The 56,293-nt window shown below is 43.9% G+C and carries 66 protein-coding genes and 2 pseudogenes (2 of these 68 only partly in view); 44 read left to right on the forward strand and 24 right to left on the reverse strand.

Annotated elements, in window-relative coordinates:
* The 17 genes from AACT19_RS14900 to AACT19_RS14980 form a co-directional block, all read left to right on the forward strand.
* Positions 1-554: the 3' portion of an alpha/beta hydrolase gene (locus AACT19_RS14900; protein WP_076647022.1), read on the forward strand. Its footprint begins 367 nt before the window's first position; only the last 554 of its 921 coding nucleotides appear in the window; its start codon lies beyond the left edge, outside the window; the stop codon is at positions 552-554.
* A 126-nt stretch (positions 555-680) separates the two neighbouring features.
* Positions 681-1,100: a GNAT family N-acetyltransferase gene (locus AACT19_RS14905; protein ID WP_076647024.1), complete on the forward strand. Its 420-nt coding sequence runs from the start codon at positions 681-683 to the stop codon at positions 1,098-1,100.
* Between the two features lie 34 nt (positions 1,101-1,134).
* Positions 1,135-1,569: a GNAT family N-acetyltransferase gene (locus tag AACT19_RS14910; protein ID WP_017096138.1), complete on the forward strand. Its 435-nt coding sequence runs from the start codon at positions 1,135-1,137 to the stop codon at positions 1,567-1,569.
* Positions 1,570-1,658: 89 nt separating this feature from the next.
* Positions 1,659-2,015 carry a hypothetical protein gene (locus AACT19_RS14915; protein ID WP_076647026.1) on the forward strand — a complete coding sequence of 119 codons (357 nt, stop codon included), beginning with the start codon at positions 1,659-1,661 and terminating at the stop codon, positions 2,013-2,015.
* A gap of 59 nt (positions 2,016-2,074) precedes the next feature.
* Positions 2,075-2,419, forward strand: coding sequence for a hypothetical protein (locus AACT19_RS14920; RefSeq protein ID WP_004733869.1), 345 nt, complete (start codon positions 2,075-2,077; stop codon positions 2,417-2,419).
* A 55-nt stretch (positions 2,420-2,474) separates the two neighbouring features.
* Entirely contained in the window at positions 2,475-2,945 is a 471-nt protein-coding gene (locus AACT19_RS14925) for a GNAT family N-acetyltransferase (RefSeq protein ID WP_076647029.1), read from the forward strand.
* Between the two features lie 89 nt (positions 2,946-3,034).
* Positions 3,035-3,376: a VOC family protein gene (locus AACT19_RS14930; RefSeq protein WP_076647031.1), complete on the forward strand. Its 342-nt coding sequence runs from the start codon at positions 3,035-3,037 to the stop codon at positions 3,374-3,376.
* A 121-nt stretch (positions 3,377-3,497) separates the two neighbouring features.
* Positions 3,498-3,914 (forward strand): VOC family protein, encoded by a 417-nt coding sequence (locus AACT19_RS14935; protein WP_009846821.1) that lies wholly within the window; start codon positions 3,498-3,500, stop codon positions 3,912-3,914.
* 52 nt (positions 3,915-3,966) lie between these two features.
* A complete protein-coding gene (locus tag AACT19_RS14940; protein WP_076647033.1) occupies positions 3,967-4,389 on the forward strand; it encodes a GNAT family N-acetyltransferase in 423 nt (140 codons plus the stop codon).
* A gap of 85 nt (positions 4,390-4,474) precedes the next feature.
* Positions 4,475-4,882 carry a GNAT family N-acetyltransferase gene (locus AACT19_RS14945; protein ID WP_017083604.1) on the forward strand — a complete coding sequence of 136 codons (408 nt, stop codon included), beginning with the start codon at positions 4,475-4,477 and terminating at the stop codon, positions 4,880-4,882.
* Positions 4,883-4,949: 67 nt separating this feature from the next.
* Positions 4,950-5,531: an HD domain-containing protein gene (locus AACT19_RS14950; protein WP_076647035.1), complete on the forward strand. Its 582-nt coding sequence runs from the start codon at positions 4,950-4,952 to the stop codon at positions 5,529-5,531.
* A 122-nt stretch (positions 5,532-5,653) separates the two neighbouring features.
* Complete coding sequence (locus AACT19_RS14955) at positions 5,654-6,046, forward strand: hypothetical protein (RefSeq protein ID WP_076647037.1); 393 nt, start codon at positions 5,654-5,656, stop codon at positions 6,044-6,046.
* Positions 6,047-6,244: 198 nt separating this feature from the next.
* A complete protein-coding gene (locus AACT19_RS14960) occupies positions 6,245-6,502 on the forward strand; it encodes a hypothetical protein (RefSeq protein ID WP_004733861.1) in 258 nt (85 codons plus the stop codon).
* Between the two features lie 139 nt (positions 6,503-6,641).
* Positions 6,642-7,646, forward strand: coding sequence for a S66 family peptidase (locus AACT19_RS14965; protein WP_017080542.1), 1,005 nt, complete (start codon positions 6,642-6,644; stop codon positions 7,644-7,646).
* Between the two features lie 151 nt (positions 7,647-7,797).
* Positions 7,798-8,256, forward strand: a complete 459-nt coding sequence (locus tag AACT19_RS14970) for a DUF302 domain-containing protein (RefSeq protein WP_029406454.1) — start codon at positions 7,798-7,800, stop codon at positions 8,254-8,256.
* Between the two features lie 266 nt (positions 8,257-8,522).
* On the forward strand, positions 8,523-9,038 hold the full coding sequence (locus tag AACT19_RS14975; protein WP_017090678.1) for an adenylate kinase: 516 nt from the start codon (positions 8,523-8,525) through the stop codon (positions 9,036-9,038).
* A 132-nt stretch (positions 9,039-9,170) separates the two neighbouring features.
* Complete coding sequence (locus tag AACT19_RS14980; protein WP_029222243.1) at positions 9,171-9,413, forward strand: hypothetical protein; 243 nt, start codon at positions 9,171-9,173, stop codon at positions 9,411-9,413.
* 112 nt (positions 9,414-9,525) lie between these two features.
* Here AACT19_RS14980 and AACT19_RS14985 read toward each other — a convergent pair whose 3' ends face one another.
* Entirely contained in the window at positions 9,526-9,858 is a 333-nt protein-coding gene (locus AACT19_RS14985) for a PBPRA1643 family SWIM/SEC-C metal-binding motif protein (RefSeq protein WP_004733856.1), read from the reverse strand.
* A 253-nt stretch (positions 9,859-10,111) separates the two neighbouring features.
* Between AACT19_RS14985 and AACT19_RS14990 the strand changes: the two genes are divergently transcribed.
* From AACT19_RS14990 to catB, 4 genes are all read left to right on the forward strand, one after another.
* Positions 10,112-10,828: an HAD family hydrolase gene (locus AACT19_RS14990; protein WP_076647039.1), complete on the forward strand. Its 717-nt coding sequence runs from the start codon at positions 10,112-10,114 to the stop codon at positions 10,826-10,828.
* Between the two features lie 96 nt (positions 10,829-10,924).
* On the forward strand, positions 10,925-11,308 hold the full coding sequence (locus AACT19_RS14995; protein ID WP_076647041.1) for a nuclear transport factor 2 family protein: 384 nt from the start codon (positions 10,925-10,927) through the stop codon (positions 11,306-11,308).
* 88 nt (positions 11,309-11,396) lie between these two features.
* Positions 11,397-12,128 carry a glucose 1-dehydrogenase gene (locus tag AACT19_RS15000; protein ID WP_004733853.1) on the forward strand — a complete coding sequence of 244 codons (732 nt, stop codon included), beginning with the start codon at positions 11,397-11,399 and terminating at the stop codon, positions 12,126-12,128.
* Positions 12,129-12,221: 93 nt separating this feature from the next.
* Positions 12,222-12,848, forward strand: coding sequence for a type B chloramphenicol O-acetyltransferase (gene catB, locus AACT19_RS15005; protein ID WP_076647043.1), 627 nt, complete (start codon positions 12,222-12,224; stop codon positions 12,846-12,848).
* 69 nt (positions 12,849-12,917) lie between these two features.
* Here the strand turns inward: catB and AACT19_RS15010 are convergent, their stop codons facing one another.
* Both AACT19_RS15010 and AACT19_RS15015 read right to left on the reverse strand, forming a co-directional pair.
* On the reverse strand, positions 12,918-14,096 hold the full coding sequence (locus AACT19_RS15010) for a BamA/TamA family outer membrane protein (RefSeq protein ID WP_076647045.1): 1,179 nt from the start codon (positions 14,094-14,096) through the stop codon (positions 12,918-12,920).
* Between the two features lie 118 nt (positions 14,097-14,214).
* Positions 14,215-14,580, reverse strand: coding sequence for a c-type cytochrome (locus tag AACT19_RS15015; protein WP_065678015.1), 366 nt, complete (start codon positions 14,578-14,580; stop codon positions 14,215-14,217).
* Between the two features lie 244 nt (positions 14,581-14,824).
* Between AACT19_RS15015 and AACT19_RS15020 the strand changes: the two genes are divergently transcribed.
* The 3 genes from AACT19_RS15020 (at position 14,825) to AACT19_RS15030 (ending at position 15,835) form a co-directional block, all read left to right on the forward strand.
* Complete coding sequence (locus AACT19_RS15020) at positions 14,825-15,076, forward strand: Rho-binding antiterminator (RefSeq protein ID WP_004733849.1); 252 nt, start codon at positions 14,825-14,827, stop codon at positions 15,074-15,076.
* Positions 15,077-15,084: 8 nt separating this feature from the next.
* Positions 15,085-15,318 carry a hypothetical protein gene (locus AACT19_RS15025; RefSeq protein WP_004733848.1) on the forward strand — a complete coding sequence of 78 codons (234 nt, stop codon included), beginning with the start codon at positions 15,085-15,087 and terminating at the stop codon, positions 15,316-15,318.
* 67 nt (positions 15,319-15,385) lie between these two features.
* Positions 15,386-15,835, forward strand: a complete 450-nt coding sequence (locus AACT19_RS15030) for a GyrI-like domain-containing protein (protein WP_029224136.1) — start codon at positions 15,386-15,388, stop codon at positions 15,833-15,835.
* A gap of 173 nt (positions 15,836-16,008) precedes the next feature.
* On the opposite strand, the gene gltS is transcribed toward AACT19_RS15030, so the two are convergent.
* The 3 genes from gltS to AACT19_RS15045 all read right to left on the reverse strand — a co-directional run bounded on the left by gltS (position 16,009) and on the right by AACT19_RS15045 (position 19,469).
* On the reverse strand, positions 16,009-17,232 hold the full coding sequence (gltS, locus tag AACT19_RS15035; RefSeq protein WP_017078222.1) for a sodium/glutamate symporter: 1,224 nt from the start codon (positions 17,230-17,232) through the stop codon (positions 16,009-16,011).
* A gap of 77 nt (positions 17,233-17,309) precedes the next feature.
* Positions 17,310-18,683 (reverse strand): patatin-like phospholipase family protein, encoded by a 1,374-nt coding sequence (locus AACT19_RS15040; RefSeq protein ID WP_076647047.1) that lies wholly within the window; start codon positions 18,681-18,683, stop codon positions 17,310-17,312.
* A gap of 189 nt (positions 18,684-18,872) precedes the next feature.
* Positions 18,873-19,469: a glutathione S-transferase gene (locus tag AACT19_RS15045; protein WP_029404955.1), complete on the reverse strand. Its 597-nt coding sequence runs from the start codon at positions 19,467-19,469 to the stop codon at positions 18,873-18,875.
* Positions 19,470-19,642: 173 nt separating this feature from the next.
* Between AACT19_RS15045 and AACT19_RS15050 the strand changes: the two genes are divergently transcribed.
* Positions 19,643-21,898 carry a peptidase U32 family protein gene (locus tag AACT19_RS15050; RefSeq protein WP_017083618.1) on the forward strand — a complete coding sequence of 752 codons (2,256 nt, stop codon included), beginning with the start codon at positions 19,643-19,645 and terminating at the stop codon, positions 21,896-21,898.
* 178 nt (positions 21,899-22,076) lie between these two features.
* Here AACT19_RS15050 and AACT19_RS15055 read toward each other — a convergent pair whose 3' ends face one another.
* Positions 22,077-22,541 (reverse strand): acyl-CoA thioesterase, encoded by a 465-nt coding sequence (locus AACT19_RS15055; protein ID WP_016786146.1) that lies wholly within the window; start codon positions 22,539-22,541, stop codon positions 22,077-22,079.
* A gap of 242 nt (positions 22,542-22,783) precedes the next feature.
* Positions 22,784-24,607, reverse strand: coding sequence for an ABC transporter ATP-binding protein/permease (locus AACT19_RS15060; protein ID WP_076647049.1), 1,824 nt, complete (start codon positions 24,605-24,607; stop codon positions 22,784-22,786).
* Positions 24,608-25,190: 583 nt separating this feature from the next.
* Between AACT19_RS15060 and artP the strand changes: the two genes are divergently transcribed.
* The 6 genes from artP (at position 25,191) to AACT19_RS15090 (ending at position 30,307) form a co-directional block, all read left to right on the forward strand.
* Positions 25,191-25,919, forward strand: a complete 729-nt coding sequence (gene artP / locus AACT19_RS15065; RefSeq protein ID WP_004733840.1) for an arginine ABC transporter ATP-binding protein ArtP — start codon at positions 25,191-25,193, stop codon at positions 25,917-25,919.
* Between the two features lie 122 nt (positions 25,920-26,041).
* A complete protein-coding gene (locus AACT19_RS15070; RefSeq protein ID WP_004733839.1) occupies positions 26,042-26,773 on the forward strand; it encodes a lysine/arginine/ornithine ABC transporter substrate-binding protein in 732 nt (243 codons plus the stop codon).
* 3 nt (positions 26,774-26,776) lie between these two features.
* Complete coding sequence (gene artQ, locus AACT19_RS15075; RefSeq protein ID WP_017083621.1) at positions 26,777-27,463, forward strand: arginine ABC transporter permease ArtQ; 687 nt, start codon at positions 26,777-26,779, stop codon at positions 27,461-27,463.
* On the forward strand, positions 27,460-28,128 hold the full coding sequence (gene artM, locus AACT19_RS15080; protein ID WP_048615841.1) for an arginine ABC transporter permease ArtM: 669 nt from the start codon (positions 27,460-27,462) through the stop codon (positions 28,126-28,128). Before artQ ends, artM begins: the two co-directional genes overlap by 4 nt.
* Positions 28,129-28,448: 320 nt before the next feature.
* Positions 28,449-29,639, forward strand: coding sequence for a HEPN-associated N-terminal domain-containing protein (locus tag AACT19_RS15085; RefSeq protein WP_076647051.1), 1,191 nt, complete (start codon positions 28,449-28,451; stop codon positions 29,637-29,639).
* 164 nt (positions 29,640-29,803) lie between these two features.
* Positions 29,804-30,307, forward strand: coding sequence for a DUF4236 domain-containing protein (locus tag AACT19_RS15090; protein ID WP_076647053.1), 504 nt, complete (start codon positions 29,804-29,806; stop codon positions 30,305-30,307).
* A gap of 22 nt (positions 30,308-30,329) precedes the next feature.
* On the opposite strand, the pseudogene AACT19_RS15095 reads toward AACT19_RS15090, so the two are convergent.
* Positions 30,330-30,485: pseudogene (locus tag AACT19_RS15095) on the reverse strand (IS110 family transposase); the annotation flags it as partial.
* A 264-nt stretch (positions 30,486-30,749) separates the two neighbouring features.
* Here AACT19_RS15095 and AACT19_RS15100 point away from each other — a divergent pair.
* Positions 30,750-31,583, forward strand: coding sequence for a hypothetical protein (locus AACT19_RS15100; protein WP_076647055.1), 834 nt, complete (start codon positions 30,750-30,752; stop codon positions 31,581-31,583).
* A gap of 29 nt (positions 31,584-31,612) precedes the next feature.
* Here the strand turns inward: AACT19_RS15100 and AACT19_RS15105 are convergent.
* Positions 31,613-31,750: pseudogene (locus tag AACT19_RS15105) on the reverse strand (IS110 family transposase); the annotation flags it as partial.
* Positions 31,751-31,905: 155 nt separating this feature from the next.
* On the opposite strand from AACT19_RS15105, the gene AACT19_RS15110 reads away from it, so the two are divergent.
* From AACT19_RS15110 to AACT19_RS15165, 12 genes are all read left to right on the forward strand, one after another.
* Entirely contained in the window at positions 31,906-32,289 is a 384-nt protein-coding gene (locus tag AACT19_RS15110) for a nuclear transport factor 2 family protein (RefSeq protein WP_076647057.1), read from the forward strand.
* 133 nt (positions 32,290-32,422) lie between these two features.
* Positions 32,423-32,977: a GNAT family N-acetyltransferase gene (locus AACT19_RS15115; RefSeq protein ID WP_076647059.1), complete on the forward strand. Its 555-nt coding sequence runs from the start codon at positions 32,423-32,425 to the stop codon at positions 32,975-32,977.
* Between the two features lie 133 nt (positions 32,978-33,110).
* A complete protein-coding gene (locus AACT19_RS15120) occupies positions 33,111-33,308 on the forward strand; it encodes a hypothetical protein (RefSeq protein ID WP_076647061.1) in 198 nt (65 codons plus the stop codon).
* Complete coding sequence (locus tag AACT19_RS15125) at positions 33,305-33,850, forward strand: GNAT family N-acetyltransferase (RefSeq protein ID WP_076647063.1); 546 nt, start codon at positions 33,305-33,307, stop codon at positions 33,848-33,850. The genes AACT19_RS15120 and AACT19_RS15125 overlap by 4 nt, the downstream gene beginning before the upstream one ends.
* A gap of 113 nt (positions 33,851-33,963) precedes the next feature.
* Entirely contained in the window at positions 33,964-34,443 is a 480-nt protein-coding gene (locus AACT19_RS15130; RefSeq protein ID WP_076647065.1) for an AAA family ATPase, read from the forward strand.
* A gap of 70 nt (positions 34,444-34,513) precedes the next feature.
* Positions 34,514-34,918 (forward strand): DUF1801 domain-containing protein, encoded by a 405-nt coding sequence (locus AACT19_RS15135; RefSeq protein ID WP_076647067.1) that lies wholly within the window; start codon positions 34,514-34,516, stop codon positions 34,916-34,918.
* Positions 34,919-35,112: 194 nt separating this feature from the next.
* Entirely contained in the window at positions 35,113-35,394 is a 282-nt protein-coding gene (locus AACT19_RS15140) for a hypothetical protein (protein WP_076647069.1), read from the forward strand.
* A 90-nt stretch (positions 35,395-35,484) separates the two neighbouring features.
* The gene (locus tag AACT19_RS15145; protein WP_076647071.1) at positions 35,485-35,943 is read left to right on the forward strand and encodes a GNAT family N-acetyltransferase; all 459 of its coding nucleotides are present in this window, start codon (positions 35,485-35,487) and stop codon (positions 35,941-35,943) included.
* Positions 35,944-36,035: 92 nt separating this feature from the next.
* Complete coding sequence (locus AACT19_RS15150) at positions 36,036-36,485, forward strand: DUF3291 domain-containing protein (protein WP_076647073.1); 450 nt, start codon at positions 36,036-36,038, stop codon at positions 36,483-36,485.
* A 108-nt stretch (positions 36,486-36,593) separates the two neighbouring features.
* Positions 36,594-36,890, forward strand: coding sequence for a hypothetical protein (locus tag AACT19_RS15155; protein WP_004733817.1), 297 nt, complete (start codon positions 36,594-36,596; stop codon positions 36,888-36,890).
* A gap of 71 nt (positions 36,891-36,961) precedes the next feature.
* On the forward strand, positions 36,962-37,294 hold the full coding sequence (locus AACT19_RS15160; protein WP_004733816.1) for a YnfA family protein: 333 nt from the start codon (positions 36,962-36,964) through the stop codon (positions 37,292-37,294).
* A gap of 34 nt (positions 37,295-37,328) precedes the next feature.
* Positions 37,329-37,544 carry a DUF6434 domain-containing protein gene (locus tag AACT19_RS15165; RefSeq protein ID WP_017101670.1) on the forward strand — a complete coding sequence of 72 codons (216 nt, stop codon included), beginning with the start codon at positions 37,329-37,331 and terminating at the stop codon, positions 37,542-37,544.
* A 117-nt stretch (positions 37,545-37,661) separates the two neighbouring features.
* Here the strand turns inward: AACT19_RS15165 and AACT19_RS15170 are convergent, their stop codons facing one another.
* The 14 genes from AACT19_RS15170 to AACT19_RS15235 form a co-directional block, all read right to left on the reverse strand.
* Positions 37,662-39,170: an efflux transporter outer membrane subunit gene (locus AACT19_RS15170; RefSeq protein ID WP_076647075.1), complete on the reverse strand. Its 1,509-nt coding sequence runs from the start codon at positions 39,168-39,170 to the stop codon at positions 37,662-37,664.
* Positions 39,171-39,172: 2 nt separating this feature from the next.
* Positions 39,173-42,292, reverse strand: coding sequence for an efflux RND transporter permease subunit (locus tag AACT19_RS15175; RefSeq protein ID WP_207551969.1), 3,120 nt, complete (start codon positions 42,290-42,292; stop codon positions 39,173-39,175).
* Positions 42,293-42,302: 10 nt separating this feature from the next.
* On the reverse strand, positions 42,303-43,436 hold the full coding sequence (locus AACT19_RS15180) for an efflux RND transporter periplasmic adaptor subunit (RefSeq protein WP_076647079.1): 1,134 nt from the start codon (positions 43,434-43,436) through the stop codon (positions 42,303-42,305).
* 99 nt (positions 43,437-43,535) lie between these two features.
* On the reverse strand, positions 43,536-44,414 hold the full coding sequence (locus tag AACT19_RS15185; RefSeq protein ID WP_076647081.1) for a LysR family transcriptional regulator: 879 nt from the start codon (positions 44,412-44,414) through the stop codon (positions 43,536-43,538).
* 217 nt (positions 44,415-44,631) lie between these two features.
* Complete coding sequence (locus AACT19_RS15190) at positions 44,632-45,291, reverse strand: sugar transferase (RefSeq protein WP_017086745.1); 660 nt, start codon at positions 45,289-45,291, stop codon at positions 44,632-44,634.
* A gap of 9 nt (positions 45,292-45,300) precedes the next feature.
* Positions 45,301-46,488 carry a glycosyltransferase family 2 protein gene (locus AACT19_RS15195; protein ID WP_076647083.1) on the reverse strand — a complete coding sequence of 396 codons (1,188 nt, stop codon included), beginning with the start codon at positions 46,486-46,488 and terminating at the stop codon, positions 45,301-45,303.
* Positions 46,485-47,585: a glycosyltransferase gene (locus AACT19_RS15200; protein WP_017086743.1), complete on the reverse strand. Its 1,101-nt coding sequence runs from the start codon at positions 47,583-47,585 to the stop codon at positions 46,485-46,487. Before AACT19_RS15200 ends, AACT19_RS15195 begins: the two co-directional genes overlap by 4 nt.
* Positions 47,586-48,008: 423 nt before the next feature.
* Positions 48,009-49,433 carry a GumC family protein gene (locus AACT19_RS15205; protein ID WP_076647085.1) on the reverse strand — a complete coding sequence of 475 codons (1,425 nt, stop codon included), beginning with the start codon at positions 49,431-49,433 and terminating at the stop codon, positions 48,009-48,011.
* Positions 49,430-50,566, reverse strand: coding sequence for a glycosyltransferase (locus tag AACT19_RS15210; RefSeq protein WP_076647087.1), 1,137 nt, complete (start codon positions 50,564-50,566; stop codon positions 49,430-49,432). The genes AACT19_RS15205 and AACT19_RS15210 overlap by 4 nt, the downstream gene beginning before the upstream one ends.
* The gene (locus tag AACT19_RS15215) at positions 50,559-51,344 is read right to left on the reverse strand and encodes an acyltransferase (RefSeq protein ID WP_076647089.1); all 786 of its coding nucleotides are present in this window, start codon (positions 51,342-51,344) and stop codon (positions 50,559-50,561) included. Before AACT19_RS15215 ends, AACT19_RS15210 begins: the two co-directional genes overlap by 8 nt.
* Before the next feature lie 92 nt (positions 51,345-51,436).
* A complete protein-coding gene (locus AACT19_RS15220; RefSeq protein ID WP_076647091.1) occupies positions 51,437-52,813 on the reverse strand; it encodes an O-antigen ligase family protein in 1,377 nt (458 codons plus the stop codon).
* Positions 52,814-53,063: 250 nt separating this feature from the next.
* Positions 53,064-54,188: a glycosyltransferase family 4 protein gene (locus AACT19_RS15225; RefSeq protein WP_076647093.1), complete on the reverse strand. Its 1,125-nt coding sequence runs from the start codon at positions 54,186-54,188 to the stop codon at positions 53,064-53,066.
* Positions 54,169-55,680 (reverse strand): sigma-54-dependent transcriptional regulator, encoded by a 1,512-nt coding sequence (locus AACT19_RS15230; RefSeq protein WP_076647095.1) that lies wholly within the window; start codon positions 55,678-55,680, stop codon positions 54,169-54,171. The genes AACT19_RS15225 and AACT19_RS15230 overlap by 20 nt, the downstream gene beginning before the upstream one ends.
* A 226-nt stretch (positions 55,681-55,906) precedes the next feature.
* Positions 55,907-56,293: the 3' portion of an Hpt domain-containing protein gene (locus AACT19_RS15235; RefSeq protein ID WP_076647096.1), read on the reverse strand. Its footprint extends 24 nt past the window's final position; the window shows 387 of its 411 coding nt (coding positions 25-411); the start codon falls outside the window, past its right edge; the stop codon is at positions 55,907-55,909.

Raw genomic sequence — 56,293 nt, forward strand, 5'->3', positions numbered from 1 at the left:
CGCACGACGATGTGTATCAAGCTGTACTTGGTATCAAGGAGTTTGGTCGCAAATATGGTGGCAATATCGAACAAATGGCGTTTGTTGGTGATAGTGCTGGTGGGCAATTAGCGTTGGCGACAACATTGAGACTAAAAAAGTATGAGTCTTGGTTACCGAGCCAGCAAATTCTTATCTATCCGATGCTAGATCCTAAAGGAAGTTCACGCAGTTACGTGGAAAATGGCACAAACTATATTATAACGGCAAACATGTTGCTTTCCGGCTTCGAGTTATACACAAATAATAAATCTAATGCATTCAATGAGCCTGAACTCAACCTTTTGAACTGTGATTTTAACGGACTGCCAACGACAACCATCATCACTGCCGAGTTCGATCCATTACGTGACGAAGGCGAACAGCTCTATAAGTTAATGGTGTTGCAAGGTGTTGATGCTAGTTGCCAGCGCTATTCGGGTGTAATCCATGGTTTCTTTCAGTTATCGGGTGTTAGTCAATCAGCAAAGCATTGTGTTGAGTTAATTTCAAAAAAATTGATGACTCGAAATTAAAATTATAGATAGTACAATTAGTTATGGTTAATCTGGACGCTGTGTATATCTCAATTAGCGCCAGATAGACCTTATTTAAGACTCAATTATTATAAGACAATCGGTTAAACTATAGATAGGAAGTCAATGGAATACCAATTAGATATCGAGCCCTCCGATGACGACATTAATGAAGTCCGAAGCGGGTTAATCAAACACAACACACCGTTTCTCGAAGGGATACCCAAGTCTCAAGTTGCGTATTACGCGATGGTGGAAGGCAACAAAGTCGGTGGCATTATTGCTGATCTTTGGGGAAGCTGGTTACTGATTAAGTTTCTCTGGGTCGATGATTCGATGAGAGGAAAGCAAGTAGGTAGTGCGCTGCTAGAACTTATTGAAGAGTATGCGAAGTCTCAAGGCTGTACGTCGTCATTGGTCGATACATTAAGTTTCCAAGCTAAGCCTTTCTATGAGAAACGAGGGTATGAATGCCAGATGGTGTTAGAAAATTACCCTGTAGATTCCTCGCTATCGTTTCTCACCAAGTCGCTCGTCAAAAAGTAGCACATAAAGACCCCGTATATACAAGGAGAGTAGAGTGGTCAACATTCGGGAAATGGCAATTTCAGACTACGACTCAGTGATCGCGTTGTGGTGTCAGACAGAAGGCATGAGTATTCGCGATGCCGATTCGAAAGAAAGCATTGCGAGCTATTTAGAGCGTAACCCCGGTCTGAGTTTTGTGGCTGAAAGTAACAACGAGATCATTGGCGCTGTGTTGGTCGGAACGGATGGACGTCGTGGGTATTTACAACACTTAGCTGTCTCGGCCAACTTTAGAGGGCAAAAGTTAGGTTGTAAGCTTGTTGCAGAGGCGGTCAACGCACTTGCAGGGTTAGGCATCCCGAAGACCCACTTGTTCGTCTATAACGACAACATCAACGCTCAACAGTTTTACGAAAAGTTGGGCTGGTTTCCTCGAGATGAAGTTCGAATGTACTCGTTTAATAGCTCGGATAATAGTAACGTTTAGCCTTAAAGATTCGTGCGGGCTGAGCTTGAATTTGTAACAGGTTCGCGCGCATCTTCCCAATATCAAAACAATCCTTGGAGTATTTAGAAATGTTGTTTTCTAGTCTGTCTAAACCATTGGTTCATGGCTCCGAGTTATGTTCTGAGCTGGTCAATTTCTTAACCGAGCATAAGAGTGATTTCGAAGAAAAGTTAATCCCTGATCTGTCATACATCGATGATATGGCACATGTGGTGAACGGCATTAAAATCAAAGACGTTCTACACATCAATACGAATCAATACCGACTTCAATATTCGTTTGATTGGGAGCTGTTTCTAGGCTGTTCAGATAGAAACGAAACCGGTGTAGAGAGTGGAAGTGTTCTATTCACGCTTGAGGACGATAACGTTCTTAATATCAACTTCCCATACTACGGTTCTCGAGATACTAGCGATGAGCTTTAGTCGGTTCAGACTAACTTGTTTTATCCTGAATAATCGGTAACAACGAAGAAGAGGTAAATTTGAGTCCAATCGCTATCCTTGTCCATGTCCCAAATATTGAAGAAGGGCTGAACTGGTACCAGAAAGCATTTCCACATGCCGTTGCCATTTATCATCCAGATTCTGATTTTACAGTTTTGGATCTTAATGGGTTCTCTATTGAAGTTGTGCAAGCTGACAATAAAGTTAATGCAGGTAAAAAAGGAACAGTACTGTATTGGTCAGTCGACAGCGTTGAAGAATCTCTTGTTTATTTTCAGTCAATTGGGGCAACGTTATATCGTGGTCCAATGGCCATAGAAGGTGGGCTAATCATGTGCCAAGTAGAGGACCCATTTGGTAACCTAATTGGCTTACGAGGTTAGAACTTCTCCCGCCTCTCAATAAGGGACTATGTGGTTTATATAAAAAGGAACAACAATGATAACTATCGAAAGGCTTGAAGAGTCACATGTGGCGTTAGTTCAGGCCATCCAATTAGCCGATGAACAGGTCAAGTTCGCTGGCACAGCTGCAGAGTTTTTATTAGACGGCAGTCAAACCACGCACTTGCACGTGATTAAGTCTGATAACGAAGTTGTGGGTTTCTTTAAGCTGGATATCGCTTACGCAGATTCTTATGAGTTTTGCCCTGAAGGAAGCATTGGGCTAAGAGCTTTTGTGCTTGATAAAAACCAACAAGGTAAAGGTTTAGGAACAGGCACGGTGAAGGCTTTGTTTCCATATTTAAAAGCGAATTACTCAGCGTATGAGTCGATTTACTTAACCGTGAATTGCAAAAATCCCGCAGCATTCAACTGTTATAAGAAAGGCGGCTTCGAAGATACCAATGAACAGTATCTAGGTGGCGCAGCAGGCCCGCAATTTATCATGCGCGTTCAAATCGCTTAGTAATATGAAACCGATTAATTTTTTTATGAAGCACTCCTGCATAGTTGTATGCAGATTGAGAGTCTTAAAGAACTCGAAAAGGAAATTTGATGAAAGTTCAATATCTTGAAGTGGTTACCCCAGATGTCGATATTGTTTGTGCAACATACGCTCAGCTCTATAACGTGAAATTCAGTGGTGCAGATTTGAACCTTGGTGGGGCGCGCACTGCAAAGCTATCTAATGGTGGGGTAATAGGCATTCGAGTACCGCTTCGTGAAACTGAAGAACCAACTGTTCGTCATTACACGCTGGTTGAGGATATTCAGTCTGCGGTAAATGCAGCCGAGAAACTAGGCGCCGAAGTCGCGGTGCCTCCAATGGAGTTACCACGTCACGGAATGTGTGCCATTGTTATTCAAGGTGGCGTCGAACTCGGGTTCTGGCAATAAAAATGATCTATACCTTTTAGATTGTGGCGGACGAGATACTACGATTTATGATGAGGTACCTAGTGTCTTTGCCTGCTTCATGGCATCATTCCACGCAGCTAAAACCCCAACAAGGTATGTTATGAAACAGAATATTGTCCACATTGCACTCGTGGTAAAAGACTACGATGAAGCGCTTGATTTCTATGTAAACAAGCTTAAGTTTGATCTCATCGAAGACACGTATCTACCAGAAGAAGATAAACGCTGGGTTGTTGTTGCTCCACCAAATTCAACCGGTGTGAGCCTGTTACTTGCTAGAGCTTCTAAGCCAGAGCAACACGATTTCATCGGCAACCAAGCTGGTGGACGCGTATTCCTATTCTTAAACACCGATGATTTCTGGCGTGATTACGAACGCATGACGTCTTTGGGCATAAACTTTGTCCGAGAGCCTAAAGAGCAAGGTTACGGTACCGTTGCTGTGTTTGAAGATCTTTACGGTAACTTGTGGGATCTGCTTCAGTTAAACCCTGAACATCCTATGGCTAACAGGTAGATAAGCTTAGTCAACAACCCTAATTCTAGTCATACGGATTGGCAGGAGCGACATGGAAGTCACAAGGTATCAACCCAAGTATTTAACCGCTTTACAGGCGCTCTATCTAGAATCAAGACAGAACACCTTTCATTGGGCTGATGCCGACGCTTTTAAGTTATCCGATTTCGAATTAGATACAGAAGGTGAAGAAATATGGGTCGCCGTTTCTGGCAATAAGGTTTTAGGTTTTGTCTCTATTTGGAAACCTGAAAGCTTCATCCATCATCTCTATGTTTGCCCGCGAATGCTACGTTCTGGGGCAGGCTCTGCTTTACTCAATACCTGTAAACAACATTACTCTGATCTGACATTGAAGTGTTTGACTGCTAATGAAAACGCCATTGGCTTTTATCAGTCGCAAGGCTTTGTTATCTCATCCACAGAGGGAAAGGGATTAGAGCGTTATCACTTAATGACGTACCAAGCTTGGTAATAATAAGCTTAGTAATAATAATCATGGCAATCACAAGCGCTGCAATTACAACAAGGGTCATCAAGTCGGGAGTTAAACCGAGAATATGGAAATAAAACAGCTTTCAGCGACGGAGGTACTTCCGGTTAGGCATCAAGTGCTTTGGCCTGATAAACCGATGTCGTTTTGTATGGTGCCAGATGACGAACAAGCAACGCATTACGGCGCGTTTATTGGTGAGCAGTTGGTTTGTGTCGCATCTATCTATATCCAAGGCAATGAAGCGAGGCTGAGAAAGTTTGCCACGCTGCCTGAATTCCAAGGGCAGGGAATCGGTTCAAACGTGATTGATCATGCAATCTCTAACCTCAAAGATTTAAACATCCAATATTTTTGGTGCGATGCGCGTACAACGGCTTTAGGTTTTTATCAAAAGTTTGGGATGGCTGTAGAAGGCCCTGAATTTGAAAAATCGGGTGTTGCGTATTACAAAATGTCGGTTCATTGGGAGTAACGCTTCTCTGTCGCTAGGTTAACCCTCCGCACCGCTAAATCATCAACTTAAGTTAAGGAAGCTCATCGTGGAAGAAATCAAAGGCATTCTGCAATTCATGGTCGAAATTGAACAATTAAAGGATGTTCATCGACAAACAAAACCAGTTGGATTGGACCGATATGAAAACTCGGCAGAGCACAGTTGGCATGTCTGTTTGAGCGCTCTTATGTTAAAAGACTATGCCAATGAAGAGATCGATATTACGCGAGTGATGAAGATGTTGCTGATTCATGATCTTGGGGAAATCGATGCCGGAGACACCATCATTTATGCCAGTGAAACTGAAGAAAACAAGCTCAAAGAGAGAAACTGCGTTGAGCGTTTGCTGAAATCATTGCCGAGCCATTTAAGCACCGAGTACTTGGATCTATGGCTTGAGTTCGAAGCGGGTGAGTCACCGGAAGCCAGATTTGGTAAGGCGATCGATAGAGTACCCCCTTTGCTTCATAACATCCATGGTGATGGTCACAGCTGGAAGAAGCACAACATATCCAAAGACAAAGTTCTGACCTTCAATGGCGAGCGTATTTCTAAAGGCAGTCGTGCTCTATGGAAAGAGCTAGAAGTGCAACTTGAAGGGGCTGCGGACAAAGGGTTATTAAAGTAAAAGTTAACTATCTTGCCAAGGAATGACAAAGAAGTTTCAACCTAACAACGTTTAAATTAAACTCGGGAATTCATAGTGTTACTTCAGCGTAGCAAGCCCATTGTTAAAGGAATAAGAACCACATGAAAACCACTGCTTTAGCTTTATTGTTGCTTAGTGTTTCTGGTAGTGCATTTGCAACCAATACCAATATTGAAGCAATCGATTACCAAGTGTCGGTTACTGTCGAGGATTCCGAATCAAAACAAAGCTTCCCACCTTTTAAGTTTTACTCTTTCGATCAGGAAGTCTCATCTCAAACTGAAGAATGCATTTATTCGGGTGTTCTTTCTAAGCATGAAACTGACGCTATTCTATTAGAGGCCAAAATGTCATGCGATTATGAAAACGGTGAGTCTAGTAGTGAGATGCCGGTTTTTATTCTTGATAAAGAGGGTGGAGAAGCAAGTATCGAGCTTGGAGAAGATGAAGCAAACCTGTGGAAATACACGGTTCTAATTAAAGCGCTTAACTAAATTTCAAACGATACACGGTTACTCTTTTTGTTCGCTATTGAACACTGCAACGTCAATTAAAGTAGATGCATGACGCATGGTATTATCTTGTGTCTCATTTCTTTCTAATAAAACTCTAATGGACAACAATAAGTTCGAGAATCGAGTGATAAGTTGTTAGTATGCATCAACTTTATAAATGTTAGTTGGCTTATATAAATGCTTGATAATAAGTATATTAAACACCCTTATCACTGTGAGCAGTGCAACGCACTTACCCCGCACCTTGCTGTTAATGCTTCCGATGCTCAATCTAAAGCGGACGCTGAATCTGAAAAGAAACAATGGAAGCTAGGCGTGTTGATGGAGTACCTGATGACGTTATTGTTTAAAGGTGATCATAATGTTCCTGGTTTTTATGTCGACAGTGATTACGAATACCAGTGTGAAAAATGCGGGACTAAGTCGTGGCATTAATAGAGTATGACAATTTGATTCAACCCTAATTTTCGAGCTCTAGTCCCGAAATCAACTCGCTTAAAGAACTCGTTCGCTTTAATAATTAGTGAGTTTCAATCAGGCGTATTATTCCTATTTTGTTATGGAGGACAAACGAGTGATATACCCAAAAGCTTTAAATATCGGTGACAAAATCGGATTTTTCTCACCGTCATCGCCCGCAACGGTCTTTGCACCTAATCGATTTGCTCGTGCTAAACGTTATTTGGAAAAGCAGGGCTTCATTCTAGTTGAAGGTTCGTTAACTGGAGAGTCAGAAGGGTATCGTTCTGGTTCCATTCAAGCGCGAGCCGAAGAACTCAATCAGCTCATTCGAGATCCTGACGTACGCTGCATTATGTCGACCATTGGTGGTAACAACAGCAACTCACTGTTGCCATACATCGATTATGACGCCTTAAGAAATGACCCCAAGATTATTATCGGCTATTCAGATGCCACCGCATTACTGTTAGGCATCTACGCCAAAACTGGATTGGTGACTTTCTATGGCCCGGCACTTGTTGCGTCATTTGGTGAGTTCCCGCCATTAGTCGACGAAACCTTCCAATCGTTTACTGACATTTTATGTTCGGATTCACACCAACACCAGTACACGATGCCTGAGAGTTGGACGGACATTAAACACGATTGGGAAACTCAAGATTCGGCAAAGCCAGTTTACAATAACGAATGGCACTTCATGGGAAGAGGTCAAGTAAGCGGTCGCGTGATTGGTGGCAACTTGAGTACAATGGCCGGGATTTGGGGCAGCGAATACATGCCAGAAATTCAGTCTGGCGATATTCTGCTTATTGAAGATTCGCTAAAAGGCATTGAAGCGGTCGAGCGTTCATCCGCACACTTATTGGCTTGCGGAGTATTCGATAAAGTAGGTGCGCTTGTGCTTGGCAAACATGAACTGTTTGATGACAAAGGGACAGGGCGAACACCACTCGATGTACTTATTGAAGTGCTGAACGGTAAAAATGTCCCGATCCTGTATGGTTTCGACAGTTGCCACACTCACCCTATGCTAGTCACTCCACTAGGTGTGCAAGGTACCATCGATTTTGATGACCAGACATTCAAGCTTCAAAGCCAATGGTTAGCGTCGAATTAGCCTAAACTGATGATAATAAGACGCATTAGAAAAGTGATCCTCTCTGCAAACTGAGAATGGAAACGCGTCTATACTGACATGGGTTACGTCACTGATTTAAGAAGTGGCGCTATGAATGTAAGTTTGATTAGGCTAAATCTCAGAGGTGACGATGAAAAAATTACTACCACTATGCGCCATTTTACTCTCGGCATCATTTTCAGCTGCGGCTTCTGATGGTTTGATTAAATACCAAAGTAATTACTCAGTGAAAGAGACCGCTGACCGCTTTGAAGAAATCGCCAAAAGCAAAGGTTTGACCTTGTTTGCGAGAATCGACCATCAGAAAAACGCGAGTAAGGTTGGTCTTGAATTGAGACCAACGGAAGTCATCATCTTTGGTAACCCAAAAGTAGGGACACCATTAATGCAATGCGCTCAAGATGTCGCGATAGATTTACCGCAGAAGGTATTAGTCACTGAGGATTCTAATAAAGAAGTATGGCTATCTTACAACGATCCTAATTACTTGGTAGAGCGTCACGCAATCAATGGCTGTGACGAAGTGGTTAAGAAGATATCGGGTGTACTAAGCAAGCTTTCAGAAGCGACAGTGGCGAAAGCTGAATAACCGAGCCAATAAGCACTCATTTAGACCATTAATGGGTGCGACTTGACGATGATATAGCTTCCCAATCAACGTTTGGCTGCATTGACAACTAAGCAACAATATATAAAAGTAGTTTTATGAAACTGAATTTAGCGTCATCTAACCAACGAATTATCATCATTCCATAGGAATGGTGGGATTTTTGATGCGCTTTGTTTATCGAACCCACCCGTAAGGTGGGTTTTTTGTCGCTGTCTTATGGGTTTTATCTGAATAGAGGAAGTCATATGAAAAAGGTCGCGGTTTTTGGCAAGCCTGGGAGTGGAAAGTCCACAATCAGCAAAGCGTTAGCACTAGCTACAGGCATAGAGCTTCACCAGTTGGACTCTATTGTTTATAAGGCCAACGGAGAGTTTGTTGAGCGTGAAGTGTTCGACCTAGCACACGACAACATAATCAATTCTGAAAGCTGGATCATCGATGGTTTTGGCCCTCTAGGCTCATTCAACACACGTTTAGAAGCCGCAGATACTTTGGTTTATATCGACCTTCCTTATCCAATTAGCTACTGGTTTGTTACCAAGCGAATGCTCAAAGGGTTGTTCGTTAAACCTGAAGGCTGGCCTGATGGAAGCTCAGTGATAAAAGGCACGATACAAAGTTACAAGACACTAAAACTGTGCCCGAAATTTTGGAATGACGACTTTAGAGCACGGTTAGAATTACGCGCAAAAGAGAAAGAGGTTCACATCATCAGAAGCGTGAGTGAATTGAATAACTTTGTCCGCCAACACGTCACTTAACAGGTGAGAGCTTACCTTTCTTTGAAACGCTTTAATTTGCTCATAACTTCATGAAAATATTTAGATTTAATTCAACATGTGGCATATTTGCCATGTGTTTAATTTGTGCTTTGAGTTAAGGCTATAGATATTATGTATGGAAGTGAGAAGACGAGAGCGTTCTGCTGTAACTGTAAGGAACTTACACTGCATAGGTACACGATGTTCAGTAGCCAAGTGCAAAAGGCACCACAAGCTGAAGATAAAGAACCGAGCTTACTCCAACGAATTTTATCGGAGCTTCTATCTTTTGGTGTAACAGGTTCGGGCGCGACAGGTGATTACAAATGTACCCAATGTGGAACATATCTGAATACACCAGACAACCTAGACTGAGTTTGTGAGTTTGTGAGTTTGGCTTAGGCAAATAAAAACGGGAAGACCTCAATGATCTTCCCGTTAGGTATTACTTAACTCATCGTGCTATTGGCAGTTTGAGTGAGAAGCCTTATGCACAACACTTCTTGTATTTCTTACCGCTACCGCAAGAACATGGGTCGTTACGGTTAGGTGTCTTTTCGAACGTCATTGTTTTTGGCTTGTTTAGCAACGTGTCGAACTCAAGCGTGTTTTCTTCTTTAGTTGCATCAACAGATACAGTAACAAAGATTGAATGCTCGGCCGCGATTGCTTCAACTTCTGCTTTACGAGCTTCAGTTTGAACCATTACAGCAACTGGTGACTCTTCAGTACCCACTTTAACATCGCGGTTTACATTGTAGCCAGCAAGAACGTGGTTCTGTCTTGTTTCGATACGGCCTTTGAAAAATAGTTTCGACATTGGGTACTCACAAAATTTGGGATGACGCTATTCCTATGCTAGGTAGCGTTATAGAGCGGGGGATTATACGCATATATTCCAATTGATAAAGCAGTGATGTGAGTAAAGATTGTTGGTTTTTGTTTGCTAGCAATTATTTGTTTTATTGCTTTGTTCTAATTGGACTAATTTTGAAACTCAAGACAATAAGATTTCCCTTAACAGGGCCTCAAGTGATAAATTGAAATCGTCAATTTAAACAACGAGATACCCCATGAAGTTAGATGCCATCCTGTGGGATTACGATGGAACCTTAGTGAATTCAGTTCCAAAGAATATCGCAATTACTAAAGATATTATCTCTGTGGTCGCGCCACACTTATCAGGTGAGAACTTACCTAAATATCTGCTGAGCGAAACGCTTTATCACGAAGCCAACCACGGTGCTAAAAACTGGCAAGCTTTATATGTCGATTATTACGGCCTATCGCATGACGAAATGTTGATCGCCGGTGGAATGTGGGCAGAGCATCAAGAGAAAAACCAAACTGCTGTCGCCTTGTTTGACGGGATGAACACTGTGGTAAGTCAGTTTGCTCATCTTCCTCATGGGATCTGTTCTCAAAACTCTCAATTGAATATTCGTGGTGTACTCGACAGTTATGGCATTGGCGATTTGTTTAAATCGGTAGTGGGCTATGACGATGTCTCGAACGGCCACCAAAAGCCACACCCGTTTGGTGGCGTGAAATGTGTTGAGAACATATTTGGCGCCGATCCGTCTAACGAGCTTTGTTTGATGTACATCGGTGACCATGAAGCGGACACACAGTTTGCTCGCAATATTGAAGCAGCATTGGGTAAGAACGCAAAAGTGATTGCCGTGGCCGCCGGTTATAGCCGATCTGAACCTGAAAATTGGCAAACCAAGCCCGATTACATTGCCAACCATGTCGATGATCTTTTAACGATCATCGGTAAGTACGCATAGAGGTATACTGCTTAAGTACGCTTAAAGCGATGTCTTCAGGTGCCTAAATAGCTATGTAAAAAATTCGTTATAACTGAACGATTTTAAGGAAGAATAATGACACCAAAAGAAGTGGTATTAGGATTTTGGGATGCAATGCGCAGTAATGATTTTGCAAAGACAAGTGAATGGCTAGCCGCAGATTTTGAAGGCTATTGGCCGCAGTCGTCTGAATTGACGGTAGGGCGCGATAACTTTACGGCAATCAACTCTGAATACCCAGCCAATGGTGTTTGGGAATTCACCCTCAATTCGATTGTCTGTGAAGGAGATACGGTAGTAACGGACGTTTCGGTTACTGACAGTGTATTGAAAGACCGAGTGATTACCTTTCACACAGTTTTTGATGGTTTAATTCAAAAACAAACTGAGTTTTGGCCAGACCCATTCGAAGCGCCGGCGTGGCGATCGCAGTGGGTTCAGGTTGTATCGAGTAATTAGTTTGTATCGATACGATCAGTTTGTAACGAAAAATCAGGTTTCATCGAAAAATCAGGTTATAACAAACAAGTGGCATTAGGAGGTTTCATTGAGCAAGGTAGTGATTGTAACAGGCGGAAGCCGAGGTATTGGCGCAGCGACGTCTAAATTGTTGGCCAGTAAAGGCTATGCCGTATGCGTTAACTTTATACACAATGAGTCGCGAGCTGAAGATCTAGTGAACGAGATTCGCGAACAAGGCGGAACCGCGATAAGCGTGCGGGCGGATGTGTCTGTTGAATCGGATGTGAAATCTTTGTTCGAGATTGCTCGTAACAAGCTAGGCCCAGTGACTCATTTGGTCAATAATGCCGGGATCTTGTTTACCCAGTCACCATTGGTTGATATTGAATTGGATCGCTTTGAAAAGGTGATGAAGTCCAACGTATCAAGCTGCTTTCTGTGCAGTAAAGCCTTTATCAAACAAGCTGATGGCGCGGGTTCGATTGTGAATGTATCGTCTGCCGCTTCTCGCACAGGTGCACCGTTTGAGTATGTGGATTACGCAGCATCCAAAGGTGCGATGGATTCACTGACCAAAGGCTTATCGCTTGAATTGGCTTCACGCAATATCCGAGTGAATGGTGTAAGGCCAGGTTGTATCTACACTGAAATGCACGCAGACGGCGGAGAGCCAGATCGCGTAGACAGACTAGCTTCGCAACTGCCGTTACAACGAGGTGGCACGCCAGAAGAAGTCGCTAACTCTATCGCGTGGTTACTGTCAGACGAAGCTTCTTATGTAACTGGATCATTCATTGATATTGCGGGCGGGCGATAGGGCTCGTTAGCTTTTACACTAAGATAGACCAGTAAAAACCATAAACACGCAACAAAAGTACCTAACTAAAAGAACGAAACTAAGAGTACAAACATGAAAAACTATTTTGAAAGTCCATTTGTCGGAAAGTCACTCAAAGAACAAGTGACCAACCCAAACATCATCGTGGGCGAGCACAGCTATTACTCGGGTTATTACCATAACCACAGTTTTGATGACTGTGCGCGTTACCTATTACCGGATAGAACCGACATCGATAAGCTGATCATCGGTAGCTATTGTTCGATTGGTTCTGGCGCAGTCTTCATGATGGCGGGCAACCAAGGCCACCAAAATCAATGGGTGAGTACCTTCCCGTTCTTCTATCAAGACGATGAGAAGTTTGAAGGCGCGATAGACGGCTTTGAACGCTCGGGTGATACCGTGATTGGTAACGATGTGTGGATTGGCACAGAAGCCATGATCATGAGTGGTGTTAAGGTCGGTGACGGAGCCATCATCGCAAGTCGAGCAGTTGTGACTAAAGACGTTGCGCCATACTCGATTGTGGGTTCAAACCCTGCGCGTCACATCCGCTATCGTTTCAATGAAACTGAAATTGCTAAGTTGTTAGAAATGAAATGGTGGGAGTGGAGCGAAGAACAAATCAAAGGCGCAATGTCGTTGATGTGCTCTTCAGATATCGATGGGCTTTATCAATATTGGAAAGCGCTTAAGTAATCGCTGTTACCTGAGCACTTTGTCTCATCGTTGTCGCTTTAGTTTACCGGGTAAGCACAGCGTAATGAATTAGATACCAGCACCGACTTGGAAGTAGAGGGCGGTATCTTCTTCACTGAACGCAATATCAATCCCTGAAATCAAACCATAGCGTCTTGCTATAAGGTATCGGAAACCGACGCCATAAGCAGCGTGAGAGCTTTGATCAAACATGTCTTTATCGCTGTCACCCGCATAGCCAATTCCCGTAAACACCGCGGTTGACCAACGTGGTGTCCACTGTTTGCTTACTTGAACTTCTGCCGCGACCGTGTGTTCACCTTGATAGCGATTGCGGGCGATACCTCTCAGTTCAATGTCTGGGTAATATTGAGGGGAAAGCACGCGTTCATTGGTCGACAATGATTTGTACTGTCCTCGCAACGCTAAATTCCACTCCTTGTTTAACTCCCAATAGTTCAGCCCTTCCAAATTAAACGTTTGATAGGTGTAATCACTGCCAATGGCATCACCAAACCAAAGGTATTCCGCGACATAGTTGTAGCCTTGCGTCGGATTCAAGAAGCTGTTCTTGCTGTCGTACTCGGCGATTAGACCCAAACCGGAAGAGGTCGGTGACGTGTTGCCAATGTTGTTTAAGATTTCTTGCGCTTTAGGATGATTATTAAGTGAGAGTGTTGGTGCGAAGAACTGTTGAGAAAAACCCAGTAACCATTGGGAGTCAGGTACTCTAAATTGGAGTTTCTGTATCCCGCCCATGCCTTTGAGTCCTAGCTCAACACCTTCGTTTGGATCGAGTGGAGACAAGGCGTTCGGAGAGCTTTGTCTATAAAAGGTCATGTTGATATCGCCATAACCTAATCCACCAAGGTAGCGTATAGAGTCCTCATTCCAACTGCGCTTGTGACCAACAAACGCCATCCAAGTGCCATTCTCTGTCGCAAAGCCGCCAATCGCAGTAATTGCAGGGGTGAGAAGCTGCGCGCCACCATCGATGGATTTTTCGGCGAGTTCTTTACGTGTGTTTTTTTGCTCTTCAGATTCGTGCATGAAGATACCAGTGAAGCCGCCACCGTATCCTACCGCAGGCTCTGTAATTAGAATTGGAACAGGAAGAAAACCGTAGGCATTTTCTGCGAGGTATTCTCCCATATCGAGTTGGCCATCAATTTCATCGATAAAGCTGACGGCGTGTGTCGCCGTAGAAAAAAGTATCAGGCTACTTAGTGCTAAAGGTTTAAAGTTCATAACATTCCGTATTATTCACTATCCATTAAATTGAGTGTAATCAATCAAATAGATAGCGCAATAGAACGAGGAGTATTAACCGATATATCTGTTCAAAAGGCGAATGGAACAGCGTTTACTATTGGATAGTTTCTACGTACGTCAGAATATCCAGAGCATCTTGCTTGGTAATTGTCCCTTTCCACGCTGGCATACCTTGTTCTACGTTACCTTCTAAAATGTCATCCGCCAAAGAACTTGGACTGGTAAAAAAGCCGCCTAGTTTATTAGCGATATTGGCGGGCTTGTGTGGCAATGAAGCGGCAGTGGGGCCATCACCGTGTCCTTTGTCGCCATGACACACCCGACAAAGCTGCGTGTATTTGGCTTTACCATTGGCAAAGTGCCTCGCATCGATTTCTGAGGCGGCACTCGCATTAAACGTCATCATTGAAGCGACTAAACCTAAAAAAGCTAACACGTGTAAATGGTTCATGGTTTTCATTGTTTTGTTCTCGATTATTATTTAACAATAAAAGAATAAGCAGGCGTGAGTAGAAGAAACGTGAATGGGTAAAGCGGGATTAAGCTAAGTTTAGAAGTAGGTTTAGAAGCAAGTTTAGAAATAGGATTAGAAGCAAGTTTAGTTTCGGACGAACATCAATGTGACTTGGGTAAATGATTGATTATATGCATATTGCATAGTATGGCGTGTCGCATTAGCGTGGTGGATGAATTGGAGGGGTATTATGATTAGTTGCAACGATTACGATTATATTGAGATTGTGTGTATGCACCGATACCCAATCAAATTAACGCTGAAGTCTGGCGAGCAGATTGAATGTGTCGGATTAGATACTCAACGCAATGATAGCCGTGAAGAGTGCATTAAGGTCAGTATTCAAGGTGTAGAACAACTTGTCGTACTCACTGATCTTTCCACACTAGAAGTCTGTGTCGACAATCCTCATTTTCAGCAGATTTCATTCAAAACGTCATAGGCTTTCAAATGAATAACACCATAGAACAATGCTATTGCACCGCGTGCAGAGAAGACACACAACATGTTGTTGTGTTGGTCAGAAAGACGAGTGCGTTTGCAGACAAACCTAACCAAAAGCGAAGCGAGTTTTGGGCAGGCATGATAAAAGGTTGGTTCCTTGGCCCGTTTATCGCGTCAATGGATGAGTTTTCTCGTCACCTTGTCTGTGAAAAGTGTGGCCATAAAGAGATACAAGATTAGTCGCGTTATTTTACAAAACATTGGATTCAATACAGTTAGATCGTCAATTGGCTTAGGAATAAAACGAATGAAAGTAGAAACGATTGAAGCCGTAAAGGCGTATGGTTTTTCAGTAAGAACCACTAATACCGATGAGATTGACCCAGCCAAAGCCAAGATAGGGCAATTGTGGCAGGGCTTTTTTGACCAAGCGTTTCCAAAATTAACGCCGGATTCAAAAGTGTATGGTGTCTACACCAATTACGAGTCTGACTTTACGGGTGAATTTGATGTCATCGCTTGTACTAGCGCACTCACCGATAACAATTTAGATGCGCTTGTCGAAACCGAAATACAAGCAGGCAAATACTTAACGTTTTCTGCTGAAGGTGAACTCCCTCAAGCTGTGATCGACCTATGGGGTGAAGTATGGGCGTATTTCAACGCAGCGGATTGCCCACATGTTCGAACTTACACGACAGACTTTGAATTTTACAAAGGCGAAACTGAAGTCGAGATTTCGATAGCGATTCAATAAGCTTTGGGTTGTCGTTAGTGATAGTCAAATTGAGTCATTAGCAAAAGAGCCGCTCTGTACGAGCGGCTCTTTTTATTGGGGTACACCGCTTTAATGAATTGGGGTACACCGCCTAAATAAATTGCGGTACACCGCTTTAACAAATTGTGGTGCACCGTCTTAACAAAGGTCAGCTACATCATTCTCATGAAGTAAGGAATAATCAGGGCGTTCGCTAAATCAATGAAGAACGCGCATACCAATGGCACGATGATGAAGGCTTGTGCTGAATGCCCATACTTCTGACTTACTGCCGACATGTTCGCCATGGCTGTCGGTGTTGAACCTAACGAAATCCCTCCGAACCCAGCACATACAACAGCCGCATCATAGGTCTTACCCATTGACGGGAACACGATGAAGATATTGATTATCACGGCCAGTAGCAGCTGCATTGCCAATATCGCGAAGATAGGACCCGCCAAGTCAATGAGCGTCCAAAGCTGCATGCTCATTAATGACATCGCCAAAAATGTACCCAGGGAGATTTCAGCAATTAGGTCGATAGCGGGCGAGCGTGTCGGCCATTTTGCGCCCGAGATTCTAGGGTAGGAGTCTGGCATTACGTTGGTGATCACGATACCCGCAAACAAGCACGATACGAACAATGGAAGCTGTAATCCTGTTTGACTGATCAATTCATTAAGCAACGCGCCGACAATGACACAAATATGGATCGCTAATACGGCGTCCAAAAATTGAAATGATGTGAGGGCTTGTTGTTGCTTTTTGGCATTTGAATCGATTGAGCCTGATTGCTCATCGGTAGGTTTGAGGTTATGACGCTTGATGAGAAACTTTGCAATAGGACCGCCCATAAGGCTGGCTAAAATCAGCCCGAACGTTGCACTGGCGATACCAATTTCCATTGCGCTTTCTAGGCCGAATTCTTCTGCAACCTTGGGTGCCCAAGCAATCGCGGTGCCATGTCCGCCAATCAGTGAAATACTTCCGCTGAGTAGACCAAAGACAGGCTCTAGGCCAAACATTGATGCGACAGAAATACCGACGATGTTCTGCATGATCATGAAGAAGATAGTGATTGCTAGCAAAATGACCAAGGGCTTTCCGCCTTTGAACAGGTCTTTCAAACTTGAGTTAATACCAATCGTGGTAAAGAAGTAGACCAATAATACATCGCGAGCAAACAGATCAAACTGCACTTCAATTGAGGTCGTCGCGTAAAGAGCCGCGAACAGGAGCGATGCCAAAATCCCGCCAGAGACAGGTTCAGGAATACTGAACTCTTTCAAAAAACCGATGACCTGATTGAGCCTCCGACCGATAAATAGAACCACGATCCCCATGGTCACTGCAAAGAATGACCCGAGATGTAAGATGTTGTTTTCAAATTCCATAGTGATCCTTGTAAAGGTGAAATTATGACGTGATTTTTGATTGGCAGATTGCGCTTTAATAAGCAACTAGATTAGCATCATTTATTATATTCAAATGATAAGAAGTTTTGAAATTCCGGATCGGCAACAAGTTGTTTGTTACCTTCTTCAATCAATAGGTCGACGTTTTCTTTGTCTATCATAAAGTCCGTCGGAATTTGATTGAGTAAGTATCGCTTGGCACTGTTGTCTGATTTATTCAAGCTGATCTCAATGAAGTGGGGAGAAACCTTACGACCTTGATGAGAGGCCAGCTCCGACCAAGACTGCAACTCGTCAACGATCAAATCTTTTGTTGTGTCGTTATAGCGATGCAGCTGGATATCGGTGATGACGTCCACCGTTTGTTTCATGGAAGGCGCTTCAATTGACTCTCCAATGCCAGATTCTGGGTTCGTCGATGCATCAACCGAAATGATCACAATAGGACGCGCGTGCTGGGTGTCGTACAAGTTTTTCAGCTCTTCGTTGTCGTTGTAACGCAAGTATTCAGACATCTCATACACCGACAGTAAACCGAGGTTGTCAGTAATCCCGCCATCCACAAGGTGGAGATAACTCACATCATCCTTATTGCTATATGACTCTAACGATTTGATCAGATTTCGGTTGCGGTAACTGGTGGCGTCGAATGACGGTTTTGTGTGTTCTGTTTTGTCGCAGTCATTTCTGTTCTCAAGCACGACAGGAGTAAATACAAAAGGGACAGCAGAAGAGGCGGCCACCGAGCTAGACACGGAATAGTTGTTTAAATCTGAGCAAATCAGGTCAAAGTACTCTTGTGTGAATGAAAAACGCGAACCCGTTGAAATGTCAGTTGCGTTAATCACAATGTAGGGCGCATTTTCTCGGTGCATGTCGGCAAACGTGCTTTCACCAAAGATGTTGGCTTTGTAATAGTCGGTGGCTTTGTCTGTTCTAGTGGCGTACGAGAACCAATAACTGGGAGATAAAAGGATGGAAAACAGGTCTTTTGAGACTTCATGATAAAGGAATGCTTCTTCGTAATCTTCGAATATCTGGTCGCCATAGATACCATAATAGGCGGCGGTAAAGCTGCCACCGGATACCGAGCTGATCATATCGACTTCATCTAACAGGTTAACCGTTTCACCATCGATTTGGATGTTGGTGTCGCGCAATGCTTGCAACACGCCATATGAGAGCGCTGCCGCACGTGTGCCGCCACCAGAAAAAGAGAGGATTAACGTGACTTTGCTATTGGGTTTATTGAAACTCTTCGCCGTGTAGGCTTGATTCTGCTGCGCGGCAGATTGGCCTGTGTTGGTTGCTTTGTTTTTCGCGCTACAGCCTGAAAGGGCAAGCGAGAAGGCCACTAACAGTGAAACTTTCGCGAACCCTTTAAAATCGGGACTAGGTGTGTTGAACGTGTTCACTTTGTTTTTTGGCATAGCGCATTTCAAACTAACGTTGAGGTTGAGTGAAAGGCTATTTTCGTTGATATCTAATATGCCATCAATGGCGTCACCTGTAATTCAGTGTCACGATTTTCATAACAATCTAGAGGTGATTAAGCTTATTTAGAACTGTTTACAGTCATCTTCGGTAATCTAGAGTTATCTCCAGCAATTCATAGATACTTACTGGTATCCAAAAACACAATCTTGCTTGGTTTCATTCCACAAAGGGTATTGCTTCATGACTTGAGTGTAGAGCTTACTTTCCAAGTGCGCTCTTAACCAACGTCCTACGTTTTGGTATTCAGATTGCACAAACCACTTCTTTTCGACCCGCACAAACTGGCTGACAAAAGGCATCACGGCAAAGTCGGCTAAGCTTGGGGTTTCTCCGAAAAAGTAGGGCTGATCGGTGAGTAGCGCTTCTAACTGACTAATGAACGCTTCGCAGGCTTGTCGACGTTGTTCAACATCGATGTTTCGGTAACGAACAGACGCTCTGTACTTTTCTAAGAGGCCAATAAAATCTTCATCGTTGGTTTTTATGAGCTGGTGGACTTGTTGGCTCAGTGTTGGATTACTTGAACGCAGAAGATCTTGAGGATCGTTTTGCTGAAGTGCCCAGTTCATCACATCCAAGCTCTGCTCAATGATTTGTCCATTTGGCAACACCAATACCGGAACGGTACCTTTTGGCGAACTGGCCAATAGTTCACTAGGCTTGTCTTTGGTAACGATTTCTCGAAGTAACACTTTTTGCTGTGATAGTGCGATGCCTATTCGTCCGCGCATGGCGTAAGGGCAGCGACGTAAAGAATAAAGGATAGGTAAATCGAATTCGTTTGGCATTATTGAGGTCATTTAGTTTGAAAAGTGTTGTTAGGTGGTAAAGAGATCGTGATGTAGGTAGAATACGCGGCTTAAAAATTATAAGTAAGTGAGCGACTTCAAAAATGAGCAGAAAGATTGAGTTATTAGCCCCAGGTGGCGATGTAGAGGCGATTAAAGCAGCTATCGTAGCAGGTGCTAATGCGGTTTATTGCGGTTTAGACACCTTCAACGCTCGTAACAGAGCCTCTAACCTATCGTTAGATGAGTTGAATGGTGTGATTCGCCTTGCTCATGAATACGGTTGTGAAGTGTTTCTGACTCTTAACGTTGTGCTGCTGGAGCATGAAATTAAGAGCATCACTAAACTGTTGAACCAGCTTGTGAACACTAAGCTTGATGGCATCATCGTCCAAGATCTTGGTTTGTTCGATTTGGTGAAAAAGCATTTTCCATCGTTAGATGTTCACGCATCGACTCAGTTAACGACACACAACGAAGGCCAGATTAAGTTCTTGTCTAAAATTGGCGCAACACGCGTTAACTTGTCTCGTGAATTGAATCTGCCAGAAATCAAAATGCTGACGGAAGTGGCACACGATCACGATGTTCTAACCGAAGTGTTTGTACATGGCGCTTTGTGTATCGCATTCTCTGGCCAATGTTACTCAAGCTCAGTAAGTGTGGGTAACTCAGGTAACCGTGGTCGTTGTAGCCAAGCATGTCGTGATGAATACGAAATCACTGATGCAGGAAACAAGTTTCCACTGAACCTGAAAGATAATTCAGCGTACTACGACCTACCTGAATTGGTTGACGCGAAAGTCGACTCATTGAAAGTTGAAGGCCGTATCAAAGGCGCACACTACGTATACACAGTGGTTGATACGTGGCGCAAACAAATTGATAGCTTTGTAGAAAGTGGTTTGTTGATCGAAGACGATTCAAACCTGCACAAAGTATTCAACCGTGATTTCACTAACTCTTTCCTTAAGGGCAACCTAACGAAAGACATGTTCATTGATAATCCTCGTGACAACAGCATGAACTACGCCGTTGATAAAGCGACGAAAGAGAACAATGAAATCTCAGTGGTACAAATCCAAGAAGTGACCAGCGATCTTTATGAAGCGAAAAATGCCCTAGGCAGCGAAATGCGCGACAAGATCGAGTTCCTTGATATTCGTAAAACACCCGTGTCATTGTCGTTTAGCGCTAAGGTGGGTCAACCATTTACGGTGACAGTGAACACACCAAAAGAAAACTTTACAGTTCAATCTCAATCATTATTGGCAACAGCTAAAGAGACTGCGATTACTCAGGCGTTACTTGAGAAGCGTTTCAAATCAGTGAAGAGTGCTGTTCATACGCTTGAAAACTGTAACTACGACAACTTAGATGAAGGTCTGATTCTTCCTTTGAAAGAAGTGTCGGTCTTAAAAGACGAAATCGATTTCATCTTAAACGGTTCTGTGAAAGTGATTAAGCACGTTGAAGTGCCAGCACTGCCTCAGCAACCGAAGGTTAACGAGAAGCCAACCATGTCGATGCTTATCGCTGATGTGGAAGACTTGCACCTGTGTGACGTAACTGACGCGGATGTTTACTTCAAACTGCCTGAAAGCTTCAAGAAGCGTTGTAACAAGTACATCGACATCTTGGCAGCCAACCCCCGTTTGATTCCTTGGTTCCCAGCAGTATTGATCGGTAAAGATTACGACGAAGCGGTTCGTATTCTTGAAGAGATCAAGCCAGCTCGCATCGTAACCAACAACACGGGTATTGCTTACAAAGCTTACGAGATGGGAATTGAGTGGGTTGCTGGCCCATTCATGAACACCACAAACTCTCACGCACTGGTTACGCTGAAAGAAGAGCTGAATTGTGCTGGTGCTTTCATTTCGAACGAGATCAACAAAGGTCAGATTCGTCATATTCGCCGCCCAGAGAACTTCAAACTGTTCTACAGCATCTACCACCCAATCTTGATGATGACCAGCCGCCAGTGTTTCTTCCAAAGAACCGTGGGTTGTAACAAGCCAAGCATTGAAGCCGGTTGTATGTTGAAGTGTGAGAAAGCGACCACTATTACCAACGTGAAAGGCATCTCTTTCGCGGTTGATAAACAGAAGGGTGGCTACCCAAGCATTTACAACCACGAGCAGTTCTTAAACCATGACGCTGTAACGGATTTCTCAGGTCTATTCGACGAGTTCTTCATTGACCTGACCAACATCGGCGCGGGTTCGAAAGAAGTACAAGACAAAGTAGAGTTGATTAAACATTTCCAAGGTTTGATTAACGGTGTTGATGGTTCACAACAGAACCTAGAACAGATGGTTGAAGTTCGAACTAATGCTCAGTACGTTCAAGGTCTATAGGCTGTAAGGTTTATAGCTTCTAAGGCAAAGAGCGTTCAGCATTCAAGATCTATAAGTATTAACCGCTTATAACCGTTTATAGCCGCTTATAACCGCTTATAAACACTTTGAACCAATAAACAAAAGGCCACTCAATCGAGTGGCCTTTTGTATCTGAGCATTTGAATCAGCAAATACGTTATTCCGTCACGGCTTCTTGTTTGAAGCATGGGCTTTTCAACGTGTTCATCTTTTCAATTTCGTTGGTTAAGCGCAGCGAGAGCAGAGCTTTTTGATTTGAAGCAAAATCAAACATCACGATAGTCGCGGTGCCTATGGTCGTCAGTTTCTGCTGAGTTTTACTGACAATCGCGTATTCCATGGTGAATCGGTCATCTTGAATATCAGTGACACGAGAGCCAATCATTAAGGTATCTGGATACGTGACTGGGCGGAAATACTTACAGTAAGTGTCACCAAGAACAGGGCCAACTTTGGTAATCGCCATCTCTTCCATCAGCTCAACGTGCTTAAAGAAATCTAAGCGAGCGGTTTCGAAATAGCGAAAATATACGGCGTTGTTAACGTGATTGAGTGCGTCCATTTCTCCCCAAGCGACAGGGATTTCTGTTACTACCGGGTAGTCAGATAATAGTGCTTCCATGCGAACTCTCTTATTGTTATCTGTGTAGTTAATGTTATCTGGGTAATTAATGTTATCGACTTATCCTTCATCGGGATAAGTTGTTATTGGAATAAAAACCCTACCGCTAAATTAACAAAACTGCAACACGTGTGATTTAAGTTTTTGAAGCTTGAAACCACACAATGTCAGTGACTTAACTTTCCGTTACTTATTGATTAGTGTCTCACTAAACAAACGACTTACGCACATTCACTCAATGATTACGCATTAAGGTGTTTGAATTGCAGTTCAACTAAGCGTTGGTACAATTCGCAGCTATTGATGAGAGACTGGTGGTCGCCGATGTCTACTAGCTGTCCTTTATCGAGCACTGCAATCTGGTCGGCGTGTTTAATTGTTGATAATCGATGGGCGATGATGATTGTCGTTCTACCACGCATTAACTCTTCTAACGCTTGTTGTACGTGATGCTCACTTTCGCTGTCTAGCGCACTGGTTGCTTCGTCCAACAATAGAATGTTTGGATCTTTTAGGATGGCACGAGCAATCGCAATACGTTGTCTCTGGCCACCAGAAAGCCTAACACCGCGTTCACCAAGAAAGCTGTGATAGCCCTCAGGTAGGTTTTGGATGAACTCATGTGCGTGTGCTTTTTTAGCTGCTTCGATCACTTGTTCGTCCGTTGCTTTCGGGTTTCCGTAGCGAATGTTGTGGAACACATCGTTACTGAACAGAGCTGGTTGCTGTGGAACCAATGCCATCTGCTTTCTTAGCTCGTTAGGATCAAACTGATTCAGCTCAACACCGCCTAACGTGACTTTACCCACTTGCGGGTCGTAGAAACGTTGCAGCAGTTCGAACAGGGTAGTTTTACCCGCGCCAGATGGGCCAACCAGTGCCAACACTTTGCCTTCATGGGCAGTCAGTGTGAGGTTACTTGTTGCGGGCTGGTCGGGTCTTGAAGGGTAACAGAAGGTCACATCGTCAAAAGCGACTTCTGGTGTCACCTTATCTAGTGATGTTGGGTTCGCTACTGGCGCAACAATATGGCTTTCAACTTGTAGGATTTCGATTAATCGCTCGGTCGCACCTGCCGCACGTTGCAGTTCACCCATCACTTCAGAAATGGTACCTAATGACGAAGCGACCATAATGGCATAGAAGACAAATGCCGCTAAGTCACCCGCTGACATGGTGCCGTTGATGACATCACTACCACCAACCCACAGCATGCCTGATATTGCGCTGAACACGATAACAATCACACCAGAGATAAGTATCGCGCGCTGTTTTACACGCTGGCGACCAATCTCATAAGCCTTTTCCACTTCAACCGCGAATGACGCTTTCTCTTGCGCTTCTCGGCTATAGCTTTGGACGGTTTTAATGTGTTCAATCGCTTCACCTGCATAAGAGCCGACATCAGACATCGAATCTTGGCTTTGGCGAGATAAAGCTCTTACACGGCGCCCATAGACAAGGATCGGAATCAAGATAAATGGCACCGAGGCCAATACAATCAACGTCAGCTTAATATTGGTCGCAAACAGCATGATGATTGCACCAATACACATCAACGCGCTGCGCATCGCCATAGAGAACGATGAACCAATGATGCTTTGAAGCAGAGTGGTATCCGTGGTGATTCGCGACATGATGTCGCCACTGCCATTGGTTTCAAAGTAACTCGGGTGCAGCGTCACGACATGATTGAAAACCGACAAGCGAATGTCCGCACTCACACGTTCCCCAACAGAAGAAACCAAATAGAAGCGGAAGAAAGTACCAATCGAGATTAATACGACCACGACCATGATGAATTGAATCGCACTGCCTAAATCTGAGAGTGATTGTTGGCTAAAACCTTGGTCGATAAGAAGGCGAATACCGTGTCCGACTGAAAGGGTTAAGCTCGCCGTGAAGATCAACGCGATCAACGCAGCAATAACACGACCTTTATAAGGCTGAATGAATTTACTCAGCTCAAACAAAATACTGAGGCTTTTTTTCTCAGGTTTGGGTTCTGGCGCTTTTTGAGTCGAGCGCTGAGTTGAGTCGAGCGCAGAAGAGACATCGTTTTGCATATGACTGCCTTAATGTGTTGTCGCTTTAAAAATAGATGGCTTGTTACTTATTGCTTATGGCTAATTGCTTATGGCTAATTGCTTATGGTTTATGACTTATTGCCTGTACTGCGTGTTGTTCGCTGGGAAGTACTTGTTGTTGAGAATAGAACCCATTAAAGCATTTATTGCGCTGTGACGCTCCCTAGGAAACTCAATTTCCAATATTTCATCATCACCAAGTGCATAGTTCGAAACGACATTAAAGGAAAACTAAGCATTCTGATCCAGTCAGTTCGATAGGAAAGTAGGGGGTTTAACCCTAATTTTTATGCAAGTAAATTAGCGTTAATAGGGGAGTGCGTTCATAAACTAGTAATCGAGTTATGATTTATAAATTGATAGAAAAACGTTTGCTTTTTATCTCGATACTAACCTTATCAATAGCTTGCAATTTTTGGTTGTAAGACCAGTTATAGCGACTGTTTTTTGTGCAATATTTGTTACAAAAATTCAACAAAGTAGTTTTTTATACATTTTTCTTGCATAAAACCTCGGATTGAATAGAATAACCAACAAATGACAATTAATGCAGTATTGTGGCATGAGTATTCAAGTAAAGAGCATCAACAAATCATACGGTGATACCCAAGTTCTTCACGACATCAGTTTCGACTGTGAGAGTGGCGAAACCTTGGTATTGCTTGGCCCAAGCGGCGCAGGCAAGAGTTCACTACTGCGAGTTTTGAACCTGCTAGAAATCGCGGACAACGGCGAATTAGACATTGCTAACGAGCAATTCGACTTTGCTGGTCAGATCCAAGAGAAGCAAGGGCTTAAACTGCGTCGTAAAGTCGGCATGGTGTTCCAGCAATACAACTTGTGGCCACACATGACGGTGATGGAAAACTTGATTGAAGCACCAACCAAAGTTGCGGGTTTGGATAAGCAAGAAGCGATTAAGCAAGCTCAAGAAGTACTAAAGACACTTCAACTTGCCGACAAAGCAGACGCTTGGCCACTTCAACTGTCTGGCGGTCAACAACAGCGTGTTGCGATTGCACGTGCGCTGATGATGAAACCGGATGTGTTGTTGTTTGATGAACCAACAGCGGCGCTTGATCCTGAGATCACCAACCAAGTCGTGAGCATTATTAAAGAATTGAGCGGAACGGGCATTACCCAAGTAGTCGTGACGCACGAAGTCGACTTCGCGAAGAAGATTGCTAGCCACGTTCTGTACCTAGAGAAAGGGTACATCGTTGAACACGGCACCAGTGATTCATTCGTTAATCCGCAGACACCTGAGTTTGCCGAGTATTTGACTCATTAAATCTGAGTTAACGCATAAGATTCACGTAACTCTCTAGATTTAGCTAAACACAACATCGATCAAAACAATCAAATTATAAGAATGGCCACAGGCCGCTATCAAACAGTATTCGGAGTAACAAAATGAAAAAGATTCTACTAGCTTCACTTATCGGCCTTGCTTCTTTCAACGCAGCGGCGCAAGAAGAAATCAAATTCGCAATGGAAGCAACGTACGCACCATTCGAATACATGGATGAGAACAACCAAATTCAAGGTTTTGACGTAGACTTAGCAAACGCACTTTGTGAAGAGCTGAAAGCAACGTGTACTTTCCACAACCAAGCATTCGATAGCTTGATCCCTGCACTTAAATTCAAACGTTACGATGCGGCTATCTCAGCAATGGACATCACAGAAGCGCGTCTTAAACAAGTGAACTTCTCTAACGCATACTACGACAACTCTGCAGCATTCATCTCTTTCGAAGGCAAAGTAGCAGACCAAGCAGCACTAGAAGGTAAGCGTGTTGGTGTTCAAAACGGTTCTACTCACCAGAGCTTCCTGCTTGAGCAAATGACTGGCGTAACAGCGGTACCTTACTCAAGCTACCAAGATGCATTCATCGACATGAAAAACGGTCGTATCGATTCTGTATTTGGTGACACAGCCGTTGTAGCAGAATGGTTCAAGAAAGAAGACAACCTAACGTATGTTGGCGACCAAGTAACAAACCAAGAGTACTTCGGTAACGGCTTTGGTATCGCAGTAAACAAGAGCAACCAAGAACTTGTAGACCAGCTTAACGTTGCACTTGCAGCAGTGAAAGCGAACGGCGAATACGACAAGATCTTCAACAAGTACTTCGGTAAGTAATTTATGGAATTAACGGGTTACTCTTTAGGACTCGTCGAAGCAAGCTGGATGACTGTTCAACTTGCATTCGTAAGCCTATTGGTTGGATTGGTTCTAGCAGTTTTGTTTGCAAGTGGTGAGATGTCTCGTCGTATTGCAATCAAATGGCCAACGACTGCATTTGTGACGATTGTTCGTGGTTTACCAGAAATTCTGGTCGTACTGTTTATCTACTTTGGTTCGACACAAGTTCTGTTCATGATCACTGGCGACTTCATAGAAGTGAGCCCGTTCTTATCTGGTGTTGTTGCACTGTCACTTATCTTTGCTTCTTACGCTTCACAAACCATCCGTGGTGCTTTGAAAGCAGTAAGCAAAGGGCAGAGAGAAGCAGCAAGCGCGCTTGGTATCTCTCAATCACGTTCATTCTTTCGTATCGTATTACCTCAAGCGGTAAGACACGCGCTACCAGGGTTAACCAACCAATGGTTAGTGTTACTGAAAGACACCGCGTTAGTATCACTGATTGGCGTAACGGATTTGCTGAAACAAGCACAATTAACATCAGCGGCAACGCACGAAGCATTTACTTGGTACGCGACAGCCGCAGCAATCTACTTGGTCATCACTTTAATCACACAAAGATTAGTAAAAGTGATTGATGGTAAGTTCTCTATTCAAGGTTTGGGTAACAAAGGGGCAATGGCATGAATCAACAATACCTCTCTCAAATGCTTGAAGGCTTAGTGACCAGTCTTCAACTCACAGGCGCTTCATTACTTGTTGGTTGTATCTTGTCACTGCTGATGACAGTAACGCTAATCTTAAGAATACCTGCGATTCACTGGTTCACTCGTGGCATCATCACGCTGTTCACCGGCACACCATTATTGGTCCAGATCTTCTTGGTGTATTACGGCCCGGGTCAGTTCGATTGGATTCGTGAAAGCTTCATGTGGACTTGGTTAAGTCAACCTTGGTTCTGTGCAATGTTAGCATTAGCTTTGAACACTGCCGCATACAGCACGCTACTGTTCAGAGGTGCATTCAACGCGATTCCAGCAGGTCAGTGGGAAGCGTGTCGTGCACTTGGCATGGACAAAGTCGCAACGCTTAAAGTGTTACTGCCATACGCTCTACGTCGCGCCGTTCCAGCTTACTCGAACGAAGTGATTCTAGTCTTCAAAGGCACGTCACTGGCAAGCACCATCACCATCATGGATTTGATGGGCTACGCTCAGCGTATTAACGGCCAAACCTACGACACGCTCACCGTGTTCGGCATTGCTGGCGCATTCTACCTAGCAGTAAACGGCATACTAACGCTGATCTTCCGTCAGGTAGAGAAGAAAGCCCTCGCATTCGAAGCGGCGTAAGCTAGCCACTAACAAGTTTAATTAACGTATAAAGCCTGCCATTTATGTTCGCATAGATGGCAGGTTTTTTTGTGTTTTGGGGTATCTGTGGAGCGCTGTGTTTATATCCAGTTGGTCGGAGTTTTTACGAAAATCATACTATATGGAAATAGTCTGCATTTTGTCATTCAATGAGTCTATCCATGTTTTAAGTCACTGAAATACGGTGATTAATTGTGGTAGAGTTCCGCCCATATGAAACTAGATAGAATAATTCTGTATTTAAATGCAGAATTTTTCTGTCTAATAGCTGTTATACCTATATTTTGAGATTTGTAATTATGGGAAGAGTTAAAAACTTTTGGATGGAGGAGGAGGAAAGAGGCTTCTACTCCGTTGGGGATAAATTCCTATGCTCTGTATGTATAGGTGATGAAGATTTAGCGAGCTTAGTACGTAAAAAAGGCTATAGAGGAGAGTGTGACTATTGCGGTAACAAGCTGCGGAACGTAGTTCACTTCGATTTAATGATGGAGCACTTTGTCTCATGTGTATTTCAGGAGTATGGGGACCCGAATAATGTTGGGGTAGCATGGGATCGTGGCTGGTGTGGTGACGTTTTTGATTCAGACGATTTGCTGGCAAGGCTCGGTATTCCGATTGAAAGCATGGATCTGCAAGATGACATTATTTCTTCTTTGGGTGATAAACAATGGTGTAAGCAAGACTTTTATCAGCTGTCACCTTCGCAAGCTTATAGCTTCGGTTGGAAAAGGTTTGTTGAATTAGTAAAGCACAAATCACGTTACTCTTTTTATCGTTCAGTCGAAGAAAAAGATTGCCTGGGGTATGAAGAGATTCCTGCGCAATATTTCATGGACTCTCTTAGTGGAATTATTGATTCTTTAAACCTTTATAAAACACTGCCTGCTGGCAGCACTGTATTACGAGTTCGAGTTCACCCGCGAAAGGAAAAGTTAACTAGTGCCAAACAATTAGGTGCCCCGTCAGTAGAGTATGCCGTTTACGCGAACAGAATGAGTCCCTCCGGTATCTCAATGTTTTACGGAGCATTTGATAGGCGAACAGCGATCGCAGAAACATATGAGCTAACTAATGAAGACAAAGTGGCTACAGTTGGGAGTTTCGAATTAGCCAGAGATGTACGAATAGTTGATTTCAGTAAATTACCCAGTTTTAAGGGCTTCTTTAGTGGGGTAGATAGGAGCTATCGCCATAAACTGAGCTTTATTTATGAGTTTCTAGATGACTTTACTGCTCCTGTATCAAAGGATGGTCTTGAACATATTGATTATGTACCGACACAGGTAGTAAGTGAACATTTTAGGTATATTCATACAACATCGGATGAAAACAGAATTGACGGCATTATCTATCCTAGCTCCAAGTTAAAAGGAAGAAATGCAATAGTGATTTTTTGCGATAACCGTGATTGTGTTGAGCAGTCTGAAGATAAAGGCTTGTTGAAGCTTGTTAATGTGAAAAGGATTAACCCCAAACGGTACATATAGGTATAACAAACAATTTAAGAGTGATTCAGCACGCTTGGCATTTTTGGTTTGGGTTTAGTTCAGTGTTTACAGTAGTCAAATTGGGTTCTGTGGTAGCGTGCTTCACACCTTAATTGGGCGTTATGACTCACACAATATTTCTGGTTAGGTAGTCTAGGAAAATCATGGGATTTAAATTTCGTAAACGTATAAAAATTGCACCAGGACTTCATGTCAATCTTAGCAAAAGCGGTGTTAGTACCTCTATCGGCAAGTCAGGTGCTACCGTAAATATTGGTAAAAAGGGTGTGAAAGCAACAGTCGGAATTCCAGGTTCTGGGCTTTCATATAGTCAGAATTTATCCGAGAGTAACAGTTTTAATGAGAGCAGCTCACAAACCGAAAATGGAGGTTCCCTCTTCGGTAAGGTGTTAGCCGTTATCGTTACATTTTTCTTAGCGGTGAACTTTTTTAGTTCTCCCTCGGAACCTGCTGTATCTGTGAGTACGGTAGAGGCCAAAAGTTTACGTGTGCGTGCAGAGGCAACCCTAAACTCAAAGGTTATCAACCAATTAGTAGCTGGTGATGAGGTTGTGGTCTTGAAAACTAATAGTAGTTGGGCATTAGTGGAAGGCAATGGTATAAAAGGCTGGGTTGCTTCAGAGTACCTATCAAGTCCTAAGTCATAACAAACGACTATGGCGTCAATGATTAGTTTTTTGCTGTGTTTTCATCCCACATGGCGCCATCTCTCAGCATAGAGTTAACGGTTACAACCATCTTTCGAACACACGCGATTATTGCGACCTTCTTAGGCTTTCCAGCAACTAAAAGCCGAGTATAAGTTGCTTTGAATACGGGGTTACTGTCCTATAAGTATGACCTTACCATCTTGGTCTACGGCATGAAGACTGAAGTGGTTTTTAGCTAGGTCGATACCGCAGAAATAAGAATAATCAGACATGGTGCCTCCGATGCATATAAGTACCACATAAGTGTGACAGATCCTCGGGAGGGGGAATCCATGTCATTCGTTAGGTCGCTATCGAAATTCTTTAAGTTACATCATTGTTTTATGGATAATTTTCTTGTCAAATATACCTAAACGAATCGATATAAACCGAGTATCCAATGGCTAGAAAGGCTCCTAAAATTGAAGTTATTAAAAGGCTATGTATTCTTTCAAAGAATCAGTGTGCTTTTTCTGGTTGTGACCACACAATCTTAAATGAGAATGGTGAATACATCGCTCAACTCTGCCATATTGAAGCGGCTGAGAAAGGCGGTGAGCGATACAACGAAAATCAGACCGACGAATCGCGTAGAGCAGAATCTAATTTGCTATTTTTATGTCATGCTCATCATAAAGAAACAGACAACGTTGCCCAGTATACTGTCGATGTATTAAAAGAAATGAAGCGTCAACATGAGTCTCTACCAGAAGTTGTGTTTAACGCTGATCTATTATTACAAAAAGTGCAGTTAGTCTTAGAAGAGCAAAAAGCAATACGAGAAGTCTTAAAGGGTTATGCTAAAACTGGTGATTCTAATAATTACCCTATACATGGACCTGATTTTAAAGAGTCGTGGACGCCAGAAGATGGCAGGTTCTATGAATCTCGTGATTCGAAATTTAAATATATGATGAAAGATGAGTGGCTGCATGTAGATGTTAAGCTAGACGATGGCGCTGTATTCTATTTTGAAGTTAATGAAAAGGGTTCGGTTCGAAATTCAAATACACCTCACCCAATTAATGAGTACCATGTTGAAATCCCTGAGTCGTCTATCTTACGTAAAGAGCGAATTGAGTTGGGCAGTGGAAATTACGATATCAAGACCGAGCTTAAATGGTCAAAGGGAGATGTAATCGAACATTTTCGTTACGATGGAGTATTTATGGGGGCAAATTGTAATACACGTTGCTCAATTAACCACCAGAAAAGAGTGATCACAGTCTTGTAGTTCGCGCCCACTTTCGCGCCCAATGAATGTATATTTGCTATTGTAGTAATTAGCGTCGAGTGGGTTACTGACTTATGAAGTATTACCTTACCATTTTGGTCTACGGCATGAAGATTGCTGTGGTTTTTAGCTAGGTAGATACCGCATAAATAAGAATAATCAGACATGGTGCCTCCGATGTATTTAAGTTCCACATAAGTGTGGCAGATCCTCGGGAGGGGGAATCCATGTCATTCATTATGTGACAAGCGTTAATCCATCGCTGGCGAAAGCACTCGATATCTCATATTGTTAGTGTGAAACTTCCCTTCATGAGGCTGCTATGACGAATCAACTTAGACAAAACAAAGAGAATGCTATTGCTTTTTATAGAACTGCTTACATGGGCGAGCCAGCTAAAGCAGTAGAGTTGTATGTTGGTGATGATTATATCCAGCACAATCCAGTTGTTGCTGATGGTAAGCAGGGCTTTATAGATTACTTTGAAGAAATGTCTCGGGACTATCCAAAAAAGGATATAGAGTTTTTGAGAGTTATTGCTGAAGGTGATCAGGTAGCTTTGCATACAAGGCAAACATGGCCTGCTGATGAAGAGTACGTAACGATGGACTTTTTCCGTTTCGATTCAAATGGAAAAATAGTCGAGCATTGGGATTCAATTCAAGTGGTCCCGAAAGAGTCAGCCAATAATAACTCGATGTTTTAATAGTCATATAACAAGGCGTTCAAGCCGACCTCTAACGCATGGCACTCTCGCTTCGCGAATTGTAGTGCCATCAGCGTTGTGGCGGCTTAACTTAGCGTTAGGCAAAAAGAAGAAATATTCAACAGAGGAAGTCATGGAAATAAGAGCTGCAAAACTTGAGGACATCAGTCAAATCGTAGAACTACAGAAATCTTGCCATGTATCTAACTTGGATGAATCTGATAAATGCGATGGTTTCTTAAATACAGTGATGGACGAAGTGCTTCTAACTCAAGTTATCGAGCAAGAGCAGGCTATATATGTTGCTGAACTTAACAATACGATAGTAGCGATGGCTGCTTGTGCTTCATGGCAGTTTTGGGAATGTTCAGAAGGACTCACTTCTGTGGCGAACAAGCTTGGTTCAGTGGTAGTTGGGAGTACCCAACTAAGCTCTTCTAATTCATACTTTTGGGGACCGGTCTGTGTAGGTAAGGCTTGTCGTGGTCAAGGTGTGTTTGAGAAGTTGTTTCGGTTTAGTTGTGAAGTAAGAAGTTCTAAATTTTCTTACGTTTACACGTACGTGCATAAAGACAATGCTCGTTCTTTTGCTGCTCATACCAATAAAGCAGGCTTTAAATATACAAAAGACTTCGATCTCAATGGGCAAACTTTTCAGGAAATGGCGCGCGAAACGAAATTTGCCTAACAAACGCTCAAGATGAATTCCCAACGCTTTGCAGTTTCGACTTACTTGGCTTTAAAGCGTTTATGTCACAGAGGGGCCGGCCATAACGCCACTTAAACCTATACATAGTGTTGCTTTCTACGAGGGAATGAACATGAAACAAGGCATTTTCAAGAACTTGAAGCTGGCATTAGGTGTTGGTTTTGGTGTTTCCATTCATCAGTACTTTTTTATGACGGATGGTGCGTTTGATTTCTATCAGCCACCTGTGGCGTTTGCTTTTACGTTTGTCGTTAGCAGTATTGGTACACTTCTAAAAGAAAGAATCATGCGCAAGAAGGAGATTACATGAGAATATCGGAAGCCGTTCTGTCGGATTTAGAATCCTTTTTCGAATACATAGGAGCACAGCTTCTTGAGAATGCGGATGATAACTCTCCACTTTTCCAACCGATCTCTAAAGAGAATTGTGTAGTTTCAGAACAATTTAAAGACAAGTTTCGAAATGGTTTTGAGGCAAGCCTTGGTGAACATGGCTGGAGAAAGCTCTGGGTAATCAAAGACTCTAAGGAACGAGTGTTTGGTCATATAGACCTACGTCATTACGGTGAAGAGTATAAGTTTCATCGTGTGCTTCTGGGCATGGGTGTTGATTCAAGTCTAAGAAAGCAAGGGTTGGGTGTAGAACTGATTAAGTGCGTGACTGAGTTTTGTAACGAAAGCCCAAGTGTCGATTGGTTAGATCTCAATGTTCTCTCGAATAATCTTCCTGCAAAAAATTTGTATTTGAAATGTGGTTTCGAAGTGATTGGAGAAGTCACAGATTGTTACCTTATAGAAGGACAGTTTGTGTCTGAAACAATGATGACACTATGCACAAGAAATTCCGGGTAAGAACGCTTTTAAGAATGAATTATGACACTTGGCATCCTAAAGCTTATGTTAGTGCTTAAGCTTGGTGTCAGCGCTTTTACACGGCAACTCTACCTATGAGCTAAAGAGGAATCATGACTAAAATCTATTTCGTATGTGGCTTTATCGGTTCGGGTAAGACGACTTACTCTAAAGCGCTTGCAGAAAAGCATGGTACCTTTCGTTTCTCGATTGATGAGTGGATGATTCCTTTGTATGGCGAACATATGGAGCGTGAAGTTTTTGATAGCCGGCTGGCTACGCTTCAAGGTTTATTCAAGGACTCTGCAATGCAGCTCTTTTCTTTGGGTGTTCCGGTAATTTTTGACTTTGGTTTTTGGCGTAAATCAGACCGAGATTCTTTTACAAGCTGGGCGTCAAACCTAGGCGTGGACAGCGAAGTTCACTACCTTGATGTTCCCTTTGAGACTTGTAAGGAGAGGGCATTTAACCGTAACTCGGAACTCAATGGCAAGTCTTATGAAATGACACCTGAAATGTTAGATCTTTTTTGGTCTTGGTTTGAGGTTCCAACTTCAAATGAAAGTGTTGTTTGGGTTCAACAGGACACTTAACAAGCTATATAGCCAAACATAGTTTGAGTTAGCAGCTCCTTAATATCACAACAAATGAATCGGAGGTTGAATGGACCAAGCAATCAAAACACATTTCGACGAGTATCCCGATGATGTTCGAGCTCGGCTTGAAGAGTTGCGTTCATTAATCTTAGAGCTTTGCTCTGATTTGGATTTAGGTGAAGTCGAAGAGTCTCTGAAATGGGGCGAGCCGAGTTACAGCGTTAAGACGGGCAGTCCAATTCGAATCGACTGGAAATTAAAATCACCAAACAACTATTACTTGTTCTTTAACTGTCAAACGAAGCTAGTCGACACATTCAGAGAATTGCACGATGGCGCATTGGTATTTCAAGGTAATCGGGCAATCGTCTTGAACCTAACTGAACCACTTCCCAGGGCACTTATTAAGCAGTGCTTAGAGCTAGCCTTAACTTATCAACAACGAAAACACCTGCCGCTTCTTGGCGCGTAACTCTTACGCGCTGTCATTATATTTCTTAAACCGGTTATCTGTGTTCTAGCTATCACTCTTTAAAGCGCTAAGACTGTACCATCTTGATTAGTATCAAGAGGCTAGGGAAACTCGATAACCAACGCTGATTGTATTGCTTACCGTTTAAAAAGGTGTTCTAGTCACCTTGTATTTCAGACTTAAAAGGAAGTTGTATGAATTTAGATAAAGCCAAGAAACGCATCGCAAAGCAGGTTAAAAAAGGCGACAACGGATACCCAAAAATCACGTTAGCGTATTACGGGGCGACCAAAGATCTCGCAACGGAAGTCGCAGTTCAATTTATGCTGGGTGAGGGCGATGGTGTCCAAGAAGAGCGTTTTTCTTGTGAAACCGAAATCCGAGATAATGAGCTAATCCAAACGACGTTACTCAAGATAATCGAACGCGCTAATGTTAACTCAGTGATTGAAGTTGAAGGCGTGGCTGTTCTTTAGTTTGCCTCGTATCTGTAAGTTTATGAGTGGCCGTCGTTGTCTCGGTAATCTGGTATTACATGGGTTAGTTGATTCAGGATATTTAGAGTAATGCACGTAAGAAAAGCACAGCTTCATGAGCTAGATATTATTTATACAATGGGCTTCGATGTTTGGGGTGATGGCTTGACGTTAGACGATTACTTAACAGGTTGTCGTATCAGTGAAAAGTACTTATCTGGCACTTGGTATGTGCTAGTCGAGAAGGATAGGGTCGTGTCGTCTCTTATCGTTTACAGTGACATGTTTGGTCTTGCAAAAGGATGTTTCGGTATTGGCTCTGTGGCTACGCCTCAAGAATTACGATACCAAGGTTATGCGTCTGAGTTGATCAACTTGGTAAAAACGGAGTTATTCACTCGTCATACTTGTAAGGCTTTATACCTACACAGCGACATTGAGCATCAATTTTATAATAGGCTTGGCTTTGTGGGCATAGTAGGTTCTGATTGTATGTATATTTCAAACGACTCTTTTGAGTTTGATGGACGAATACCAGATTACTTCTAGGCGTGAGTATTTTGATCCAATATAAAAATGGGGCTTAGAAGGTTAAGTGTATCCGAAGTGTTTTACTCATAATTTATCAAGGAAGAAACGTTATGAAATTAGCTCAGTTAAATATCGCTCTGGCTAAATACCCGTTAGATGCGCCTGAAATAAAAGAGTTTGTCGATAACTTAGAGCTGGTTAATGGAATCGCAGAAAGCAGTGAAGGGTTTGTTTGGCGTCTGAAAGATGAATCTGGTGACGCCACCAATATCCAAGCTTTCGATGATCCTAATATGATTGTGAATATGTCGGTTTGGGACTCTGTGGATTCGTTAAAGAACTTCATGTTCCGCACACATCACCGTGATTTTATGCGCCGAAAGGGTGACTGGTTTCATCGATTACCTGAAGATACTTATGTGCTTTGGTGGATTGAAGAAGACCATATTCCCACACTCGAAGAAGCGATAGTGCGACTTGAACACCTCAGAGAAATCGGTGATACGCCGTATGCCTTCACTTTTAAAACCAACTTTACAGAGTCAGAAGCGCCAAAATAGCGTTCATAGATAGATAACCAACGTTATGTTTTTTAGACGTTTTATGGCAATTCCCGTGAGGATGAGTCGATTATTGGTATGATGTTTCTATAGTCTTCGAGAGGTTTTATGATGTTGAAAATGAAAAGTAGTGTACTTGCGGTGTGTTTATTCGGTTTCAGCATGAGTGCTAGCGCTTCAACACTGGAAGAGTGTGCCAAACTCCTTCCTGATGGTCACACGTATAAAGTAGAGATCATTTTAGACGTAGATAAGACTGAGAAGGATCCAGCGGTGAAAGGCAGTTTTGGTGTGACGGGCGGAGCCGATGCGCCAGATACTTTCGATATCGGTGATTTTGTCGAGTGTGCTGGTCCTCTGATCAAAACCGTAGATACAGACAGCAACGAAGCGTCTAATTCCTAGTCACTGGTTATTGCGTTTGTCGGCCCTAGACGCCAGAGGGTATTCTGCATTTAAACAGATAAAGGTAAGTTGTGATTGAATTTAAAACGGTCGGTCTTTTTGTACTTACGGCGGTCGCCGAGATAGTAGGGTGTTATCTACCTTATCTTTGGTTGAGAGAAGACAAGAGCATTTGGTTATTGATTCCTGCTGCGATAAGCCTGGCGTTATTTGCTTGGTTATTGACGCTTCATCCTACCGCGACAGGGCGTGTTTATGCAGCCTATGGCGGTGTGTATATTTCTGTTGCCCTAATATGGCTGTGGCTTGTTGATGGCGAGAAGCCGACAACGTGGGATCTGGTAGGTGGCTCAGTTGCACTACTCGGTATGGCGATTATTATGTTTGGCCCTCGAAACGCGTAGTGCATGCATTGAGATGACAGGAAGAGAATAAATCATGGAAAAGGTTGATTGGCACAAGAATCAGATTGATGACAGTACCGTCATAACGGACAGCTACAAAACGACTCAGAACGTGCGTCGATATTTTAAGTCCAAGCTTGGCGAAGAGTTTAAATTTGACCGTGATTTTATGCAGTGGATGAACAATGCGACAGGTTTGACTATGGGTGATGCCTTACAAGAGTGGGCGAAGCGTAACGATATAAAGTAACGGATTATCTTTTTGGTAAACTCATCTACTAGCTAACCAGTTCATAAAAATACCGCCTTAATCAACGGCGGTATTTTTTATTACGCTTATAACATCATTCAGCAGAGAACAAAGAGCCTAGTTAACGTGGGCTAATTCGACACTCTGCGTTTCATTAGCGACTTTCCAATCGCCACCTAACGCTTTATACACCGCAATCGTGGTGTTAGCGGTTTGAAGCTTGGCGGCCACTTGGCGATCTTGCATCGCTTTTTGTTGTCTTTGTGCGTCTAACACCGATAAGTAATCGACTAGGCCGGCTTTATAGAGTGACTTTGCTTTGCTCACTGCATTATCGACGGCGAGGGTGGCTTCATCGATGCGCTTTTGGTTCTCTTGGCTACGGCCATAGGCAAACAAGCTTGAATCGACTTCTGCAAAGGCGCTGTCTACCGAGTGTTGGTAGTTAAGCGCTGCAGAACGGAACCTTGCTTCGTTCATCTCCACCAAGGCTTCGCCTCGGCCACCATCGAACACATTCCAACTGATGCCAGCAGATGCCGCCCAACCGAATGAATCGCTACTGAATAGATCATCAAAACTTCCGGCTGTCACTCCTGGCGTACCCGTTAGGAAGAATTTTGGATAGCGATTGGCAATGCTTGCGCCGAGTTCTTCGTTAATGGCTGCCATTTCACGCTCTGCAATTCGGATGTCTGGGCGTTGTTCTAACAAGTCAGAAGGTAAGCCTGTAGGAATCACATCCTTCATTCTCGGTAACGTAAATTCACCCGCTAAACGTTGGTTCACGTTCGTAAGTGATTCGCCTAACAACACTGCCATACGTTGTTTGTGAACTTGCTCTGCGATTTCAAGTTGAGGAACAATGGATTCAGTCGCGGCAAGCATGGCTTTGGCTTGAGCAAGATCTAACTCCGAGCCGTAGCCACTGCGAACCACTTTGGTGACCAGTTCTAAAGTCTGCTTTTGGTCGGAAATGTTCTCTAGTGCGATCGCTTTTCGCTCTTGAGCACCACGATATTGCAGGTAGTTGTGAATGACATCGGCAGTGATCAAGGTGTTCAAACCGGATTGGAATATCTCGGCTTGTTCAACTCGAATCGTCGCCGCGTTGGATTGCTTATCGATACGTCCAAACAAGTCCATTTCCCATGCGATGCTTGCACCTAAGAACCCGCCATCGTGTTGCGCTTCCAGCAACGACATGCCCGTCGCTGATTCAACCGCATCAGAGGCGCCAAATACCGGGCCGAGTAGGGAGTCGTTCTCACTCAATTGGTAGTTGTAATAACCACCACCGACATTGATGGTTGGAACTTTGAATGATTCAACAACGCTTTTGTATGAGTTCGCCATGTTGATTCGCTCGGCGGCCAGTTTAAGCGGGATATTCTGACTTTGAACATCGGCCACTAATTGATTGAGCGTAGGGTCATTGAACTGTGTCCACCAATGATTGTGCTGTTCGTTTTGGCTCACGCCATCTTGGTTCACATCACCTTGGCTATATAAGAAGGTCTCAGCCATAGTCGTTTGCGGTTCATCGTAATCAGGGCCAACCGCACACCCTGTCAGCAACAAGGCAAGAGCAATAGGAGCCATTTTAAACTTAGTTAATGGATACATGTTTATTGCTCCTTGTTGAATGAGGTTGGAGTGCCGCTATTTGTAGACTGAGGCGTTGCATCGAGCACAACTACAGCATCTTTAATGGCTTCAGCCACTGTCTTTTTTTCTTCGGTACGATAGAAAAGCTTGTAAAGCGCAGGCATTACAAACAGAGACAACACGGTTGCCGCAGCCAAGCCACCGATAATGGTTGCGGCCATCTGGTCAAACAGCAGGTCACTAAGCAGCGGGATCATGCCAAGTGCTGTGGTGAGTGCGCCCATTGAGATCGCCATTGTACGGTTCACGGTTGCTTCTTTAATTGCGTCTGACAGTGAGCGACCGTCTTTACGTTCAAGCTCGATCTGGTCCATCAACACGATGCCGTTCTTGATGATCATACCTGTCAAGGTTACCGCGCCAATCAGCGCCATGAAGCCGAACGGTTTGTCCAACAGCAACAAGCTGAACGTTGCACCCGTCGCCGCAAGCGGTAGGGTGGTGAAGATGATCACTGGCTGTTTGAAGCCGTTAAACATCGCAACTAGGATGATCACCATCAACAACATCGCTTTAGGTAGCTGTTTAAGAATATCGCTGACCGCTTTATGCTCGTCGTAATATTCGCCACCCCATTCCAAGTGGTAACCTTGTGGAAGGTGAATGGATTCTATTTGTTCTTTAACTGAGTCTCTCACTGCTGCAGGTGTGGTGTAGCGACCAACGCCAGCTTGTGCTGTGATGGTTTTTACTCGGTCGCGACGCCAAATCATGGTCTCTTCGCTGCTAAGCTCAAACCCGTCAATGACTTGACCTAGTGGAACGCTGTGGATGCCCAATAAAGAACGTACCGGCAAAGTTTCTAGCGATTGAATCGAGCTTTCTGTACCACGCAGTTGAATCGTCACCAGTTCGTCGTTTAAGTTCATACGACCCAGCGGCATGCCTTCTGACGCGCGTTTCATCGCGAATGCAATATCTGCACGGTTAATGCCTGCAAGACGCATCTTGTCTTGGTTGATGACAGGTTCTAGCACTTTGCTCTTTTGACGCCAGTCGTCACGAACGTACTTGGTGTCTGGGTGTCGAGCAAAGATAGCTTTCGCTTGTTCAGATAAGCCGTGCAGTACCTCGATATCTGGGCCTGAAAAACGCGCTTCAACACTGAATTTATCCGAAGTCGCAAGCTTTAAGCTTCTAAAGCGAGGATCGGCGTTTGGAAACTCTTCCATTAACCATTTGTCGCCACGCGCAATCAACGGGCTGAGTGAAGGGAAATCGGTCGCGTTAATCAAGATCTGACCGTAAGCAGAGTCAAACGGTTCTGGCTCAATGGTCACTGAGAAACGAGGAGCGCCAGCACCAATGTACGTTGAAATACTCTCGACTTCCGGCTGCTCTAACAACCATTGTTCGATACGCTTCATGTCTTCTGAGGTCTGTTCAACCTTGGCGGCATTGGGCAGCCAGTAATCTAAGAACAGAATGGGTCTGTCGGCTTGTGGAATAAAGTTAACGGCAATATTCGGGATAGCCAATGCAGTAACCAAGATCAGCGGAATAAGCCCTGTCAGTGCTTTGAGTGGGTTATCTACCGTCCAGTTTACGCTCTTACGGTATAAGCTTACTTTGGTATTGTCAGCTTGCTTAGTTGGCTTGATGAAGAACCAACACATCAAAGCTGTGAAGGTCATTGCGACAAACCATGACAACAACAGTGAAGAGGCGATAATTAGGAATACTGAGCTTGCGAACTCAGCGGCATCGGTTTTTGAAAAGATAACAGGGCTCGCACCCATGATAGCAATGACTGTCGCGCCAAAGAGTGGTGTAGCGGTCTCTTTAACAGAATCAATTGCGGCTTTGGTTCGGTCGATGCCTTTGTTGATTTTCACAATCATCATATCGGTGATGACAATGGCATTATCAACCAACATACCAAGCGCAAGAATGAAGGTACCTAGCGAAACTCGGTGCAAATCGATTGAAGCGATGTTCATGTAGATAAGCGTCAGCAAGATAGTCAGCAGTAAGCTTGAGCCGACAATGGTTGCGCTTTTTAGCCCCATGAATATAGACAGGACGATGAATACAATCGCGACACTCTCTAGCAAGTTGCTTACGAAGTTGTCGATCGATTTTTGAACTTCTTCCGGTTGGTTAGCAACTGTCGCGACATCAACGCCTAACGGCAGGGTTGCTTGAAAATCGCTGACGATTTGATTGATTTCATCACCAAGTGATACCACGTTTACGCCGGCGACTGGGCTCATCGCTAATGTGACCGCTGGTACGCCGTTGTAGCGGTTCTCTGTCATCATTGGCTCTTGGTAGCCCATTGTGACGTCTGCAATATCACCTAAGCGGATTAAGCTGGTTCCTAATTCACTCACGCCGCCTTTGATCATCAGGTTTTTGATGTCGTCTAATGAACCAAACTCACTCGACTGTTGAACTCGGATTCGCTCAGTTCCTGCTGAAAACTTACCGGCATCGAACGCCATGTTTTGCGTATTCAGCTGCGACCAAACTTGTGTGATAGATAGGCCGTATTGCGCTAACCTTTCATCTGGGATGTCGATATGAACAACGCGTGGCTGAACGCCGTGTAATTCGATCTTCTTAATACCATCGACGGTTTTAATTCGACGTTGCAACTCTTCTGCGTAACGTCTTAGCTCAGCAGGAGAAGCATCCTTACTGTGGATCGAGAAAAGCATGCCGTAGACTTCAGAGAACTCGTCTTGTACGACACTGATCTGTGCAGTCGAAGGCAGTAACAGCTTCATGTCAGAGACTTTGCGACGCAATAAGTCCCACTCTTGAGGAAGTGCTTTTGAATTAAGAGACTCTTTGAGATCGACAAACACCATCGACATGCCCGGACGAGACAATGAACGCAGTCGGTTCAATGATCCCATCTCTTGCAGTTTAGTTTCAACGGTATCCGTGACTTGTTGCTCCACTTCTTCCGCAGAAGCGCCGGGGTAGAGCGTTACTACGACGGCCGTTTTGATGGTGAAGCTTGGATCTTCGAGCTTGCCAAGATCAAAGTAAGAAAACAGGCCTGCGATAACACTCAATGCCGTGAAAAACAGGATGAAGGTGCGTTGTTTGATCGCAAAATCAGCTAGATTCATCATGATTTACCTACAGACTCTTAACTTGAATATCGGAGAAGTGTTGGCCTTCCATGACGTACTGAGCACCACTCACCACGACGAAATCGCCATCGTTGAGCGTTGATTCAACACATACGGTATTTTGGGACATCGAAACCACGTCCACAGTCACGCCATGAGCTTGCTCGTTCTTAACCGTGAACACTTGCTCGATGCCAGATTGATTCACCAACGCTGAATACGGTAAACAGAAATTGTTGCTAGCTTCGCCAAGTTGAGTTGTCAGAGTGACGGCTTTTCCCGGTAACACTGACTTGCCGGTTGTTTCTACATGGTAGGTAACCGCGTAGGTCTGTTTGATAAGGTGAGGTGACGTGGCAATTTCAGCGGCGTACCCAATCAGCTTTTCCTCTGAGCCATACCAATTGATAACAGCGGTTTGATTCGGTTGGAACTCATGAATCAAGTTCTCTGGGACTTGGATTTTAACTTCAAGCTGATCAGGGTTGTGGATGGTGAAAACCGAAATGCCCGGCAGAACTTGTTCAAACTGATCGAAGTTCGATGCCGCTACAACGCCGTCGAAGGGTGCGAGCAGTTGGGTATAACGAATCGAATCTTTCGCACGGCGTATGTTCTGTTCTACGACTTTAACCGCCGCTTCACTTAGTTCATAACCGCTGATTGCACGGTCTAGATTAACATCGGCAATCGCATTATCAGCGATGGCTTGTTTTACTCGTACAAGTTCGGATTTCGCTAATTTGTGTGCAGATTTCGCTTCGAGTGCTCGTGCTTGTAACTCTTCTAACGCGACTTGATAATCATGAGGGTCTAACTGCGCAAGTGGTTGGCCTTTCTTTACTGAATCACCAACCGAGACCATCATTTTTTGAATAGTGCCAGGCACACGAAACGCGACGCCAGCGGTTTCTGATGACTGCAATTTGCCTGTGAACGATTTTTCAACTTGATGAGAGAGAGGCTCAAGTTGGATAACTTGAATCGGGCGCGTTTGTTTTTGAGCTATCGTCGCCTCAGAGTCATTACAGCCAAACAGAGCGGTTAGGCTTAGTGCAATGACTGTGTGTTTGAAGATAGGTGTCTGCTGAAAGATAGACGAACGCTGCAAAACAGATGAATGTTGAGATATAGGCTTCATGGATTACTCCTGTCAATTTATGGAGTAATTCTATCTTTCAGTCTTGTTTAGATAATCTAGTCTGCACGTGAAACACTGTCACATTATTCGTTACAATAACTAGAGTTTCGGAAGCTCTTGTAATAAAAAATCAATCAAAAGCTGTGCTGAATGGCTTAACGCTTTACGCTGAGGATAGAGCAGCCATGCTTCTTCTTCTTGAAGATTCTCGTCGGGGAACAGGTTAATCAAGGTGCCGTCTTTGAGTTGCTGTCGTACCAAGAGTTTTGGTAACAACGCGATGCCTCTATGTCGAATTACACCGCCTTTCACGAACCCAATGCTGTCGCTGACGACCGAAGGTTCAACTTTGATGGTGTGATCTTTGATGTCCCATTGTTTATCGATGTCGCCACTTGGCCACCTGAAGCAAACAAATGGGTAATTGGAAAGCTCTCTTAGGTTTGAGGGTTTGCCTTGTTTCTCGAGAAATTCAGGGCTTGCGACAAAAATACGTTGGAGAACCATCACTTTACGAGCAACCACGTTAGCGTCGCTCAACGTACCACCATGCATCGCGAGGTCTAATCCTTGACGGTACATGTCGACAAAGCCGTTACTAATGTTGCGAATATCAAGCTCAACCTTAGGGTACATATCTTGGAATTTAAACAGAGTAGACTGCATGATGTCGCTGGTTTCAGGCAATAGACCAATCTTAATTTGCCCGTGTGCAACCTCTGAAAGGTTGGAAGCGACATGGTTCGCTTTGTCGAGCGCACTTAGCGCATTGAGCAGCTCTTTGTAATAGAGCTCGCCAGATTTGGTTAAGGAGAGGCTTCGTGTGGTTCTAAAGAACAGTTGAATGCCGAGAGACTTCTCAAGGTCGTTAATTCTACGGCTAACGTTAGCTCGGGGAAGGTCAAGTGCATTGGCTGCGGCAGTAAAACTACCCAGTTCGACAACGGTGGTAAACAGCTTAAGATCTGCGATTTTCATAACAACGGCATTTAATCGTTTTTAGAACAGTATGTTGGCATCGTATACCAATTGGATTTTAAAATCGAAGCGTTCTTGGGTTTGGCTTGTTTTAAGACAGTAAAAAGCCAGCTGACAAATCATTATCAAAGCTGGCTTTGTGTTCACATCGGGCAAGGCTGCTCAATTTGTCACCTTGGACTAGACAGCTTGTTCTTTCGCCTCACACCATATCAGTTTAACGACCTCGACCGTCGACCATCACAATGATAGTTTTAGAAATGATGCTGAGATCAGCGGCAATCCAAGACTTCACCGAACATAGGCTTAATGCGTAACTGTGGTCAAAGCCCACTTTACGACGTACATCATCAATACAGGTATCATAACCTTGATTTACTTGTGCAAGCCCCGTAATACCAGGCATTACGCCGTATGTACGGTCAGCAAAGTAAGGGATTTCGTTCTCTAGTTTGGTGTAAAAAGTAGGGCGTTCTGGGCGTGGACCAATTAGAGACATTTCACCTTTCAATACATTGAACAGCTGAGGGAGCTCATCAAGACGTGTCTTTCTCAAAAAGCGGCCAACGGGTGTGATTCGTGGGTCATTCGCTGTAGCCCAAACTGCGCCAGAACGCGTTTCTGCATCTTCGTACATGCTACGGAACTTCATGATTTCAAAGATTGCCATTTTCTCTGGTGTAGATTTACCAACACGCAATTGGCGGTAGAAAATAGGGCCACGAGAAGTCAGTGCAATTGCCATCGCAATCAATGGAAATACTGGCGCTAACAAAATCAAAGCAATTAGTGAGCTTACGAAATCGAACGAACGTTTAGCTCGTGAGATTTTGTATTGGTATAAGTTTTGAGTAGATAGCTGTTCAATGTTCATCATAATAAGTCCTTAATGATTCGCTCGTGTCCAAGGTGAGTTTTCTAGTCCGATTAGGTAACGAATGCCACCAATGAAGTTGGCATAGTGTCCAACTATCAAATAAGAGATTAATAAAATAGGTTTGTTTACTAGGCGCTTTGGCAAGATGCAGCCAAGTACGCCAATGGTATAAACGGCAACTTGAGCCCATAACAGTGCTTCAAATACCAAGTAGTTGCTAAGTAAGATTGAGCACACTAAGCAAACAATCATTAAATAGGGAGTGAGTAGGCGAAGCCCTTTTCCGGAGAAGAACGCAAACGCGATGCCTTTGAACTTGGGGCTGAACAAGCCAAACAATCGAATCGCTTGTTGCATGTTGCCCGCTGAAATACGAAGTCTTCTTTTGAAGTCTGTTTCTAGGTTCGATTCTTCTAGCTCCAGTGCCACCATTTGTGTTTCGTATTCTGCAATGTAACCTTGTTTAACGATTTGCATTGGCAAGATGAAGTCATCGTTGATGGTGTTTAGAGGCAGTAGTTCAAACAAATGGGTTCTAAACAAGTAGAACGCGCCATGAGAACCCAAGCTCGAACCTAATGAAGCCTCAGACTCTTTAACGGCGGTTTGATACTGCCAGTACGCGTTTTCACCTTCGTTGCCCGTTGGGCATAGTTGATACGTTGCGTTTACCACACCAACCTTGTCACTTTCAAAATGAGCGGCTGCAATAAGCAATGCATCCAATGAAATAAGGGCTGATACATCACTTAGTGCCGTGATATCGCTTTTTATATTGGTCACTTCTTCATTGATAACCGCAACTTTTCCTCGGTTGGTCTTGTGGTCATGTATCTCGAAATAGATATCGCTGCACATCGCTTCTTGAATCGTCATTTCGGCGATTTCTACCGTGTTATCAGTGCAGCCATCACAAGCAATAATCACTTGTAGCTTCTTTTTTGGGTAATCTAATGAAGCAAGGTTGCGAACTTTATCTGCGATCCACTGCTCTTCGTTAAATGCTGGCACAAGAATGGTAATGGTGGGTAGTGTGCAATCTTGTTGTTCGTCTTTATAACAACGATGGCTCTCTTCAATCTGACGCGCCGGGTGACTTTTCGCATACCAACGCAGTAACAGTGGATAGGCGGCGTGATGGTAGACAATCAGCGCACCAGAGAATAAGCAAAGTCCTGCAAGCAACCAGTCGATCATGCGCAAACTCCTTTTGAGATATCGTTGTAAGAGGCAACCATTTTTACAATGTCGAAGTTTTCGAGTACGTAACGACGAGGTGACAAAAAGCGTTCATTTTGCTTTTCTAATAGCGCACTAGCTAACCCCACAATGCTGCCGCTTTTGACGAGGGCGCCGCTGACTGGACATAAGGTTTCATCGACAGCTCCTACATTCATCGCGACGGTAGGGATGTTGCACGCCTGAGCTTCTAGTGTAGAAAGTGGCAGCCCCTCATGACGAGAAGGTAGACAGAAGGTGTCTAACGCACCGTAAAAGGAAGTCATGTCTTCAATTAGGCCAAGAAAGATCACACGGTCGCTCAAATTCAAGCGGTCAGTGAGTTGTTCCAGTTGCTTGCGTTTTGAACCATCACCAGCCAATGCGACAACGGTGTTAGTAGGAAGTAAGCTAAGCGCTTTAATCAGTTGGTCTTGACCTTTCACGTGTTCTAAACGTCCCGCACAACCTACGATGTGTTTATCGGTTGGTAGATCGAGTGTTGCTCTCGCGTCTGCTTTTGACATCGGTTTGAACTTCTCGCAATCCACACCGTTTTTAATCGTGATGATGTTGTTGTATGAAAAGGCAGAGCGCAGTTGGTTGTAAACACGGGTTGCATCGGCCACCAAAGTTGGCTGAGCGGCTTTAAGTGCTAATGCTTGTAAGCGACGACGTTTGTTATTTTTCAAATGCCAAGCATCATGCTCGGTATGAATTCGAGTAGGAACCCCTGATACACGAGCGGCATAGCCTGCGTACAGTAATGGGCCTATGTGATGGGTATGAACAACATCAGGGCGAATTCCTCTAAATGCTTTGATGAGTTTTATGATGATGTTGAATTGAACGCCGGGCTCTTTATCTAAAAACACGATTTGGTTGTGGTAAGGCTTCAGCTTCGGCCAGTTTGCGATGGATTCTGCTTTCGTGCCTTCTAAACTGACGATCAAGACTTGGTCTGCTGGTTTAGCAAGGCGCAGCAAATCTAACGTTAGGGTTTCTAATCCGCCTGGGGCAAGGTGTTGAACAACGTGTATGATCTTCTTGCCATGCTTTGTTATCTGGTTATTCATAATTTGGACCCTGCCTTTATAATTCTTGTTTCGCTTTTCTGACGTTTCTAGTGAAGTAACTTCTTTAAAACGTTTGACTACAGAAGGAGATTGCAGGAGTTGTGCCAATTAAATAATTATTATATTTCAGTGGTTTATGGTGAATGGTTCCAGGGAGGTTTTCGTTTCTCAAAATGGGAATCAAAACAAGATACGAGTGAATGGCTATTTGAATCGTGGCGCTTCGGGAAATCGAAAGTGGGATTAATAATTAGGGCTTTATAAAAGAAAAACGCCAACCGAGTGTTGGCGTTTAGTACTTGGAAACTAAAGAGCTAGGAAGCACGAAGCTAGGAAACTAGGAAACTAGAAAGCTAGGAAGCACGAAACTAGAAAGCTAAGAAGCTAAGAAGCTAGCAAGTTAAAAAATGGCTTTAAGGCTAATCAACTCATTTTAGGGATAACGGTAATTACGGGAACACCTAAGATGTCTTCAATTTCATCTTTACGCTTGATTGAAGAGTCAAACAGCTCAAACAATATCGCCAACCCAATGCCAAGGCCGATACCTGCAACGAAACCAGCCAAAACAAACACAAAAGAAGGTATGTTAGATTTGATACTAGGCGTGAAGGGTAAATCGATAATCTTCACACGTTTGTTTTGCTCGAATACGCCAAGCGAACCTGTTAGCTGAGCCATTTCATAACGCTCTGTGAGTTCATCGTATAGTTGGCGCTTAATTTCAACTTGTCGCTTAAGACGGTACATCTCTTTTGCATTTTCGCCGAAGTTATTCGCCTTGTGTTCTAGTTCAAAGATCATAGTACGAAGGCTTTTAGTCTCTTCTGTCAAAGATTCAAAGCGAGCACGAACCAGTTGTAAGCTGTGTAGCTGTGTGACCAAAAGAGGTTGGGTATCAGACAGTTTGTTCAGTGTCGTACTACTTGCAATGTCCCAAAGCTGGTCGCTGTTCATCGTAGGTTGAGTTACATCGAGTAAACTCTTTCTCTCATTTTCAAGTCTGTCTAGTTCACGAACTTTAGCTTGTACGGCACTGTGTTTGTTTGTGTATTTGGCTTGAAGTAGAGCCAGCTCACTACGAATATCGATGATCTGATCTTCTATTCGACCTATCACGGGGTTGGTCTTTGAAAGCTGTTGATCGATTGACCCTAAGCTTTTTTCAACACCGGATAACTCGGCCTCTTTTTCTGCGAGTGTTTGCTTGAGTGACGCTAAGCGATTCAAACTTTGGCTCTGTACCTCAGGCGTCGAATGAACATTCTCATTCATGTATAAGGCAAGGGCTTCTTCTGCTACTTCAAGTTCAGCACTGCGCTTATCTATATGAATTTTCAAGAAGTTGCTCGAGTCTTCAATCGACGAACGTTCCGGAGCGAGCAATTGTTCAATGAAATGTTCACTTACCGAACGAAGCGTCGCTTCCATTCCTTCTGGCGTGTTTGAGCTTAAGCTGATTTTTAGAAAATCTTTTCCAAGCTGAGTCACCGTTAGACGTCGAGATAGGTCAGTAATGATCTCTTGTTTCTCAGTTTCAGGCATATCGGGCGTGGTTAATTGCAGTTCATCAGCGACCGAGTAAAGCACATGTCGACTATGAAGTAGTGTTCTCAACGCGTTAAGGCGGTCTTTGAGCATGGTAGAAACCGCGATGTCTTCCAAGAATGGATTCATTTTGGCCGTTTCTTGAATCAACATACTGGTATGCGCGTCATATTTAGTCGGAGCCAACTTGCTCACACCAAAGCCTACAAAGGGCAAAATAAGGATTGGCAGAACAATAACGTAGCGTTGGCGCCACATGGCATTGATGATGACTAATAACCGCAATTTCAGATTATTCATAATAGCTCCAACATCCAATGTACGAAGTTACCGCGGTTCTGCCAACTGTCTTTGGAGACAACAGAGACTGGTGAGTTTTCAAGGTGACGGCTTTGCTCGAGAGCTTCGACCATCTGTTGTGCATTTTCAACGGACGTAACGTGATTCTTATAAGGAACCATTGCAGGAAAAGGGGTGGTCACGATAGGAGTTCCCGCGGCTAGGTATTCCATCAACTTTAATGGACTGCATGCTCGGATCTGTTCGTTATCAACGAAAGGTAATAGGCTCACATCCCAGTGTTGTGAATAGCTTGGCAACGTGTGATGTGGGCGAGGCCCCAAGTAATGAACATTATCGAGGTTAGGCAACGACAATGTATCAAGCTCATTAGGGCCGATGAATACAAAGTCCCATTCCGGCATTGCTGTCGCCACATGTTTAACCATGTCGTAATCCAGCCATTGAGATAAGCTTCCGTAAAAGCCTGCAATCGGGCGGTGGTTACTTGGCAAATCGTGTGCTCTTGGAGCTGGTGTAGAAAATAGCCCGACATCGACACCATGTGGTAAGAGTTGAGCTTTCTCATTAGGGAATTTGCCCATCAGCTTTTCACTAGCAGCGAAGATCAGATCTGATTTTTCAATCAATTCCAATTCATGCTGAGCGACAGTTTTGTGGTCAACGCCCGCGAGCGCACTAAAGTCATCCCCGCAGTAATAAACAACCGCTGACTCGCCTAAGTGTCCGCACAAATCAACAGCGGTAGGAAGGGAAGTCCATAAGATAGGATTATGAAGTTTCAGCTCAGCAATAACTGGCTTCAACTGGCGTAACATCATTTGCTGAGCCAGTTTTCTAGACAACTTTGAAGAAGGCGCAGGAATGGTTTTCAAGTTCACGACCGTTATGTTGCCTTGGTCGTTTGAATCAGCGACGTTTTGAGGATCCAGCATGTTTTGAGTAACTGCGTTGCTTCGCCCTGTCAGTTTATTAAATGCACGAGTGATGTCTTTAACTGACAGTCTTGGCTGTCTAAGACCAATAGAGTTGACCCATAAGACTTTATGTTGTTTAGCCAAGTGGCGAACCAAGTGTTGAGTCGATGAAGGCAGACCGCCAAAGTCTTCACCAAATACGATTAAATCACGCATGGTCGCCTCCATGAGTCTCTAACGAGTCGAATACATCGGATTCTGTCACTTCAACGGATTTAATCTGACCGACAACTCGAGCAGGGTTACCGCCTGCGATTGCGAAGGCAGGGATGTTCTTTGTTACTACGCTGCCTGCGGCTATTACCGCACCTTCGCCGATGGTTACGCCACCTTTAACGGTAACATTGGTGCCTAGCCATACATCTTGTTCAAGAATGATGTCGCCGATTTGCTGAGGGTCATCGCCTTCACCTAGTGCTCGACGTTTTGCATCAAGCGGGTGTCCAGAGTATCCAAACAGGAAAGCGCCGCCAGCGATGCGTACGTTGTCGGAGATAACGACTTTACCTCCAACAGCGATGGTCGATTGCCAACCGATGTCTACATTATTGGCAATCGACAGTAGTGGGTGTTCCAAGCTTTCAAGTGGTTGGGTACAACCAGAGAATGTCGTGTGGCCAGAGATACGGCAGTTATCGCCAATCGTAATTTGCACCGGACCGCTGACGAAAGGGAGGCCACCATACAAATACAGGCGTTTGCCACATTGAGCGACACGACCTTTGAAAGCTGGTGTCCAGTAGAAGAACCGAGTAAAACCAGAAACCAAATTCACTACAAGCTTGTGTGCTTGGTATAGGCAGCGATTAAGTACTTGAGGGGTAGGTAGCTCTGTGCTTCTGATGTTTTTCAAAATGATAAACACATTTCTAATTCGAGAATTAGGATGAAACTTAAGCCAATGTTTGAATTGATGTATAGATACTGACGTCATAATGAAAATCCTCTTTTTTGTTATATAGAAGTACTTTCATATATTGTGCCATTTAATAAGTGCATTATTTTCAATGAGTTACAAGTTGCCTTTTAGGTTTTCTCATTTTGACAGGCAGTATGAGATACGTTCGCAACAGCAACAATCAATGCGGAAAGGATATAGATAGGCCAGTTGAAGCCTTGTGTTAGGAAGGTACCCGAGACGATGGTGCCAATTAACCCAGCATATACGGCGTAAGCCGCGGCATTGAGATTTGGGTCGATTTCTGTGGCCGAGATTTTTAACCTCGTTAGCGTAGAGCGAGAGGTTTTGATCAAAGAAACGATAAGGCAGACAAAAATGATCAGACCAATGAAGCCGGTCTCTGCTAACACACCAAACCAAGTACTGTGAACGGCGTGATTCAGTCCGTCCCAGTGCGAACTATAAAAGAAGTAGTTCGAGAAGAAGTTGTTCAACCCTACACCAGTCAGTGGATTCTCAACTGCCATTTTTATTGCTGCTTCCCATGCATAGATTCGCCCCATTGCAGATTCATCGATACCTTGTTCAGCGGCACCACCAGAAGATCTGTCTGAGATCCCAGCAACCAAGTAGAGCACTACGGCCACGACAGTTCCTACGGAGATTAAGAGAACTTTAGAGCGCACTAGTTTCCACGCAAAAATACCAATCACCGCAATACACCCCAGTAATCCGCCACGGCTTTGAGTCGCAATAATGGCGGCGAGCAGCAACAAACAGACTAACCCGCTAATTAAACGTTTGGATCGTGAGATGCCAGTCGTGGTGGCTTGGCTTATCGTAAAGGCGAGTGGAAACATCAGTACCAGTGCTAGATCGTTCGGGTCACCTAACATAGAGCCAAAATCGCGTCCAATAGTCACGCGTGAGCCCTCGACAAGCCCAATCCCATTTACTGAGTTGTACACGGCAATAGAGCTGACTAAAGCACCTGCGTAGATAATCGTCATCGCGGTTTTTGCGAGGTTTTCCGTGGTGTTCACTAGCCAAGTAATCGCAAGCGTCATCACGATGATTTTCCAATAAACGCCTTTGAATTCTGCAAGTGCTACGGGCCTGTTAGACGCGAAGATAATACCAATAAAAACCAATACCCAAAAAATGGCGAGCCAATTTAAACAAGGGTGCCAGAAGATTTTAAGCTCTTTACTGATTAATACATGCCAAAGAAGAGCCGACAGAGCGCCTAATGAAAGCATCAGCGGTATTTTAAGCGAATAGAGTTGAGGTATCGCTTCGTGGATTCGAAAAAATGAAAAGACAACGAACAATATCACCATCCAAAAGGTCTTGTTAATAACAAACATTCCAGCCAAAGGAAGAAGTGCTAGCGCCACAATAACAGCGGGATGCGGCACGAAGTACCAGACAATACCGAGCCCGACACACAAGGCGCTGATCGTGATGATGACTGGCAATCTATTGGCTTCAGGGTTGACCATTGTGACCTCTATTCGCAAATAAACTCTTCATGACTCGCTCGCAATCTTTTGAGACGTAGTTACACCTGATGTTAAATATTGCAAAGCGAGTGCCAGTTATGCATTTTGTTTAACTAACTGATTTAGTGTTGGATTATTAAGTGAGGGCTTAGCCTTGAGGTGAGTTTTGTCATTTTGAGAATCAGTATAAGACTGACTAGAACGGTTAAGTTATCCAGCTAAAATAACCAGTTACCTATTAAGACGAGTATTAACGGTCGAGTTGATAGATTTCCAACAACTGCGGGACAACAGCTTGTGGCGAGTATTGGTCTTTCACGGTTTCTATCGCGTTACTCTTGAGAGAGTCACGTTGCTCGCACGTCAATGACATCCACGAGGATAAATGCTGTTCTAGTACTAACGCTGTTTCTGAATCAGATTCTGAATTGGCGAGGTAGCCATTAACTTGGTGCACGATGAGCTTAGGCAAGTTACCAACTGAGGTAGCGAGAACGGGAATACCGCGAATCATGGCTTCTAATGCCGCCATAGGTAAGCCTTCGAAGCGGGAAGGGATGATTAACAAATCGATTTGGCTCCAGACGTCGTCCATATTGGTCTGATGTCCATGAAAGGTCACATTATCAGGCTGCGATTTAGCTAAGACGTCCATTTCTGGTCCGTCACCAAAAAGCTCAAACCTAACATCAGGAAACTGTTTGGCTAATGCGACAAATCGATCAGGCGCTTTTTCATGGCTTAATCGGCCCACAAAACCAACATGGAATGGGCTTGATGAAGGGAGGGGTGTTAACCCGGTTGGGACTTTAACGAAGTTATTCAATTGATGGGTTTTACTCGGTACTTTCGCTTTAATCTTCTCACTGACCACGAGCGACTGATCAGAAAGAAAGCTGCTGTAACGATCGAGCCAGTCATAAAGCCATACTTTGCCTGTTGGGGTTTCACCTGCGTGATAAGTGGTGATTTGTTTGGTGTTGTTAAAACACGGTGGGAGCTTGATGAGTTTACTGACCAAACTGGCTTTGTAACCATGAGCATGAATAAGCCTTGGCTGATAATGTTGAACTGCACGTTTAAGCTGTGTCGCGCTATTGCCGCTTGAATCTGAACAGCATAAGGCTAAATCGGAGAGGTAATTAAAAGGGATGTTCAGCGTATTCAACTTTTCAACGATGATCGCTTCAGGATTAAACTGAGTCAAAAGAACGATTCGAACAGCATCTGAATACTGAGCGCTTTCAGAAATCAGGCCTTGTGCTAATTCTAAAACATGCGTTTCTATACCTCCAAAAGTTTGGCTGTCGATCAACAGCCAAATCTCGTGAAGGTTTACGTTGAGTACACCTTGGCTAGGCTTGATTGTACTCATCTTCCGATTCCCAAGCCTGCTTCTTACGGTAAACGGTAGAAGGGCTAAGTTCTAACAACACAGCAGCGTTTAGCACATTCCCATCGCAATGATTGATCGCGTGTTGAATGGCTTCGCGCTCTATTTGCCACATTGGACGAATAGAACCTTCGCTTGTTGTAAATGCGGGCGTCATCGGGTCGTTGTTAGCGGGAACAACTGACGATTGCTCCAACTCTTCAGGAGTAATCGGTGGCAACTTAGCTTCGGGGGCTTCCACAACAACAGATTGGGGCGCCGCTACTCGAATTGGTGTCACTGATTTCGAGGTTGGAGCTGCGTCTATTTTATTAATCGGAGGCGGTAACATGTCTTTGGTCACGCTTGTTTCATTGTTCAACACCACGATGTTACGGATGATGTTTTGCAGCTGACGCACGTTGCCTGGCCACGCATAACGTTTAAGTAGATTCTGCGTTTCTTTGTCTATTGATTTGAACTTCTTCTTGTCTTGCTTCGCGTACAGCTTCAAGAAGTGATTACAAAGGGTGACAATGTCACCTCCTCGTTCACGAAGCGGTGGCATCTCGATAGGCACGACGTGAACACGATAGTAAAGGTCTTCTCTAAAACGTCCTTCTTCTACCTCAACCAGTGGGTCGCGGTTGGTCGCACAGATAATTCTGACATCAACTTTAATCTCGCGGTTGCCACCGAGTGGAGTAAACGTACCGGTTTGCAAAAATCTAAGGAGCTTCTTTTGCATCTCCAGTTCCATTTCACAAAGCTCATCAAGAAATAGGGTACCGCCATGCGCTTGCATTGCTGCACCTTTACGGTCGGCTGTTGCTCCGGTAAATGCACCTTTAACGTGACCAAAGATTTCACTCTCCATTAGGTCTCGAGGGATAGCACCACAGTTAATCGCAACGAAGGGCTTACCATTACGCTGGCTCTCTTGATGAATCGCTTCCGCACACACTTCTTTACCCGTACCACTTTCGCCGTTAATAAACACGCTGGCAGTGGTTGGTGCGACCGAATCAATGATCTTGTAAACCGCTTGCATGGGTAGACAAGAGCCGATGAAATTATGAAAACGGTCACGATCGAACTTGCTTTGCATGTTATCGACGAGGTTTTCGAGTTTCGCTCTTTTTAGATGTAAGCGGACAGAGGTCTTGAGTCGATCGGCTTGAATTGGCTTTTCCAAGAAGTCTTCCGCACCGCGCTGGATGAGATCTACAGCAATATTAACTGAGCCATGTGCTGTCGCGATAATGACGGCGGTCGGTATTTCGTTCGCACTTATCCAATCTAAGACTTCTTCGCCTGGCATGTCGGGCAGTTTAAGATCGAGAATAACAAGCTGTGGTGAGTGCCTTTCAATGAAGATCTTAGCTTCCGCGCCGGTTTCGACGTGAAAAATATCGTAGGGCTCGTCTTTTACGTACTGCTTGTAGAGTACGGCGAGTGAGGTGGAGTCTTCAACTAACAATACCTTAGGGCGCATTGTGTATTCCTTTTGAAACTTTATCCTAACCAATCAATAACATAGTGGTATGTATCCATCAACACGAGACTTGTGTATTTGTTATCTACCGCATGCAATCTCTTAAGAAACGATAGGTGTACTTTCTCGCGTTGTTGGTCACGCCGGAGTGTATGTTAATGGTGACTATATTGATAACGACTATGTTGAGTTTTTATCTGATACCGACACTTACACTGATGAGCATTCAGAGCTCGCTGAAACCAGCCTCTTTTCTTTCAAGCAAGGCTTTGATTGAACGCTCTGCGAGTTCTAGTAATTCGTCAACTTGTCGAAATGCCGCATCATGACTCTGTTCTAAACATTGCTTCTCTAAAGCGCGAGCCAACTCACCCAAAGGGCGATTACCTAATGATAGGGCCGTGCTGCCAAGAGTGTGGACCTCGAACTCAAGTGTTTGAGCGTCGTTCTGAGCGACAGCCTCTTTTATGGCGACCAAGCGTGTTTGTGATTCTTCGACATAATGGTCGATCAAGATCGGGATAATATCCGCACTTGTATCTCGAATCATTTGCTCTAGAACGCTTTCATCAACAAGCTCGCTAACTTCTTGTGAGTTTAGATGTGCAGCTGT

This window comes from Vibrio sp. 10N.222.47.A9, from assembly GCF_963872585.1.
GTDB lineage: Bacteria > Pseudomonadota > Gammaproteobacteria > Enterobacterales > Vibrionaceae > Vibrio > Vibrio splendidus.

Bases quoted from the DNA above. Each gene is read 5' to 3' on its own strand.
- AACT19_RS15055 (WP_016786146.1), bottom strand. From the start codon at position 22,541: ATGGAAGCACTATTATCTGACTACCCGGTAGTAACAGAAATCCCTGTC.
- AACT19_RS15155 (WP_004733817.1), top strand. From the start codon at position 36,594: ATGATGTTGAAAATGAAAAGTAGTGTACTTGCGGTGTGTTTATTCGGT.
- AACT19_RS15185 (WP_076647081.1), bottom strand. From the start codon at position 44,414: ATGAAAATCGCAGATCTTAAGCTGTTTACCACCGTTGTCGAACTGGGT.
- AACT19_RS15225 (WP_076647093.1), bottom strand. From the start codon at position 54,188: ATGAGTACAATCAAGCCTAGCCAAGGTGTACTCAACGTAAACCTTCAC.
- AACT19_RS15210 (WP_076647087.1), bottom strand. From the start codon at position 50,566: ATGCGTGATTTAATCGTATTTGGTGAAGACTTTGGCGGTCTGCCTTCA.
- catB (WP_076647043.1), top strand. From the start codon at position 12,222: ATGAAAAACTATTTTGAAAGTCCATTTGTCGGAAAGTCACTCAAAGAA.
- AACT19_RS15165 (WP_017101670.1), top strand. From the start codon at position 37,329: ATGGAAAAGGTTGATTGGCACAAGAATCAGATTGATGACAGTACCGTC.
- AACT19_RS14940 (WP_076647033.1), top strand. From the start codon at position 3,967: ATGGAAGTCACAAGGTATCAACCCAAGTATTTAACCGCTTTACAGGCG.
- AACT19_RS15020 (WP_004733849.1), top strand. From the start codon at position 14,825: ATGATTAGTTGCAACGATTACGATTATATTGAGATTGTGTGTATGCAC.
- AACT19_RS15030 (WP_029224136.1), top strand. From the start codon at position 15,386: ATGAAAGTAGAAACGATTGAAGCCGTAAAGGCGTATGGTTTTTCAGTA.
- AACT19_RS14905 (WP_076647024.1), top strand. From the start codon at position 681: ATGGAATACCAATTAGATATCGAGCCCTCCGATGACGACATTAATGAA.
- AACT19_RS15040 (WP_076647047.1), bottom strand. From the start codon at position 18,683: ATGCCAAAAAACAAAGTGAACACGTTCAACACACCTAGTCCCGATTTT.
- AACT19_RS15110 (WP_076647057.1), top strand. From the start codon at position 31,906: ATGACGAATCAACTTAGACAAAACAAAGAGAATGCTATTGCTTTTTAT.
- AACT19_RS14955 (WP_076647037.1), top strand. From the start codon at position 5,654: ATGAAAACCACTGCTTTAGCTTTATTGTTGCTTAGTGTTTCTGGTAGT.
- AACT19_RS15130 (WP_076647065.1), top strand. From the start codon at position 33,964: ATGACTAAAATCTATTTCGTATGTGGCTTTATCGGTTCGGGTAAGACG.
- AACT19_RS14970 (WP_029406454.1), top strand. From the start codon at position 7,798: ATGAAAAAATTACTACCACTATGCGCCATTTTACTCTCGGCATCATTT.
- AACT19_RS15190 (WP_017086745.1), bottom strand. From the start codon at position 45,291: ATGATGAACATTGAACAGCTATCTACTCAAAACTTATACCAATACAAA.
- AACT19_RS15135 (WP_076647067.1), top strand. From the start codon at position 34,514: ATGGACCAAGCAATCAAAACACATTTCGACGAGTATCCCGATGATGTT.
- AACT19_RS15205 (WP_076647085.1), bottom strand. From the start codon at position 49,433: ATGAATAATCTGAAATTGCGGTTATTAGTCATCATCAATGCCATGTGG.
- gltS (WP_017078222.1), bottom strand. From the start codon at position 17,232: ATGGAATTTGAAAACAACATCTTACATCTCGGGTCATTCTTTGCAGTG.
- AACT19_RS15115 (WP_076647059.1), top strand. From the start codon at position 32,423: ATGGAAATAAGAGCTGCAAAACTTGAGGACATCAGTCAAATCGTAGAA.
- AACT19_RS15180 (WP_076647079.1), bottom strand. From the start codon at position 43,436: ATGAAGCCTATATCTCAACATTCATCTGTTTTGCAGCGTTCGTCTATC.
- AACT19_RS14985 (WP_004733856.1), bottom strand. From the start codon at position 9,858: ATGTCGAAACTATTTTTCAAAGGCCGTATCGAAACAAGACAGAACCAC.
- AACT19_RS15175 (WP_207551969.1), bottom strand. From the start codon at position 42,292: ATGAATCTAGCTGATTTTGCGATCAAACAACGCACCTTCATCCTGTTT.
- AACT19_RS15015 (WP_065678015.1), bottom strand. From the start codon at position 14,580: ATGAAAACCATGAACCATTTACACGTGTTAGCTTTTTTAGGTTTAGTC.
- AACT19_RS15170 (WP_076647075.1), bottom strand. From the start codon at position 39,170: ATGTATCCATTAACTAAGTTTAAAATGGCTCCTATTGCTCTTGCCTTG.
- AACT19_RS14930 (WP_076647031.1), top strand. From the start codon at position 3,035: ATGAAAGTTCAATATCTTGAAGTGGTTACCCCAGATGTCGATATTGTT.
- AACT19_RS15070 (WP_004733839.1), top strand. From the start codon at position 26,042: ATGAAAAAGATTCTACTAGCTTCACTTATCGGCCTTGCTTCTTTCAAC.
- AACT19_RS14995 (WP_076647041.1), top strand. From the start codon at position 10,925: ATGACACCAAAAGAAGTGGTATTAGGATTTTGGGATGCAATGCGCAGT.
- AACT19_RS14945 (WP_017083604.1), top strand. From the start codon at position 4,475: ATGGAAATAAAACAGCTTTCAGCGACGGAGGTACTTCCGGTTAGGCAT.
- AACT19_RS15090 (WP_076647053.1), top strand. From the start codon at position 29,804: ATGGGATTTAAATTTCGTAAACGTATAAAAATTGCACCAGGACTTCAT.
- AACT19_RS14935 (WP_009846821.1), top strand. From the start codon at position 3,498: ATGAAACAGAATATTGTCCACATTGCACTCGTGGTAAAAGACTACGAT.
- AACT19_RS14925 (WP_076647029.1), top strand. From the start codon at position 2,475: ATGATAACTATCGAAAGGCTTGAAGAGTCACATGTGGCGTTAGTTCAG.
- AACT19_RS15195 (WP_076647083.1), bottom strand. From the start codon at position 46,488: ATGATCGACTGGTTGCTTGCAGGACTTTGCTTATTCTCTGGTGCGCTG.
- AACT19_RS15150 (WP_076647073.1), top strand. From the start codon at position 36,036: ATGAAATTAGCTCAGTTAAATATCGCTCTGGCTAAATACCCGTTAGAT.
- artP (WP_004733840.1), top strand. From the start codon at position 25,191: ATGAGTATTCAAGTAAAGAGCATCAACAAATCATACGGTGATACCCAA.
- AACT19_RS14960 (WP_004733861.1), top strand. From the start codon at position 6,245: ATGCTTGATAATAAGTATATTAAACACCCTTATCACTGTGAGCAGTGC.
- AACT19_RS15230 (WP_076647095.1), bottom strand. From the start codon at position 55,680: ATGCGCCCTAAGGTATTGTTAGTTGAAGACTCCACCTCACTCGCCGTA.
- AACT19_RS15140 (WP_076647069.1), top strand. From the start codon at position 35,113: ATGAATTTAGATAAAGCCAAGAAACGCATCGCAAAGCAGGTTAAAAAA.
- AACT19_RS15125 (WP_076647063.1), top strand. From the start codon at position 33,305: ATGAGAATATCGGAAGCCGTTCTGTCGGATTTAGAATCCTTTTTCGAA.
- AACT19_RS15215 (WP_076647089.1), bottom strand. From the start codon at position 51,344: ATGACGTCAGTATCTATACATCAATTCAAACATTGGCTTAAGTTTCAT.
- artQ (WP_017083621.1), top strand. From the start codon at position 26,777: ATGGAATTAACGGGTTACTCTTTAGGACTCGTCGAAGCAAGCTGGATG.
- AACT19_RS15010 (WP_076647045.1), bottom strand. From the start codon at position 14,096: ATGAACTTTAAACCTTTAGCACTAAGTAGCCTGATACTTTTTTCTACG.
- AACT19_RS15050 (WP_017083618.1), top strand. From the start codon at position 19,643: ATGAGCAGAAAGATTGAGTTATTAGCCCCAGGTGGCGATGTAGAGGCG.
- AACT19_RS14990 (WP_076647039.1), top strand. From the start codon at position 10,112: ATGAAGTTAGATGCCATCCTGTGGGATTACGATGGAACCTTAGTGAAT.
- AACT19_RS14980 (WP_029222243.1), top strand. From the start codon at position 9,171: ATGTATGGAAGTGAGAAGACGAGAGCGTTCTGCTGTAACTGTAAGGAA.
- AACT19_RS15220 (WP_076647091.1), bottom strand. From the start codon at position 52,813: ATGGTCAACCCTGAAGCCAATAGATTGCCAGTCATCATCACGATCAGC.
- AACT19_RS15025 (WP_004733848.1), top strand. From the start codon at position 15,085: ATGAATAACACCATAGAACAATGCTATTGCACCGCGTGCAGAGAAGAC.
- AACT19_RS15200 (WP_017086743.1), bottom strand. From the start codon at position 47,585: ATGAATAACCAGATAACAAAGCATGGCAAGAAGATCATACACGTTGTT.
- AACT19_RS14975 (WP_017090678.1), top strand. From the start codon at position 8,523: ATGAAAAAGGTCGCGGTTTTTGGCAAGCCTGGGAGTGGAAAGTCCACA.
- AACT19_RS14915 (WP_076647026.1), top strand. From the start codon at position 1,659: ATGTTGTTTTCTAGTCTGTCTAAACCATTGGTTCATGGCTCCGAGTTA.
- artM (WP_048615841.1), top strand. From the start codon at position 27,460: ATGAATCAACAATACCTCTCTCAAATGCTTGAAGGCTTAGTGACCAGT.
- AACT19_RS15120 (WP_076647061.1), top strand. From the start codon at position 33,111: ATGAAACAAGGCATTTTCAAGAACTTGAAGCTGGCATTAGGTGTTGGT.
- AACT19_RS15085 (WP_076647051.1), top strand. From the start codon at position 28,449: ATGGGAAGAGTTAAAAACTTTTGGATGGAGGAGGAGGAAAGAGGCTTC.
- AACT19_RS15100 (WP_076647055.1), top strand. From the start codon at position 30,750: ATGGCTAGAAAGGCTCCTAAAATTGAAGTTATTAAAAGGCTATGTATT.
- AACT19_RS15145 (WP_076647071.1), top strand. From the start codon at position 35,485: ATGCACGTAAGAAAAGCACAGCTTCATGAGCTAGATATTATTTATACA.
- AACT19_RS15060 (WP_076647049.1), bottom strand. From the start codon at position 24,607: ATGCAAAACGATGTCTCTTCTGCGCTCGACTCAACTCAGCGCTCGACT.